This is a genomic window from Citrobacter farmeri (assembly GCF_019048065.1).
Taxonomy (GTDB): Bacteria; Pseudomonadota; Gammaproteobacteria; order Enterobacterales; family Enterobacteriaceae; genus Citrobacter_A; species Citrobacter_A farmeri.
Map to the genome: position 1 here is coordinate 4,655,418 of NZ_CP077291.1, position 56,936 is coordinate 4,712,353.

Annotated in this window: 58 protein-coding genes (2 of these 58 cut by a window edge); 27 read left to right on the forward strand and 31 right to left on the reverse strand. The window is 51.5% G+C overall.

From position 1 onward, the window contains the following. The 5 genes from selB to I6L53_RS22000 form a co-directional block, all read right to left on the reverse strand. A protein-coding gene (selB, locus tag I6L53_RS21980) for a selenocysteine-specific translation elongation factor (RefSeq protein ID WP_042323255.1) crosses the window boundary here: on the reverse strand, positions 1-1,055 show its 5' portion. The gene continues 793 nt to the left of window position 1, outside the view; the window shows 1,055 of its 1,848 coding nt (coding positions 1-1,055); the start codon lies at positions 1,053-1,055; the stop codon falls past the left edge of the window. Next, a complete protein-coding gene (gene selA / locus I6L53_RS21985) occupies positions 1,052-2,443 on the reverse strand; it encodes an L-seryl-tRNA(Sec) selenium transferase (protein ID WP_042323256.1) in 1,392 nt (463 codons plus the stop codon). The genes selB and selA overlap by 4 nt, the downstream gene beginning before the upstream one ends. Before the next feature lie 120 nt (positions 2,444-2,563). After that, the gene (locus I6L53_RS21990; RefSeq protein WP_042323258.1) at positions 2,564-3,172 is read right to left on the reverse strand and encodes a glutathione S-transferase; all 609 of its coding nucleotides are present in this window, start codon (positions 3,170-3,172) and stop codon (positions 2,564-2,566) included. A 73-nt stretch (positions 3,173-3,245) separates the two neighbouring features. Then, positions 3,246-4,382, reverse strand: a complete 1,137-nt coding sequence (locus I6L53_RS21995; protein WP_042323261.1) for an HlyD family secretion protein — start codon at positions 4,380-4,382, stop codon at positions 3,246-3,248. A gap of 2 nt (positions 4,383-4,384) precedes the next feature. Further along, a complete protein-coding gene (locus I6L53_RS22000) occupies positions 4,385-4,747 on the reverse strand; it encodes a DUF3302 domain-containing protein (protein ID WP_042323263.1) in 363 nt (120 codons plus the stop codon). Between the two features lie 532 nt (positions 4,748-5,279). Between I6L53_RS22000 and mtlA the strand changes: the two genes are divergently transcribed. From mtlA to mtlR, 3 genes are all read left to right on the forward strand, one after another. Continuing rightward, entirely contained in the window at positions 5,280-7,193 is a 1,914-nt protein-coding gene (gene mtlA / locus I6L53_RS22005; protein ID WP_042323265.1) for a PTS mannitol transporter subunit IICBA, read from the forward strand. Positions 7,194-7,322: 129 nt separating this feature from the next. After that, the gene (gene mtlD / locus I6L53_RS22010; protein WP_042323267.1) at positions 7,323-8,468 is read left to right on the forward strand and encodes a mannitol-1-phosphate 5-dehydrogenase; all 1,146 of its coding nucleotides are present in this window, start codon (positions 7,323-7,325) and stop codon (positions 8,466-8,468) included. Continuing rightward, a complete protein-coding gene (gene mtlR / locus I6L53_RS22015) occupies positions 8,468-9,058 on the forward strand; it encodes a mannitol operon repressor MtlR (RefSeq protein WP_042323269.1) in 591 nt (196 codons plus the stop codon). Before mtlD ends, mtlR begins: the two co-directional genes overlap by 1 nt. 15 nt (positions 9,059-9,073) lie before the next feature. Here the strand turns inward: mtlR and I6L53_RS22020 are convergent, their stop codons facing one another. Continuing rightward, positions 9,074-9,280, reverse strand: a complete 207-nt coding sequence (locus tag I6L53_RS22020; RefSeq protein WP_042323272.1) for a hypothetical protein — start codon at positions 9,278-9,280, stop codon at positions 9,074-9,076. A 287-nt stretch (positions 9,281-9,567) separates the two neighbouring features. On the opposite strand from I6L53_RS22020, the gene I6L53_RS22025 reads away from it, so the two are divergent. The 6 genes from I6L53_RS22025 (at position 9,568) to trmL (ending at position 15,863) form a co-directional block, all read left to right on the forward strand. Further along, positions 9,568-9,930 carry a YibL family ribosome-associated protein gene (locus tag I6L53_RS22025; protein ID WP_042323274.1) on the forward strand — a complete coding sequence of 121 codons (363 nt, stop codon included), beginning with the start codon at positions 9,568-9,570 and terminating at the stop codon, positions 9,928-9,930. A gap of 257 nt (positions 9,931-10,187) precedes the next feature. Continuing rightward, on the forward strand, positions 10,188-11,843 hold the full coding sequence (gene lldP / locus I6L53_RS22030) for an L-lactate permease (RefSeq protein ID WP_042323276.1): 1,656 nt from the start codon (positions 10,188-10,190) through the stop codon (positions 11,841-11,843). Further along, the gene (lldR, locus tag I6L53_RS22035; protein ID WP_042323278.1) at positions 11,840-12,616 is read left to right on the forward strand and encodes a transcriptional regulator LldR; all 777 of its coding nucleotides are present in this window, start codon (positions 11,840-11,842) and stop codon (positions 12,614-12,616) included. The genes lldP and lldR overlap by 4 nt, the downstream gene beginning before the upstream one ends. Further along, on the forward strand, positions 12,613-13,803 hold the full coding sequence (lldD, locus tag I6L53_RS22040; RefSeq protein ID WP_042323280.1) for an FMN-dependent L-lactate dehydrogenase LldD: 1,191 nt from the start codon (positions 12,613-12,615) through the stop codon (positions 13,801-13,803). The genes lldR and lldD overlap by 4 nt, the downstream gene beginning before the upstream one ends. A gap of 197 nt (positions 13,804-14,000) precedes the next feature. Then, positions 14,001-15,341, forward strand: a complete 1,341-nt coding sequence (locus I6L53_RS22045; RefSeq protein WP_042323282.1) for an MFS transporter — start codon at positions 14,001-14,003, stop codon at positions 15,339-15,341. 45 nt (positions 15,342-15,386) lie between these two features. After that, positions 15,387-15,863, forward strand: coding sequence for a tRNA (uridine(34)/cytosine(34)/5-carboxymethylaminomethyluridine(34)-2'-O)-methyltransferase TrmL (trmL, locus tag I6L53_RS22050; RefSeq protein WP_042323285.1), 477 nt, complete (start codon positions 15,387-15,389; stop codon positions 15,861-15,863). A 78-nt stretch (positions 15,864-15,941) separates the two neighbouring features. Here trmL and cysE read toward each other — a convergent pair whose 3' ends face one another. The 5 genes from cysE to I6L53_RS22075 all read right to left on the reverse strand — a co-directional run bounded on the left by cysE (position 15,942) and on the right by I6L53_RS22075 (position 19,151). Then, on the reverse strand, positions 15,942-16,763 hold the full coding sequence (gene cysE / locus I6L53_RS22055) for a serine O-acetyltransferase (protein ID WP_022646641.1): 822 nt from the start codon (positions 16,761-16,763) through the stop codon (positions 15,942-15,944). Positions 16,764-16,842: 79 nt separating this feature from the next. Continuing rightward, complete coding sequence (gene gpsA / locus I6L53_RS22060) at positions 16,843-17,862, reverse strand: NAD(P)H-dependent glycerol-3-phosphate dehydrogenase (RefSeq protein WP_042323287.1); 1,020 nt, start codon at positions 17,860-17,862, stop codon at positions 16,843-16,845. Beyond that, positions 17,862-18,329, reverse strand: a complete 468-nt coding sequence (gene secB / locus I6L53_RS22065) for a protein-export chaperone SecB (RefSeq protein WP_042323288.1) — start codon at positions 18,327-18,329, stop codon at positions 17,862-17,864. The genes gpsA and secB overlap by 1 nt, the downstream gene beginning before the upstream one ends. A 62-nt stretch (positions 18,330-18,391) precedes the next feature. After that, entirely contained in the window at positions 18,392-18,643 is a 252-nt protein-coding gene (gene grxC, locus I6L53_RS22070) for a glutaredoxin 3 (RefSeq protein WP_012908148.1), read from the reverse strand. A 76-nt stretch (positions 18,644-18,719) separates the two neighbouring features. Continuing rightward, positions 18,720-19,151, reverse strand: coding sequence for a rhodanese-like domain-containing protein (locus tag I6L53_RS22075; protein ID WP_042323292.1), 432 nt, complete (start codon positions 19,149-19,151; stop codon positions 18,720-18,722). Positions 19,152-19,397: 246 nt separating this feature from the next. On the opposite strand from I6L53_RS22075, the gene gpmM reads away from it, so the two are divergent. From gpmM to I6L53_RS22090, 3 genes are read left to right on the forward strand one after another with little or no spacing between them, the layout of a single operon-like run. Continuing rightward, entirely contained in the window at positions 19,398-20,942 is a 1,545-nt protein-coding gene (gpmM, locus tag I6L53_RS22080; RefSeq protein ID WP_042323294.1) for a 2,3-bisphosphoglycerate-independent phosphoglycerate mutase, read from the forward strand. 9 nt (positions 20,943-20,951) lie between these two features. After that, the gene (envC, locus tag I6L53_RS22085) at positions 20,952-22,235 is read left to right on the forward strand and encodes a murein hydrolase activator EnvC (RefSeq protein WP_042323295.1); all 1,284 of its coding nucleotides are present in this window, start codon (positions 20,952-20,954) and stop codon (positions 22,233-22,235) included. Between the two features lie 3 nt (positions 22,236-22,238). Next, a complete protein-coding gene (locus I6L53_RS22090) occupies positions 22,239-23,198 on the forward strand; it encodes a divergent polysaccharide deacetylase family protein (RefSeq protein ID WP_042323297.1) in 960 nt (319 codons plus the stop codon). Here I6L53_RS22090 and I6L53_RS22095 read toward each other — a convergent pair. The 3 genes from I6L53_RS22095 to kbl all read right to left on the reverse strand — a co-directional run bounded on the left by I6L53_RS22095 (position 23,185) and on the right by kbl (position 26,687). Beyond that, positions 23,185-24,219, reverse strand: a complete 1,035-nt coding sequence (locus I6L53_RS22095; protein WP_042323299.1) for a glycosyltransferase — start codon at positions 24,217-24,219, stop codon at positions 23,185-23,187. The two genes, I6L53_RS22090 and I6L53_RS22095, sit on opposite strands and share 14 nt — an antisense overlap. Before the next feature lie 236 nt (positions 24,220-24,455). Next, positions 24,456-25,481, reverse strand: coding sequence for an L-threonine 3-dehydrogenase (gene tdh, locus I6L53_RS22100; protein WP_042323301.1), 1,026 nt, complete (start codon positions 25,479-25,481; stop codon positions 24,456-24,458). Between the two features lie 9 nt (positions 25,482-25,490). Further along, positions 25,491-26,687, reverse strand: a complete 1,197-nt coding sequence (gene kbl, locus I6L53_RS22105; RefSeq protein ID WP_042323303.1) for a glycine C-acetyltransferase — start codon at positions 26,685-26,687, stop codon at positions 25,491-25,493. Between the two features lie 214 nt (positions 26,688-26,901). Between kbl and rfaD the strand changes: the two genes are divergently transcribed. The 4 genes from rfaD (at position 26,902) to I6L53_RS22125 (ending at position 31,257) form a co-directional block, all read left to right on the forward strand. Beyond that, on the forward strand, positions 26,902-27,882 hold the full coding sequence (gene rfaD, locus I6L53_RS22110) for an ADP-glyceromanno-heptose 6-epimerase (protein ID WP_042323305.1): 981 nt from the start codon (positions 26,902-26,904) through the stop codon (positions 27,880-27,882). A gap of 79 nt (positions 27,883-27,961) precedes the next feature. Next, complete coding sequence (rfaF, locus tag I6L53_RS22115) at positions 27,962-29,008, forward strand: ADP-heptose--LPS heptosyltransferase RfaF (RefSeq protein WP_042323308.1); 1,047 nt, start codon at positions 27,962-27,964, stop codon at positions 29,006-29,008. Positions 29,009-29,011: 3 nt separating this feature from the next. Then, entirely contained in the window at positions 29,012-29,974 is a 963-nt protein-coding gene (gene rfaC / locus I6L53_RS22120; protein ID WP_042323310.1) for a lipopolysaccharide heptosyltransferase RfaC, read from the forward strand. Positions 29,975-29,985: 11 nt separating this feature from the next. Next, entirely contained in the window at positions 29,986-31,257 is a 1,272-nt protein-coding gene (locus tag I6L53_RS22125) for an O-antigen ligase family protein (RefSeq protein ID WP_042323312.1), read from the forward strand. A gap of 27 nt (positions 31,258-31,284) precedes the next feature. On the opposite strand, the gene I6L53_RS22130 is transcribed toward I6L53_RS22125, so the two are convergent. The 10 genes from I6L53_RS22130 to rfaQ all read right to left on the reverse strand — a co-directional run bounded on the left by I6L53_RS22130 (position 31,285) and on the right by rfaQ (position 41,288). After that, a complete protein-coding gene (locus I6L53_RS22130) occupies positions 31,285-32,361 on the reverse strand; it encodes a glycosyltransferase family 9 protein (RefSeq protein ID WP_042323314.1) in 1,077 nt (358 codons plus the stop codon). A gap of 36 nt (positions 32,362-32,397) precedes the next feature. Beyond that, a complete protein-coding gene (gene waaZ, locus I6L53_RS22135) occupies positions 32,398-33,252 on the reverse strand; it encodes a 3-deoxy-D-manno-oct-2-ulosonate III transferase WaaZ (RefSeq protein WP_042323316.1) in 855 nt (284 codons plus the stop codon). A gap of 181 nt (positions 33,253-33,433) precedes the next feature. Continuing rightward, entirely contained in the window at positions 33,434-34,132 is a 699-nt protein-coding gene (gene rfaY / locus I6L53_RS22140; RefSeq protein WP_042323318.1) for a lipopolysaccharide core heptose(II) kinase RfaY, read from the reverse strand. A 13-nt stretch (positions 34,133-34,145) separates the two neighbouring features. Next, entirely contained in the window at positions 34,146-35,162 is a 1,017-nt protein-coding gene (locus tag I6L53_RS22145; protein ID WP_042323320.1) for a glycosyltransferase family 8 protein, read from the reverse strand. 20 nt (positions 35,163-35,182) lie between these two features. After that, positions 35,183-36,196, reverse strand: coding sequence for a lipopolysaccharide 3-alpha-galactosyltransferase (gene waaO / locus I6L53_RS22150; protein WP_042323322.1), 1,014 nt, complete (start codon positions 36,194-36,196; stop codon positions 35,183-35,185). Between the two features lie 5 nt (positions 36,197-36,201). Then, the gene (gene waaB / locus I6L53_RS22155; protein ID WP_378078444.1) at positions 36,202-37,299 is read right to left on the reverse strand and encodes a lipopolysaccharide 1,6-galactosyltransferase; all 1,098 of its coding nucleotides are present in this window, start codon (positions 37,297-37,299) and stop codon (positions 36,202-36,204) included. A 42-nt stretch (positions 37,300-37,341) separates the two neighbouring features. Beyond that, positions 37,342-38,265 carry a glycosyltransferase family 52 gene (locus I6L53_RS22160; protein ID WP_232231100.1) on the reverse strand — a complete coding sequence of 308 codons (924 nt, stop codon included), beginning with the start codon at positions 38,263-38,265 and terminating at the stop codon, positions 37,342-37,344. Between the two features lie 41 nt (positions 38,266-38,306). Then, positions 38,307-39,104, reverse strand: a complete 798-nt coding sequence (gene rfaP / locus I6L53_RS22165; RefSeq protein WP_042323329.1) for a lipopolysaccharide core heptose(I) kinase RfaP — start codon at positions 39,102-39,104, stop codon at positions 38,307-38,309. Then, entirely contained in the window at positions 39,097-40,221 is a 1,125-nt protein-coding gene (locus tag I6L53_RS22170; RefSeq protein WP_042323331.1) for a glycosyltransferase family 4 protein, read from the reverse strand. Before I6L53_RS22170 ends, rfaP begins: the two co-directional genes overlap by 8 nt. Then, positions 40,218-41,288: a lipopolysaccharide core heptosyltransferase RfaQ gene (gene rfaQ / locus I6L53_RS22175; protein WP_072015744.1), complete on the reverse strand. Its 1,071-nt coding sequence runs from the start codon at positions 41,286-41,288 to the stop codon at positions 40,218-40,220. Before rfaQ ends, I6L53_RS22170 begins: the two co-directional genes overlap by 4 nt. Before the next feature lie 411 nt (positions 41,289-41,699). Between rfaQ and waaA the strand changes: the two genes are divergently transcribed. After that, complete coding sequence (gene waaA, locus I6L53_RS22180; RefSeq protein ID WP_042323333.1) at positions 41,700-42,977, forward strand: lipid IV(A) 3-deoxy-D-manno-octulosonic acid transferase; 1,278 nt, start codon at positions 41,700-41,702, stop codon at positions 42,975-42,977. A gap of 8 nt (positions 42,978-42,985) precedes the next feature. Next, positions 42,986-43,465 (forward strand): pantetheine-phosphate adenylyltransferase, encoded by a 480-nt coding sequence (coaD, locus tag I6L53_RS22185; protein ID WP_042323335.1) that lies wholly within the window; start codon positions 42,986-42,988, stop codon positions 43,463-43,465. A gap of 25 nt (positions 43,466-43,490) precedes the next feature. Here coaD and mutM read toward each other — a convergent pair whose 3' ends face one another. From mutM to radC, 4 genes are all read right to left on the reverse strand, one after another. Beyond that, entirely contained in the window at positions 43,491-44,300 is an 810-nt protein-coding gene (mutM, locus tag I6L53_RS22190; RefSeq protein ID WP_042323338.1) for a bifunctional DNA-formamidopyrimidine glycosylase/DNA-(apurinic or apyrimidinic site) lyase, read from the reverse strand. 98 nt (positions 44,301-44,398) lie between these two features. Next, a complete protein-coding gene (gene rpmG / locus I6L53_RS22195; RefSeq protein ID WP_003024094.1) occupies positions 44,399-44,566 on the reverse strand; it encodes a 50S ribosomal protein L33 in 168 nt (55 codons plus the stop codon). 20 nt (positions 44,567-44,586) lie between these two features. Further along, positions 44,587-44,823: a 50S ribosomal protein L28 gene (gene rpmB / locus I6L53_RS22200; RefSeq protein ID WP_003024071.1), complete on the reverse strand. Its 237-nt coding sequence runs from the start codon at positions 44,821-44,823 to the stop codon at positions 44,587-44,589. Positions 44,824-45,089: 266 nt separating this feature from the next. Then, positions 45,090-45,755: a RadC family protein gene (gene radC / locus I6L53_RS22205; RefSeq protein WP_042323339.1), complete on the reverse strand. Its 666-nt coding sequence runs from the start codon at positions 45,753-45,755 to the stop codon at positions 45,090-45,092. Positions 45,756-45,926: 171 nt separating this feature from the next. Between radC and coaBC the strand changes: the two genes are divergently transcribed. From coaBC to slmA, 3 genes are all read left to right on the forward strand, one after another. Continuing rightward, positions 45,927-47,147 (forward strand): bifunctional phosphopantothenoylcysteine decarboxylase/phosphopantothenate--cysteine ligase CoaBC, encoded by a 1,221-nt coding sequence (gene coaBC / locus I6L53_RS22210; protein WP_094465816.1) that lies wholly within the window; start codon positions 45,927-45,929, stop codon positions 47,145-47,147. Beyond that, the gene (gene dut, locus I6L53_RS22215) at positions 47,125-47,583 is read left to right on the forward strand and encodes a dUTP diphosphatase (RefSeq protein WP_042323344.1); all 459 of its coding nucleotides are present in this window, start codon (positions 47,125-47,127) and stop codon (positions 47,581-47,583) included. The genes coaBC and dut overlap by 23 nt, the downstream gene beginning before the upstream one ends. A gap of 108 nt (positions 47,584-47,691) precedes the next feature. Next, positions 47,692-48,288 carry a nucleoid occlusion factor SlmA gene (gene slmA, locus I6L53_RS22220; RefSeq protein WP_042323346.1) on the forward strand — a complete coding sequence of 199 codons (597 nt, stop codon included), beginning with the start codon at positions 47,692-47,694 and terminating at the stop codon, positions 48,286-48,288. Between the two features lie 39 nt (positions 48,289-48,327). Here the strand turns inward: slmA and pyrE are convergent, their stop codons facing one another. Together pyrE and rph are read right to left on the reverse strand one after the other, a co-directional pair. Next, entirely contained in the window at positions 48,328-48,969 is a 642-nt protein-coding gene (pyrE, locus tag I6L53_RS22225) for an orotate phosphoribosyltransferase (protein WP_042323348.1), read from the reverse strand. 78 nt (positions 48,970-49,047) lie between these two features. Further along, positions 49,048-49,764 carry a ribonuclease PH gene (gene rph, locus I6L53_RS22230; RefSeq protein WP_042323350.1) on the reverse strand — a complete coding sequence of 239 codons (717 nt, stop codon included), beginning with the start codon at positions 49,762-49,764 and terminating at the stop codon, positions 49,048-49,050. A 125-nt stretch (positions 49,765-49,889) separates the two neighbouring features. Here rph and I6L53_RS22235 point away from each other — a divergent pair, with 125 nt between their 5' ends. Then, positions 49,890-50,753 (forward strand): YicC/YloC family endoribonuclease, encoded by an 864-nt coding sequence (locus I6L53_RS22235; protein WP_042323352.1) that lies wholly within the window; start codon positions 49,890-49,892, stop codon positions 50,751-50,753. A gap of 254 nt (positions 50,754-51,007) precedes the next feature. Further along, a complete protein-coding gene (locus I6L53_RS22240) occupies positions 51,008-51,625 on the forward strand; it encodes a trimeric intracellular cation channel family protein (RefSeq protein ID WP_042323354.1) in 618 nt (205 codons plus the stop codon). Here I6L53_RS22240 and ligB read toward each other — a convergent pair. Continuing rightward, a complete protein-coding gene (ligB, locus tag I6L53_RS22245; protein ID WP_042323356.1) occupies positions 51,622-53,307 on the reverse strand; it encodes an NAD-dependent DNA ligase LigB in 1,686 nt (561 codons plus the stop codon). The genes I6L53_RS22240 and ligB overlap by 4 nt on opposite strands. 256 nt (positions 53,308-53,563) lie before the next feature. Here ligB and gmk point away from each other — a divergent pair, with 256 nt between their 5' ends. The 4 genes in view from gmk to trmH are tightly spaced (at most 54 nt apart) and all read left to right on the forward strand, a layout consistent with a single transcriptional unit that may run on beyond the window. Continuing rightward, positions 53,564-54,187, forward strand: a complete 624-nt coding sequence (gene gmk, locus I6L53_RS22250; protein WP_042323357.1) for a guanylate kinase — start codon at positions 53,564-53,566, stop codon at positions 54,185-54,187. A 54-nt stretch (positions 54,188-54,241) separates the two neighbouring features. Then, positions 54,242-54,517 carry a DNA-directed RNA polymerase subunit omega gene (rpoZ, locus tag I6L53_RS22255; RefSeq protein ID WP_000135058.1) on the forward strand — a complete coding sequence of 92 codons (276 nt, stop codon included), beginning with the start codon at positions 54,242-54,244 and terminating at the stop codon, positions 54,515-54,517. Positions 54,518-54,535: 18 nt separating this feature from the next. Beyond that, positions 54,536-56,647, forward strand: coding sequence for a bifunctional GTP diphosphokinase/guanosine-3',5'-bis pyrophosphate 3'-pyrophosphohydrolase (spoT, locus tag I6L53_RS22260; protein WP_042323359.1), 2,112 nt, complete (start codon positions 54,536-54,538; stop codon positions 56,645-56,647). A 4-nt stretch (positions 56,648-56,651) separates the two neighbouring features. Next, positions 56,652-56,936, forward strand: partial view of a tRNA (guanosine(18)-2'-O)-methyltransferase TrmH gene (gene trmH, locus I6L53_RS22265; RefSeq protein ID WP_042323361.1) — the start only. Its footprint extends 405 nt past the window's final position; only the first 285 of its 690 coding nucleotides appear in the window; the start codon lies at positions 56,652-56,654; its stop codon lies off the right edge, out of view.

Sequence of the window (56,936 nt, forward strand, 5' to 3'; positions counted from 1 at the left end):
TATTCTGGTTTACGTTTACCGCGACGTGGAGGATTAAGCACAACCACCCGCGCCCCGGCAAGCGTCATACGTGCGGAGATATCGCGCAGTACCAGGCGGTCGTTATCTGCCAATAACAACGGCGTATCAAACACCAGTTCCGCCAGATTATCCTCCAGCAGCGAAACACGCCCGGTCACGTGACTGGCCGCATGGTGAATGTGTAGTGGCTGCCACTGCGTAAGTGGAACGTGGCTTTCCAGCGCCACAATCACTCGCGTAAACGGTTCAGGCGGGGCGTCCGAAAGCAACCAGTCACCACGGTTAAGCTGTTCTTTTCCGGCATCGCCGGCGATATTCAGCGCGATACGCTGCCCGGCATGGGCGTGCTCGCTGGCCTGATTTTGTGCGTGAAGTCCGCGCACGCGCACAGACGTATTCACCCCGGTCAGCCACAGCGTATCCCCGACGTTCACTTCACCGCTCAGCGCGGTACCGGTCACCACCAGCCCGGCTCCTTTTACAGTAAAGGCGCGGTCGATAGCCAGTCGGAACGTCTGATTCCTGGCGTGTTCACGGGCGGGCAGTTGCAGCAAATGTTCACGCAACGCGTCAATCCCAAGGCCTTCATTAGCGGCCGTCACAAATAACGTCGCCTGTGCAAAACCATAGTCGCTCAGAACATCCTGCACCTGCTGTTGAACCTCCTGTATCCGCGCATCATCCACACGATCGGCTTTGGTCAGCGCCACCGTCAACGTTGGATTCCCGGTGAGTTGCAGAATCGCCAGGTGTTCGCGCGTTTGCGCCATCACACCATCGTCGCAGGCCACCACCAGCAACGCATGATCGATCCCCCCCACGCCCGCCAGCATGTTTGAGAGAAATTTCTCGTGACCGGGGACATCGATAAAGCCCAGCACGCGCCCGTCCGGCTGCGGCCAGTAGGCATAGCCCAGATCGATGGTCATACCGCGCTTTTTCTCTTCGGGCAGACGGTCGGCATTTACGCCAGTAATGGCCTGCAGCAGCGTCGTTTTCCCGTGGTCAACATGTCCGGCGGTTGCAATAATCATTTCAACAACATCTCCATAAACCGGGTCTCATCTTCCAGACAGCGTAAATCCAGCCACAGACGGCCCTCGTAAATCCGACCGATAACCGGAACCGGCAACTCACGCCAGCGGCTCGCCAGGGCTTCAAGACGGCTTCCGCGACCGTCGTGCGGTGTAAAGGTTAACGCCACGCTGGGAAGCCGATCAACCGGCAAAGAGCCACTGCCGATTTGCGACAGGCAGGGCATCACTTTCACCGCAAACTCGGCGTCGTAGTGCGCCATCAACGGAGTCAGAAGCCGCTCCGCCTGGGCCTGAATGACCTCTTGGCTTCGGGTTAACAAGCGCAGCGTCGGCAGTTTCGCCGCCAGCGCTTCCGGATGAAGATAAAGACGCAATGTCGCTTCCAGAGCCGCAAGGGTCATTTTATCCGCCCGCAGCGCGCGTTTAAGCGGATGACTTTGCAATTGCGCAATCATCGCTTTCTTACCGACGATAATCCCGGCCTGCGGTCCCCCCAACAGCTTGTCGCCCGAGAAGCTCACCAGGCTGACGCCCGCGGCAATCAACTGTTGCGGCATTGGCTCTTTCGGCAGACCATACTGACTCAAATCGACCAGCGAACCGCTGCCGAGATCGGCCACGATCGGAATATCCAGCGCCTGACCAATTTGGGCCAATTCCGTTTCATCAACCGCGTGGGTGAAGCCTTCGATACTGTAATTACTGGTATGCACCTTCATCAGCAGCGCGGTGTTTTCATTCACCGCCTGACGATAGTCTTCGGCATGCGTCCGATTGGTGGTTCCGACTTCACGCAGCGAGCAGCCCGCCTGGCGCATCACATCCGGGATACGAAACGCGCCGCCAATCTCTACCAGTTCACCACGTGAAACCACCACCTCTTTACCGGCGGCAGTGGCGGCCAACATCAACAGCACCGCCGCCGCGTTATTATTCACAATACAGGCATCTTCCGCGCCAGTGATACGGCACAGCAATTCTGCCAGCGCGCGATCGCGATGTCCGCGTCCTGCGCCGTCCAGGTCATACTCCAGCGTCACCGGCGAGCGCATGGCTTGTGCAACCGCCGTGACGGCCTCTTCTGCCTGTAAGGCGCGGCCCAGATTGGTATGTAACACCGTGCCTGTCAGGTTGATAACCGGACGCAGCGCACTCAGGGCCTCCTTTTCCAGCCGACGGTTCACTTCCTGAGCCCAGTCTTCGCCCCACGCAGGCAACGCTTGCGTATCGCGTATTACCTCTCTTGCTTCATCAAGCAGTTGACGGAGCAAGTCAACGACACGGGTATGCCCGTGAGTCTCACGTAGGGTAAGAAATTCACTTTCACGCAATAAGCGATCAATGGCGGGGAGCTGACTGTAGAGCGAACGTGTTTCGGTCGTCATGAAAAGGCCTGGCTGTTGGTGGCCCTCTCCACACCGGAGAGGGAAATCGACATAGAGGGGATTGTAACGTGAGATTGCTCAGACGGACATAATACGCATCAAGCCTTTAGTGAATAGACTTCACGCCTTCGGCGGTTCAGTACGGGCAAAACTTTCGCGCTGGAACAGCGTCTCCACCAGCTTGACCAGGTGGGGTCTGCTCACGCACCAGCCCGGTGAGACGCGACGGAAGTTGAGATAGCCCACCGCGCAGGCAATTGCGATCGTCGCCAGATCGACCGTATCAGGTTTAATCGTCCCGTCCACCAGATACCCTTCCAGCGCATCCAGACTACGATTGATTTTCTCGCGCTGGCGCAACAGTTCAGTCTCAGATTGCTGCGCGGCAGGACGCGCCTGTTCGCGCACCGATACCAGACCGGCGTCCATGATCCCATCGGCCAGCGCCTCAAGCTGTCGGACTTTCAGCGAGGCCAGCGGTTCACGAGGCAGCATCGCTGGCGCAATATCCAGCCGTTCAATGTATTCCGCGATAATCGGCGAATCGAACCAGTACTCTCCATCGTCAGTTACCAGCGCCGGTACTTTTCCTAACGGGTTATACTGCGCCACACCGTTTTCCGCGTTGTAGGGCAGTTCATTAACAAATTCGAAAGTGATGCCTTTTTCCAGCAGCAGGATCGAAATTTTACGTACAAACGGGCTGGTGTAGCTACCAATGAGTTTCATGATCAGTCCTTTTTCGCCAACACAAAACAATGAGTATGGCTCACGCAGCGGGAAAAGGCAGGTGACAAAGTTCTCAATGATCCAAATAAAGGTAGTGCATCCAGCTGGTCATGCGCAGCAACACCTTGCGCATCACCGAAACATGGGCGAAATGGTCAGAATAGACCGCCACCTGCGCGTAGATGCCGTCGGGCAACGCATCCACATCGGCATTCGGCTCCAGTTCAATCGTCGCCAGGACGCCATCGGTCCCGGGCACCACCGTCAGGGATTGTAGTGCGCCCTGAGCCTGATACGAACCGCCCGGCACCACGGGCAATATGCTGGTCAACTTACCGTGAAAAACCTGCCCTGGCAGCGCGTTAAACACCACCTCAGCGTCATCACCGGGTTCAAGACGAAGCAGAGAGTTTTGCCGGAACTGAGCGACAATTTGCCGTTTTTGTTCAGGGATAAAGACCATCACCGGCCGCAACGGCAGCGCTGCGGCATACGTACCGGGTCGGATCAGCACCTGGGTGACATAACCGTTGCTGGGTGCACGAATAAGGGTCTGATCAAGGTTGTACTTAGCCTCTGTCAGTTGCGCCCGCAGGCTGACAATCTGCGACTGTTCGCCGTTGACCATGCTGTCTAACTGGCTTTGTATTTGCGCTTGCTCAGCCACAGAACCTTTTACCAGCGCATCCTGCGCCAGATAGTTTTGCCGCGCCGTATCAATATCGCTTTCCGAGAAGGGATTCACCTTCGCCTGACTGCCTTTCAGGTAACGCTGATAATCTTTGTACAACCGATCGCGTTCCGCAGAGACTCGCGTCGTATTGGCCTGCGCTTCGGCCAGTTGGGCTTTAAGGGTCTGGATGTTGTGCGTTGCCGTCACCAGATCGGCCTGTAATCTGTCCACGCGCGCCTGATAGCGAACCGGGTCGAGTTTAAACAGCACTTCACCCTTTTTAATCAGTTGGTTATTTTTATCCGTTACCTCGCTGACAATCCCGGTAACCTGCGGCGTAATGGGAATGGAAATAACGGCTTTTTGCGCAGTAAAGGTGTACGGGTGGTTGTAGTTCATTAACAGGATCAGGCCGCTGACCAGAAATACGCCACCTAATGCCGCCGTAGCCAAAGTCCATTGATTCACCGGAATACGGAATAGTTTGAAGACCGCCCACGCCAGTGCCACATAGGTCAATACAATCAACAGATCCATGATTAGATCTCCGGAAAGGTCGTCTCATCAGCCGTTTTAGCCCCGGCCAGTTTTTTTTCGAGTTGTGTAATACGCGCGGATAACGCCGCAATCTCCGGATCGGTTTCTTGCCCCGCAGGCGCGGCATGAGACTGCATACCCCAGCCGCGCTCTGGCTGGTATAACGTTGCCCAAATCCACAAAAACGGCCAGATCACGTGGAGCGTAAACAGGCTGACCCAGCCTGCGGTATGTATCGCATCAGCATGCGGATGGTTACGTTTTTTCGCGATGAGATAGGGAATGTCATGAATGGCGATGATGCCGTAAAAGATCACCAGGAAAACGAAGACCAGCACTCCCAACGCGAAATAATTTAGAAACATATCTGCCTCGGCTTCACGCTAATCAGAGTTTTTAGTGCAGGCAGCCGAAAGCAAACTGGCTGATGATTTGAACATAATTCGAGTTATGCATTTCCGCCATCACGCCAAAGATTATTTTTCACGCTACCTGGTTACTTAATGACATACGGCGACATCACGGAGGGAAGAATCTGCTCAGGATCACATCAGGGCAAAGCCAGTTGAAAATTTCTTGTGATTGAGATCACAAACACTCAACAAATCAGCAAATATAAAACGTGAAATACATCACAAATTAATGCCACTAATGGGTTAAAACTAAGGTTTGTTGTTTTTTTACGCAGCAATTTTGTGATGAAAATCACGTCATTCACCGCCCTACCCCCTATATTAATGTGATGCAAATCACATTAAAGGTCGCCGACTGGACAGTTTAACGATTCAGTGCCAGATTTCGCAGTATCTACAGGGTCCGGCTACCTCTGCCGCTACATTAACAAAACCTCGGGCTTTCAGCCTGCGCGTCAGCAAACACATAAGAAGGGGTGTTTTTATGTCATCCGATATTAAGATCAAGGTGCAAAGCTTTGGTCGATTCCTCAGCAATATGGTGATGCCAAATATCGGCGCGTTTATCGCGTGGGGTATTATCACCGCACTATTTATTCCGACAGGGTGGTTGCCAAACGAAACGCTGGCAAAACTGGTCGGCCCAATGATCACCTATCTCCTGCCGCTGCTTATCGGTTATACCGGCGGTAGACTGGTCGGCGGCGAACGTGGTGGCGTGGTTGGTGCAATCACCACCATGGGCGTTATCGTCGGCGCAGATATGCCAATGTTCCTCGGCGCGATGATCGCCGGTCCGCTGGGTGGCTGGGCAATCAAACATTTTGATAGTTGGGTAGACGGTAAGATCAAATCCGGTTTTGAGATGCTGGTGAATAACTTCTCCGCTGGCATCATCGGTATGATCCTCGCCATTCTGGCATTCCTCGGCATTGGTCCGGCGGTTGAAGTTCTGTCAAAAGTGCTGGCTGCGGGCGTTAACTTCATGGTTGTCCATGAGATGCTACCGCTGGCATCTATCTTCGTTGAACCGGCAAAAATCCTGTTCCTGAACAACGCCATTAACCACGGTATCTTCTCACCGCTGGGTATTCAGCAGTCCCATGAGATGGGTAAATCCATCTTCTTCCTGATTGAAGCCAACCCGGGTCCAGGGATGGGTGTTCTGCTGGCGTATATGTTCTTTGGTCGCGGTAGCGCTAAACAGTCTGCAGGCGGCGCGGCAATCATCCACTTCCTGGGGGGTATCCACGAAATTTACTTCCCGTATGTCCTGATGAACCCGCGTCTGATCCTCGCGGTTATCCTCGGCGGTATGACTGGCGTGTTCACGCTGACTATCCTGAACGGTGGTCTGGTTTCTCCAGCATCTCCGGGGTCTATCCTGGCCGTGCTGGCGATGACGCCAAAAGGGGCTTATTTTGCTAACATCGCGGCAATCTGTGCGGCAATGGCGGTTTCCTTCATTATCTCTGCCATTCTGCTGAAAACCAGCAAAGTGAAAGAAGACGATGACATTGAAGCGGCGACCCGTCGTATGCACGACATGAAAGCAGAATCTAAAGGCGGTACCCCGCTGTCTGCTGGCGATGTCACTAACGACCTGAGCCACGTACGTAAAATCATCGTTGCCTGTGATGCCGGTATGGGTTCCAGTGCAATGGGTGCCGGCGTACTGCGTAAGAAAGTGCAGGATGCAGGTCTGAGCCAAATCTCAGTCACCAACAGCGCAATTAACAATCTGCCGCCGGATGTTGACCTGGTCATCACCCACCGCGATCTGACTGAACGTGCGATGCGTCAGGTTCCGCAGGCGCAGCATATTTCGCTGACTAACTTCCTCGACAGCGGCCTGTACTCCAGCCTGACCGAGCGTCTGGTTGCCGCTCAGCGCCACACTGACAACGAAGTGAAAGTTCGTGACAGCCTGAAAGACAGCTTTGATGAAGGGGATAACAACCTGTTCAAACTGGGGGCGGAGAACATCTTCCTCGGTCGCACCGCGGCGACCAAAGAAGAAGCGATTCGCTTCGCCGGTGAGCAACTGGTGAAAGGTGGTTACGTTGAGCCAGAATATGTCGATGCGATGCTGGAACGTGAAAAACTGACCCCAACCTATCTGGGTGAGTCTATCGCTGTTCCACATGGCACGGTTGAAGCGAAAGACCGCGTACTGAAAACCGGCGTTGTGTTCTGCCAGTACCCGCAAGGCGTTCGCTTCGGCGAAGAAGAAGACGACATCGCCCGTCTGGTGATCGGTATCGCAGCCCGTAACAACGAGCACATTCAGGTGATTACCAGCCTGACCAACGCGCTGGATGATGAATCTGTCATTGAACGCCTGGCTAACACCACCAGCGTGGATGAAGTGCTGGCGCTGTTGGCGGGTCGTCAGTAAACCCCGTAGCCCGATGGCGCTGTGCTTATCGGGCCAACAAAATCCTCTCCCTTGTGGAGAGGGTTTGGGTGAGGGCCTCCTCCCTCACCCCAGCCCTCTCGGGTAAAAACATTAATGAAGGTTAATACTATGAAAGCATTACATTTTGGCGCAGGTAATATCGGTCGTGGCTTTATCGGCAAACTGCTGGCGGACGCGGGGATACAACTGACATTCGCTGATGTAAATCAGGTCGTGCTCGATGCCCTGAATGCCCGTCATAGCTACCAGGTTCATGTCGTGGGTGAAAATGAGCAGGTGGATACCGTGACTGGCGTCAACGCGGTAAGCAGCATTGGCGATGAGGTTGTTGAGCTGATCGCGCAGGTTGACCTGGTCACCACCGCAGTGGGCCCGGTGGTGCTGGAGCGCATCGCTCCGGCCATCGCCAAAGGTCTGGTCAAACGCAAAGCGCAAGGGATCGCCGCCCCGCTCAATATCATCGCCTGTGAAAACATGGTACGGGGCACCACCCAACTGAAAGGCCATGTGATGAACGCACTGGCAGAAGACGACAAAGCCTGGGTTGAAGCCCATGTTGGTTTCGTAGATTCCGCCGTTGACCGCATCGTGCCGCCTTCTGCCTCTGCCACCCACGATCCGTTGGAAGTAACCGTCGAAACCTTCAGCGAGTGGATCGTCGACAAGACCCAGTTCAAAGGCGAGCTGCCGAACATCCCAGGAATGGAATTAACTGATAACCTGATGGCATTTGTCGAACGTAAACTCTTCACGCTGAACACCGGGCATGCTATAACCGCGTACCTCGGGAAATTGACCGGTCATCAGACCATCCGTGACGCGATTCTCGACGAGAAAATTCGCACAGTGGTCAAAGGGGCGATGGAAGAGAGCGGCGCGGTGCTGATCAAACGCTATGGTTTTGATGCAGGGAAACATGCGGCGTACATTCAGAAAATCCTTGGTCGTTTTGAAAACCCGTATCTGAAAGATGACGTTGAGCGCGTTGGCCGCCAGCCGCTGCGTAAACTGAGCGCGGGCGACCGTTTGATCAAGCCGCTGCTGGGTACGCTGGAATACCATCTGCCGCATGCTAACCTGGTCAAAGGGATTGCAGCCGCGATGCACTTCCGTAGTGAAGACGATCCGCAGGCGCAGGAGCTGGCTGCGCTGATCGCCGAGAAAGGCCCACAGGCTGCGCTTGCACAGATTTCCGGACTGGATATCAACAGCGATGTCGTTGCCGAGGCCGTAAGCGCATATAACGCAAAGTAATGCTGCAAAAACTGGCGCAGGCCCCCCTGCGCCTGATTAATAGATTGTCAGATATGCAGGCAATAATGGAACAAACCCAGGCCTTTGAAAATCGTGTGCTTGAGCGTCTGAATGCTGGCAAAACCGTACGGAGCTTCCTGATCACCGCCGTGGAGTTACTCACCGAGGCGGTCAATATTCTGGTGCTTCAGGTGTTTCGCAAAGATGACTACGCCGTAAAGTACGCTGTAGAACCGTTACTCGACGGCGACGGACCGCTGGGCGATCTGTCTGTGCGTCTGAAACTGATCTACGGTCTGGGCGTACTGAGTCGTCCTGAGTATGAAGATGCAGAACTGCTGATGGCGATGCGTGAAGAGATGAATCATGACGGCAATGAGTATGCCTTTACGGATGATGAAATTCTCGGACCGTTTGCAGAACTCCATTGCGTCGTCGCGTTGCCGCCACCACCACAGTTTGATGCCGCCGACCCCAGCTTGTATGCAATGCAAGTCCAGCGCTACCAGCAAGCGGTGCGCTCGACGATGGTTCTCTCCCTGACTGAGCTGATTTCTAAAATCAGCTTAAAAAAAGCCTTCCAGAAGTAAGCCTCTCCCTGCCTGCTACTCCTTTTCCTGCACTGGCTGATACAAGCGCCGATAATAATTCAGTCGTTGCAGGTACATCTGCGCATTTTCTGCAGGCACTTCGCTCGGGACGGTATCACGCTCAGGCATTTTAGTCAGATACTCTTTAAACGCCTGACTTGAGGCCATAAAATCCACCGCTTTATCAATCAGAAGTGGAACGTTATCACCTATTTTCGCCATGTTATATCCTCCATGCATTCCCGCCGGGATTAAGCGTGACGGTCAATTTTAGTGTAGGATCGTCCTCGTTATGACATTAAGGAAAACGTGCTTAATCCTTCAGCAGCAAATTATCTCTTACATGATCCTGTTATCGTCTAAAATTCTTAATTAATCAGTCCATTAGGAAAATACTTAGCAACTGAATACTCGCGGCATTTGATTATTCTCATCCCATTAGTTGTGAATAAACCCGCTCTGCGCGCATACTATAGGCTATTCATCTTATTTCTATCAGAAGCCATCCCATGAAAGAAGTCGAAAAAAACGAAATCAAACGTCTGAGCGATCGCCTTGACGCCATCCGCCACCAGCAGGCCGATCTGTCTCTGGTTGAAGCCGCCGATAAATATGCCGAGCTGGAAAAAGAGAAAGCCACGCTGGAAGCAGAAATCGCCCGTCTGCGTGACGTTCACAGTCAGAAACTGAGCAAAGAAGCGCAAAAACTGATGAACCTGCCGTACCGCCGCGCGATCACCAAAAAAGAGCAGGCCGATATGGGCAAGCTGAAGAAAAGCGTACGGGGTCTGGTGGTGGTTCACCCAATGACGGCCCTGGGTCGTGAAATGGGCCTGAAAGAAATGACCGGATTCGCAAAGACCGAGTTTTGATTTTATACCGGGCAGCGCGTCCGCTGCCCGGTCCCTCCTTAATTGGCCCTACCAATACCCTCCTGTTACGACCACTGGTTCACAATTCATTAATTTGAGCCTACACTGTCGTTGCCAATAAATAACATTTGATTAACTATTCGTTGTCATTATCCCTACACAACAATATTGGCAGGACCACTTTTACACATAATGTGACGAAAAGATGAGCACAGACTCATTGCATTATTGTGCGTGTGGCCCTCAGGAGACCTGCAATGAATCTCTGGCAACAAAACTACGATCCGGCCGGTAACATCTGGCTTTCCAGTCTGATCGCATCGCTCCCGATTCTGTTCTTCTTTTTCGCGCTGATTAAGCTCAAGCTGAAAGGCTATGTTGCCGCCTCGTGGACGGTGGTTATTGCGCTGACCGTGGCGCTGCTGTTCTACAAAATGCCGGTCGATCATGCGCTGGCCTCGGTGGTGTACGGTTTCTTCTACGGTCTGTGGCCGATTGCCTGGATCATTATCGCCGCTGTGTTTGTCTACAAAATCTCGGTAAAAACAGGGCAGTTCGACATCATCCGTTCATCCATTCTGTCGATTACCCCTGACCAGCGTTTACAGATGCTGATCGTCGGTTTCTCATTTGGCGCTTTCCTCGAAGGAGCAGCAGGATTTGGCGCACCGGTCGCCATCACTGCCGCACTGTTGGTGGGGCTCGGCTTTAACCCGCTGTATGCCGCCGGGCTGTGTCTAATTGTCAATACCGCACCCGTGGCGTTTGGCGCGATGGGGATCCCGATTCTGGTCGCCGGCCAGGTTACCGGGCTGGACAGCTTTGAAATCGGCCAGATGGTCGGTCGTCAGTTACCGTTCCTGACGATTATCGTATTGTTCTGGATCATGGCGATTATGGACGGCTGGCGCGGCGTGAAAGAGACGTGGCCTGCGGTGATGGTGGCTGGCGGGTCGTTTGCTATCGCCCAGTACCTCAGTTCAAACTTTATCGGCCCGGAACTGCCGGACATCATCTCCTCGCTGGTATCGCTGGTCTGTCTGACCCTGTTCCTGAAACGCTGGCAGCCGGTGCGCATCTTCCGTTTTGGTGACATGGGCGCATCGCTGGTCGATCAGACACTGGCACGCACGAACTATACCTCCGGGCAGGTCGTTCGCGCCTGGTCGCCATTCCTGTTCCTGACGGCCACGGTGACCCTCTGGAGTGTTCCGCCGTTTAAAGCCCTGTTCGCCCCCGGTGGCGCGTTGTACGACTGGGTGATTAACATACCGGTCCCATTCCTCGACAAACTGGTTGCCCGCATGCCGCCCGTGGTGCACGAAGCCACCGCCTATGCGGCCGTGTATAAATTTGACTGGTTCTCTGCGACCGGCACCGCGATCCTGTTCGCTGCCCTGCTGTCCATCGTCTGGCTGAAGATGAAGCCTTCCGCCGCCATTCAGACATTCGGCAGTACGCTTAAAGAACTGGCGCTACCGATCTACTCCATTGGGATGGTATTGGCCTTTGCGTTTATCTCCAACTATTCCGGGCTCTCTTCGACGCTGGCGTTAGCGCTGGCGCACACGGGCAGCGCATTTACCTTCTTCTCGCCGTTCCTCGGTTGGTTGGGGGTGTTCCTGACCGGTTCCGATACCTCTTCTAACGCGCTGTTTGCCGCCCTGCAGGCCACCGCCGCACAGCAAATCGGCGTGTCCGATGTACTGATGGTGGCAGCAAATACCACCGGCGGCGTCACCGGCAAAATGATTTCGCCGCAGTCTATCGCCATCGCCTGTGCGGCGGTCGGACTGGTCGGCAAAGAGTCGGATTTGTTCCGTTTTACCGTCAAACACAGCCTGATTTTCACCTGCATGGTGGGCGTGATCACCACGCTTCAGGCTTACGTCTTAACCTGGATGATTCCATGATAGTGATGCCCAGACGCCTGTCGGACGAGATTGCCTCTCGTGTGCGGGCGCTGATTGAAGAACAACAGCTGGAAGCGGGCATGAAACTGCCCGCTGAGCGTCAGCTAGCGGTACAACTTGGTGTCTCGCGCAACTCACTGCGCGAGGCGCTGGCGAAGCTCGTCAGTGAAGGCGTGCTGCTCAGCCGTCGCGGCGGCGGCACATTTATCCGCTGGCAGCATGAAGAGTGGTCTGAACAAAACATTGTTCAACCGCTGAAAACCCTGATGGCCGACGATCCGGATTACAGTTTCGATATCCTCGAAGCCCGACACGCCATCGAAGCCAGCACGGCCTGGCATGCGGCGATGCGCGCCACTACCGCCGACAAAGAGAAAATCAAACTCTGCTTTGACGCCACGCTCAGCGAAGATCCGGATCTCGCCTCTCAGGCCGACGTCCGATTTCATCTGGCTATCGCCGAAGCCTCACACAATGTGGTGCTGTTACAAACGATGCGCGGGTTCTTCGACGTACTGCACTCATCGGTGAAGCAGAGCCGACAGCGCATGTATCTCGTTCCGCCTGTCTTTTCCCGGCTAACGGAGCAACACCAGGCGGTACTGGATGCCATTCTCGCGGGCGACGCCGACGGCGCGCGCAAGGCAATGATGGCGCACCTCAGTTTCGTCCATACCACCATTAAACAATTCGATGAAGACCAGGCCCGCCAGGCGCGAATTACCCGCCTGCCCGGCGACCACAATGAAAATTCCAGGGAGAACAAAGCATGATTATTTCAGCCGCCAGCGATTATCGCGCCGCAGCCCAGCGCATTCTGCCCCCGTTCCTGTTCCACTACATCGATGGCGGAGCGTATGCGGAACACACCCTGCGTCGTAATGTAGAAGACTTATCGGACGTGGCACTACGCCAGCGCGTGCTGAAGAACATGTCTGACTTAAGTCTGGAAACCACACTGTTTAAAGAAAAACTGTCGATGCCGGTGGCTCTGGCTCCGGTCGGCTTGTGCGGCATGTATGCCCGTCGCGGCGAAGTGCAAGCCGCTGCGGCAGCCGATGCGAAAGGGATCCCGTTTACCCTTTCCACCGTCTCTGTGTGTCCGATTGAAGAAGTCGCACCAACCCTTAACCGTCCGATGTGGTTCCAGTTGTATGTTCTGCGTGACCGTGGATTCATGCGTAATGCGCTGGAACGTGCAAAAGCGGCGGGCTGCTCAACGCTGGTCTTCACGGTCGATATGCCAACACCAGGCGCACGCTATCGTGATGCCCACTCCGGGATGAGTGGGCCGAATGCCGCTCTGCGTCGCTACTGGCAGGCGGTTACGCATCCGCAGTGGGCCTGGGATGTCGGCCTGAATGGTCGTCCGCACGATCTCGGCAATATCTCCACTTACCTCGGCAAACCAACCGGGTTGGAAGATTACATCGGCTGGCTGGCAAACAACTTTGATCCATCGATTTCATGGAAGGACCTTGAGTGGATCCGGGAATTCTGGGACGGTCCAATGGTGATCAAAGGGATCCTTGATCCGGAAGACGCCCGTGATGCGGTTCGTTTTGGTGCCGATGGGATTGTGGTCTCTAACCACGGTGGCCGTCAGTTAGACGGCGTGCTCTCTTCTGCCCGCGCCCTGCCCGCCATTGCCGACGCGGTGAAAGGTGACATCGCCATCCTGGCGGACAGCGGCATCCGCAACGGGCTGGACGTGGTACGTATGATTGCGCTGGGTGCTGATACCGTCCTGCTGGGCCGTGCGTATCTGTACGCGCTGGCGACAGCGGGTCAGGCCGGTGTGGCCAATCTGCTGAATCTGATCGAGAAAGAGATGAAGGTTGCTATGACGCTGACCGGCGCGAAATCCATTAACGAAATCAGCCGTGATTCTCTGGTGCAGGAGCTGGGCAAGAGTCTACCCGCCGCGCTGGCTCCGCTTGCCCGTGGCGATGCCGCCTGATCCTGACCTCGCATAACCTCTGCCGCTATAGGGTCGGTCTGTTTTTTCAGCCCGACCCTTTTTTATGAAAAATTAACGCTTGGTTAACAATTACGACCAGTTTATTTGACAAGCTTTTATTCCACTGTCAAATGTATAGACAAGCTAATACAAGGGCAACATACGCAACATCGATAATCATAACGGGCGGGGGCGACATGATTTATACCGGAAAAGTGAATATCCAGCAGGCGATCGATGACAGTCCTTTTTCACGCTTTCACTGGGTCATTATTGTGCTGGGTTTTCTCATTCTGGCCATTGACGGCTTCGATACGGCGGCCATGGGCTATATTGCCCCCACGCTCTCAACCGACTGGGGCATCAGGAAGCAGGATCTGGGGCCGGTATTAAGTGCTGCGCTATTAGGACTCTCACTCGGCGCCCTGTTGGCCGGGCCGATTTCGGATCGGATGGGCCGTAAGCGCGTGCTGGTCTTTTCCTGCCTGTTCTTTGGTCTCGCCAGTCTGGGAACCGCCTGGGCTCAGACGCTGAATATGTTAACGTTCTGGCGGTTTCTCACCGGGCTCGGGCTGGGTGCCGCGATGCCTAACGCCATCACTCTGGTTTCTGAATTTGCGCCTAAGCGCTGCCGCTCAATGGCTATTAACACCATGTACTGCGGCTTTCCTCTTGGCGCAGCGGGAGGTGGCGTGATCTCTTCCTGGCTCATTCCAAACTATGGCTGGCATAGCGTACTGCTTGCCGGTGCGATCGCACCGCTGGTGCTCAGCGTGCTGTTAGTGCTGTTCCTGCCTGAGTCGGTGAAATATCTCGTTCACCGTGGTAAAGAGATTTCACACGTCAAGCGTATTGCCCAACGTTTTATGTCGGGGAATCTGGAGCAGGTTACCCATTTTTATCTGGATGAAGAACGCGTCGCGACCCAAAAAGGGAGCGTGGCGCAACTCTTCAGCATGCCATGGCTGCCGGGCACACTGATGCTCTGGATGACCTACTTTATGGGGCTGGTTATCTATTATGTCCTTCTCAGTTGGATGCCAACATTGATGCTGGGAATGGGTTATCCACTGGCGGAATCCGCCTGGCTGACGTCGTTGTTCACTTTTGGCGGTACGGCGGGGATCCTGCTGGCCGGTTGGTTGATGGACCGCTGGGAAGCGCACAAAGTGGTTTCGCTCGGCTTTGTCCTGACGATGCTGTTTGCCCTCGCTCTCGGGTTTGAGCATAACGACATCATCCTGTTTGGTGCATTAATCTTCCTGATGGGGATTACCATGAACGGCGCACAGTCTGGACTCCAGACGCTGGCTGCCACGTTTTATCCTACCCACTGCCGCGCGACAGGCATTGCCTGGATGCAGGGTGTAGGCCGCTTTGGCGGTGTTGCCGGAACCATGATGAGCGCCCAGTTGCTTTCCCTGCAATGGCAGGCTGACAGTATACTGATGTTCCTCAGCCTTCCAGCGCTGGTCGCGGCTGCCGCGACGATTTATAAGCTGCAACGCTATAAACCACACCGTCTGACCGTCGCATAGTCCCCGCCATTTCTGCTATTCTGCCCCCGTTATTAAGGGGGCAGTATGCTTAACATCGTTTTATTTGAACCAGAAATCCCGCCAAACACGGGCAACATTATTCGTCTTTGTGCCAATACCGGTTTTCGTCTGCATATCATTGAGCCGATGGGCTTTACCTGGGACGACAAACGCCTGCGCCGCGCCGGTCTGGATTATCACGAGTTCGCTGCCGTCCAGCGCCATCACGATTATGACGCCTTTGTCGCCGCAGAAAATCCCCAGCGCCTGTTTGCCCTCACCACGAAAGGGACGCCTGCGCACAGCGCGGTGAGCTTTCAGGATGGCGATTACCTGATGTTTGGTCCGGAAACGCGCGGCCTGCCAGCCAGCATTCTCGATGCCCTGCCCGCTGAACAAAAAATCCGGATTCCAATGATGCCGGACAGTCGCAGTATGAACCTGTCAAATGCGGTGTCGGTGGTGGTATATGAGGCGTGGCGCCAGTTGGGATATCCTGGCGCAGTCTTGCGCACACTTTGAATTGTCGGATGGAGGCTGTCGCCTTATCCGACCTGGGGTTTTGTAGGCCCGGTAAGCACAGCGCCACCGGGCAAGAGGTCAGATACCGTCCCCATACTCGAAAGTATGGTGTATCCCGTTGAAGTGCTGATCCATATCCATTGACGGCTTATCGCTGTCTGGCTTGCCGACAATGCGCGCCGGGACGCCAGCGGCGGTGGTGTGCGGCGGAACGGGCTGCAACACGACGGAACCGGCACCGATTTTCGCCCCACGCCCGACTTCGATATTGCCGAGGATCTTCGCCCCCGCACCAATCATCACGCCTTCACGAATTTTGGGATGGCGATCGCCGCTGGTTTTACCGGTACCGCCGAGGGTGACCGATTGCAGGATCGACACGTCATCTTCGATCACCGCCGTCTCACCGACCACGATACCGGTGGCATGGTCGAGCATGATCCCGCGACCAATTTTCGCCGCTGGGTGAATATCCACCTGGAACGTCACGGAGACCTGGTTTTGCAGGAAGATTGCCAGTGCGCGGCGGCCTTCATTCCATAGCCAGTGACCAATGCGATAGGCCTGCAAGGCATGAAAACCTTTCAGGTACAAAAGCGGCGTGGAGTATTTATCGACCGCCGGGTCACGCGTACGGACAGCCTGAATATCACAGGCTGCAGAGGCGATCATTTCCGGGTCTGCCGCGTACGCTTCTTCAACCACTTCACGAATCGCGATGGCGGGCATAATCGGCGATGCCAGTTTGTTCGCCAGCATATAGCTCAGCGCACTGCCCAGATTCTCATGCTTGAGTAGCGTTGCGTGGTAAAAACTGGCCAGCATGGGCTCACAGTCTGCCAGAGCGCGAGCTTCGGCTTTTATATTGTTCCAGACGATATCCAGTTCTTCACACGGCATTGCGGGCTCCAGGTAATGAGGCTAACGACCAGCCCGTTCTTCGCGGGCCGGGTCATTTTTAAAAAACGGATCCTTGAGACTAGTGGCTGCTACGCTCATCCTTGCGTGCACGACCTAATAACGTCAATGCTGCCTCGCGCGCGTTTTTTCCGCAATATAATACTTGATAAATTTCCTCGGTTATTGGCATTTCGACACCAAAACGATGTGCCAACTCGCGAACTTCTTTCGTATTGCGGTAGCCTTCAACCACCTGTCCAATCTTGTCCTGCGCGCCTTGTACATCCATGCCCTGACCGAGCATCATGCCAAAACGGCGGTTTCGTGACTGGTTGTCGGTGCAGGTCAGCACCAGATCGCCTAACCCGGCCATTCCCATAAAGGTTGCCGGATCGGCCCCCAGAGCCGCGCCCAGACGTGACATCTCGGCCAGACCGCGAGTAATCAGTGCGGTACGAGCATTCGCGCCAAAACCAATGCCGTCAGACATCCCTGCGCCAATCGCAATCACGTTCTTCACCGCGCCGCCTAACTGGACGCCGATGAAATCCGGGTTGCTGTAGACACGGAAACTCTTGCCACAGTGCAGCAGTTGCTGCAAATCGTCAGCAAAGGCGTCGTCAGTGGACGCCAGAGAGATGGCCGTCGGCATTCCTGCCGCCAGTTCTTTCGCGAACGTCGGGCCGGAAATCACCGCCAGCGGGATTTGATCGCCCAGCGCTTCACGGGCAACGTCCTGCAACAGTCGCCCTGTCTCCGCTTCCAGCCCTTTGGTTGCCCATACCAGACGCGCGTCAGGACGCAGCAGCGGTTTAATCTGGCGCAGCACTTCGCCAAAGACATGACTTGGCACCACCACCAGAATATCTCGACTGGCCGCCAGTGCTGTGGCTAAGTCACTTTCGAGGCGCAGCGTATCAGGGAAAGGCACATCCGGGAGGAACGCGACATTGCAGCGATCGTGCTCAAGGGTCGCGATATGTTTAGGGTCGTGGCCCCACAGGACAACCTGGTGGCCATTTCTTGCCAGGGTGATGGCAAGAGCGGTGCCGTACGAGCCGGCACCGATCACAGTCATTGAAGCATTACTTTGATTCATCAGGCATCCTGATGTTCTTCAGTACCTTCGCCAGACTGCTGCTGTAAATAGTTCATGAACAGCGCATCAAAGTTAACCGGCGCAAGGTTCAGTTGCGGGAATGTACCGCGTGAAACCAGGCTGGTGATGCATTCGCGGGCATACGGGAACAGAATGTTCGGGCAGTATGCGCCCAGGCAATGCGCCATCTGAGTGCCTTCGATTCCGCTGATAGAGAAGATACCGCCTTGCTGAACTTCGCACAGGAACGCCGTTTCTTCACCCAGGGAAGCCGTTACGGTAACACGCAGCACCACTTCGTATACGTCATCTGCCAGTTGGGTTGATGCCGTATCCAGATCAAGTTTAACCTCTGGCTGCCAATCTTTCTGGAAAACATGCGGCGCATTTGGCGCTTCAAAAGAGACATCTTTGGTGTAAATACGCTGGATCTGGAAAGCCATTTCGGTGTTGTTTTGTTCTGACATGTGTAGAAAACCCTTTAGTGTTGTCCTTAAATACCGCTTGATGCCAATAACATGGCTCAGCGTTAGCTCAGCAGGGGATCAAGTCCACCACGCGCATCCAACGCATACAAGTCGTCACAGCCACCAATGTGCTGTGCATCAATAAAAATCTGCGGAACCGTCGTACGGCCACTGCGTTTGATCATCTCTTCACGCTTCACGGCATCACCGTCGATCGGAAGTTCCTGGAAGCTCACACCCTTGCTGTTCAACAGCGCTTTCGCACGATGGCAAAACGGGCAGGTTGCTTTGGTGTAGATCTCGATGTTGGCCATACTTATCTCCAATTTCATTTTACCCGGGAGATTTCATATTGCAGGCAGCCCTGCGCTGTGAAAGACGACGGGTAAATTATTTCCCGCGAACCAGGGGCAGGTTCTCACCGCTCCAGCCCGCAACGCCTTCTTTCAGCACTGACACTTTCTCAAAGCCCGCTTTGAGCAGCGCGTTTGCCGCTTCCTGGCACTGCATGCCGGAACTATCAACCACGATAACCGGTTTGTCTTTGTGCTTTTCCAGCTCGCCCACGTTGTTCGCTTTGATTTCGCTCGGCAGCAGGTTAATGGAACCCGCGATATGGCCTTTGCGGAAATCGTCACGCTGACGTAAATCCACAATAACGGCGTCTTCTTTGTTGATAAGACGCGTAGCTTCGCCGCGAGTGATAACCTTAACTTTCGACGTCAGGCCCTTAAACGTGGTGAACAAAACCGCCACCAGTAACGCAATCCAGGCGATACTCAGTATGGGATGGCGACTAACAAATTGCATAATTTCTTGCATGGGGGGTAACAACTCCCGACTCAGTGATTAAAAAAACCAGGACAGGAGTATACCTGCGCGTTGGCGCAAATACAGCCAGCGCGTGCAATGGATTGCATTTTTGCGGGGCACTACGGAAAAAAAAGTGCAAATCCCTGCCATCCAGGAACCACCCTGTCCCATTCTTTGATCTTCTGAGGCTATTTTATCGATTCAGCTGTAGTAAAATTACGCAATTATTTTGTCTCTTGAGTGTGAGGTTTCGCAATGTCGGTTTCTAAAAAACCTATGGTACTGGTGATTCTGGATGGCTATGGCTACCGTGAAGACAGCCAGGACAACGCCATTTTTAATGCTAAAACCCCGGTAATGGATGCGCTGTGGGCAAAACGTCCGCATACCCTGATCGATGCTTCCGGTCTGGAAGTGGGCCTGCCCGATCGTCAGATGGGTAACTCCGAAGTCGGTCACGTTAACCTGGGCGCGGGCCGCATCGTGTATCAGGACCTGACTCGTCTGGACGTTGAAATTAAAGAACGTACTTTTTTTGCGAATCCAACGCTGACCGCAGCGGTTGACCAGGCAAAAAACACCGGTAAAGCCGTGCACATTATGGGTCTGCTCTCTGCCGGTGGTGTCCACAGCCACGAAGATCACATCATGGCGATGGTGGAACTGGCAGCAGAACGTGGCGCAGAAAAAATCTATCTGCACGCTTTCCTCGATGGTCGCGATACGCCGCCGCGCAGCGCAGAGTCTTCCCTGAAAAAATTCGAAGAGAAATTTGCCGCACTGGGTAAAGGTCGCGTCGCCTCTATCGTGGGTCGTTACTACGCCATGGACCGTGACAACCGTTGGGACCGCGTGGAAAAAGCGTATGACCTGATGACGCTGGCGCAGGGTGAATTCCAGGCCAATACCGCCGTTGAAGGTTTACAGGCTGCCTACGCTCGCGATGAAAACGATGAATTCGTGAAAGCGACCGTGATCCGCGCGGAAGGTCAGGCTGATGCCGCGATGGAAGACGGCGATACCCTGATTTTCATGAACTTCCGTGCTGACCGCGCGCGTGAAATCACCCGTGCCTTTGTTAACGCTGACTTCGACGGCTTCGCGCGTAAGAAAGTGGTTAACCTGAATTTCGTCATGCTGACCGAGTACGCTGCCGACATCAAAACGGCCGTTGCCTATCCCCCGGCCTCGCTGGCGAACACGTTTGGCGAGTGGATGGCGAAGAACGACAAAACCCAGTTGCGTATCTCCGAAACTGAAAAATATGCGCACGTCACCTTCTTCTTCAACGGCGGCGTCGAAGAACCATTCACTGGTGAAGACCGCATCCTGATCAACTCCCCGAAAGTGGCGACCTACGATCTGCAGCCGGAAATGAGCTCCGCAGAGCTGACCGAAAAACTGGTTGCGGCTATCGAGAGCGGGAAATACGACACCATCATCTGTAACTACCCGAACGGCGACATGGTCGGCCACACGGGAGTGATGGAAGCGGCTGTTAAAGCAGTTGAAGCGCTGGATCACTGTGTTGAGCAGGTGGCGAAAGCGGTTGAATCCGTTGGCGGTCAATTGCTGATCACCGCTGACCACGGCAACGCCGAGCAGATGCGCGATCCGGCAACCGGTCAGGCGCACACCGCACACACTAACCTGCCGGTTCCGCTGATTTATGTCGGCAACAAAAAGGTGAAAGCGGTAGAAGGCGGCAAACTTTCCGATATCGCCCCCACCATGTTGACGCTGATGGGCATGGAAATCCCGCAAGAGATGACTGGTAAGCCGCTGTTCATCGTGGAATAATCCTTCCCCATGAGGGGAAAGACGATAAACAGAAAAAATGGGGCCATGAAACCAAGACGGTTTTCAGTCAGGCCCCTGATTTACGCCAGCGTGGTGAGCGCTGGCGTATTGTTGTGCGCCTTTTCCGCCCACGCGGATGACCGCGATCAGCTTAAATCTATTCAGGCGGATATCGCCGCCAAAGAACGTGCTGTACGTCAACAACAGCAACAGCGTTCAGGCTTGCTTGCGCAACTGAAGGCGCAGGAAGAGGCCATCTCCGCCGCCGCGCGTCAGTTACGTGAAACACAAAACACCCTCGCGCAGTTGAACAAACAAATCGATGAAATGAATGCCTCTATCGCGAAGCTGGAACGGCAGAAAGCCAACCAGGAGCGCAGCCTCGCCGCGCAACTGGACGCGGCGTTTCGTCAGGGTGAACACACCGGCATTCAACTTATCCTGAGCGGTGAGGAGAGCCAGCGCGGTCAGCGTTTGCAGGCCTACTTCGGTTATCTGAACCAGGCACGCCAGGAGACGATCAACGAACTGAAGCAGACCCGCGAAGAGGTCGCCGCCCAGCGTGCTGAACTGGAAGAGAAACAGAGTCAGCAACAGACGCTGCTGTATGAACAACGCGCCCAGCAGGCGAAGCTTGAACAGGCGCGCAACGAACGTAAGAAAACCCTTGCCGGGCTGGAGTCCTCTATTCAGCAGGGCCAGCAACAACTCAGTGAACTACGCGCCAACGAATCCCGTTTGCGCAATAGCATTGCCCGAGCCGAGGCTGCCGCCAAAGCACGTGCCGAACGCGAAGCACGCGAGGCGGAAGCGGTACGTAATCGCCAGAAAGAGGCCACCCGCAAAGGCACCACTTACAAACCCACTGACAGTGAGAAATCGCTGATGTCGCGTACTGGCGGGCTGGGTTCGCCACGCGGTCAGGCATTCTGGCCGGTTCGTGGCCCCACGCTGCATCGCTATGGCGAACAACTGCAAGGTGAGCTACGTTGGAAAGGGATGGTTATCGGTGCGTCTGAAGGCACCGAAGTGAAAGCCATTGCCGATGGTCGTGTCATTCTGGCGGACTGGCTGCAAGGCTATGGACTGGTCGTCGTCGTTGAACACGGCAAGGGCGACATGAGTCTTTATGGCTACAACCAGAGCGCGCTGGTCAGCGTCGGTACACAGGTTCGCGCCGGTCAGCCTATTGCGCTGGTGGGTAGCAGCGGTGGTCAGGGTCGACCGTCGCTCTATTTTGAAATTCGTCGCCAGGGTCAGGCCGTCAATCCACAACCGTGGTTGGGAAGATAAGTTTTGCCTCAATTTCGCCGTACCGTTCTTTCATTCGCCAGCCTGCTGGCATTCGCATCCCCTGTTTTTGCTGGCAAACTCGCCATTGTCATTGACGATTTTGGCTATCGTCCGCATTACGAAAATCAGGTTCTGGCGATGCCGGCCCAGATCTCCGTTGCCGTTTTGCCGAACGCCCCCCATGCTCGCGAAATGGCGACCAAAGCGCACAACAGCGGTCATGAAGTGCTGATCCATCTGCCAATGGCGCCATTGAGTAAACAGCCGCTGGAAAAGGACACGCTACGCCCGGAGATGAGCAGCGACGAAATTGAACGAATTATTCGCGAGGCGGTGGATAAAGTGCCTTACGCGGTGGGGCTCAACAACCACATGGGCAGCGCAATGACCTCCAGCCTGTTTGGTATGCAGAAAGTGATGCAGGCGCTGGAACGCTACGATCTCTATTTCCTCGACAGCATGACCATCGGCAACAGCCAGGCGATGCGTGCCGCATCCGGGACCGGCGTGAAGGTGATTAAGCGGAAAGTGTTTCTCGATGACACGCAAAACGAAGCGGACATTCGCCGCCAGTTTAACCGCGCCATTGATCTGGCTCGTCGCAACGGTTCTGCCATCGCGATAGGCCATCCTCATCCATCGACTGTGCGCGTGTTACAGCAAATGGTGTATAACCTGCCAGCCGACATCACCCTTGTCCGTCCGGGCAGCCTGCTCAATGAGCCGCAGGTGGATACTTCCACGCCGAATCTGACGCCACCGAAAACTAACGACGCCCCGCGAAATCCATTCCGTGGCGTGAAATTGTGTAAACCGAAGAAACCATTAGAACCGGTCTACACCAGTCGATTCTTCAACGTGTTAAGCGAAAGCATCAGCCAGAGTACGCTGGTGAACTGGTTCCAGAATCAGTGGCAGGGTTGGGGGAAATCGCCCCGCGACAACACGACTAACCCAGGTTAAGCGCTTTACGCGCGGTACGATGGTGCGAGCGCGTTTTGTCGCGCCATTGGTATAATCGGACTGACCACAGTAACGTCTGATACGCAACCTTGGCACTGCGTACGTTCATCACCATCCGTTTATACATCCCTGAGGTAAAAATCTCGGCAATCATTCGCTGGCGCGTCAAAATATCCGGTTCTTTACGCACAGAATGACAAACACGCAATGCTTCATACGTTATTTGTTGATGAAATTCAGGATAGATCATAATCCGGTCGGCATAATTCCGATTCAACTTCTCTAATAAGCGGGTGATCTTAATGTAATGCCGCTGATAGTTCAGATTTTTATTACCCTGACGTTTCAGTCGGCTGACAGAATTATTATGCAGAAAATACTTATACAGGGATTCTTCAGTATAACGGGCACGCAGCGCGTTAAACATAAACTCTGTGGTCCACACAATATCCTGATGATGTAATCCAGGAATAAAGCGAATGTTATTCTTTTCAATAACCTCACGACGATAAACCCCCATCCACACCACGTGAGTCCAGCGGCGAGAAAAGAGCGCCATACGCAACCAGTCGGGACCGGTTAATACGCCGGTTGAGCGGATACGGTCAGTTGGAATAGATTGCCAGGTCACGCCGGTATCCCGCTCGCTCCAGTCGGCATTGCACTGCGCGACGTCCAGATCGTCTTCCAGCGCCATCGTCATTAGCGTTTCATACATGTGCGGATAGACGAGGTCATCGGCATCAACAAACGCGATATACTTGCCGGTCGCAATGTCCATCCCTCGGTTACGGGCAACCGATGCTCCAGCGTTCGCCTGGTGCAACAGTCGTACATGGGGATAGTTTTCGGCGTAATACTTTGCTATATCAACCGAATTGTCCGTTGACCCATCATTCACAATAATGATTTCCAGGGCAGTCCACGTTTGCGCGATGAGAGATTCCATGCAGGCTTTAAAATCATTACCCGCATTATATAATGGGATAATAACACTGAGTCTGTTTGTACTGTTCATCATAATAAATTACCGAATGCCTTTGAAGTTGTCTGCCTTTTTACAGCCTTTGTATTAAGAAACGATTAAGGCCGAAAATAATATTTGTAAAGGTTCCAGGAGACTTCAGCGTAGGGGCATCAGGTAAACAGCAATATAAGACTAAGACGCAATTACGAATTATTTATGACAATGACAATTCTTTACAGCTTTCCGGATATTCCTCAGGAAATAAGGCCGGATATTCCGGCCTTTTCTGATTAATTCCAGCTGAGAATGACTTTCCCGGACTGGCCTGAGCGCATTGCGTCAAAGCCTTTCTGGAACTCATCAATCGAGAAGCGGTGGGTGATAATGGGCGACAGATCCAGACCAGACTGTATCAGCGCAGCCATCTTATACCAGGTTTCGAACATCTCGCGACCGTAAATGCCTTTAATGAACAGTCCTTTAAAGATCACTTTCGTCCAGTCGATAGACATATCTGAGGGAGGAATACCCAGCATAGCAATCCTGCCACCGTGATTCATGGTGTCCAGCATCGCACGGAAGGCTGGCGGCGCACCGGACATCTCCAGACCGACATCAAACCCTTCGGTCATGCCCAGCTCTTCCATCACTTCGCTCAGGCTCTCTTTTGACACGTTGACCGCGCGGGTGATGCCCATCTTACGCGCCAGCTCAAGGCGATACTCATTAACGTCAGTGATCACCACGTTGCGTGCACCCACGTGCTTCGCCACCGCAGCCGCCATGATGCCAATCGGACCAGCCCCCGATACCAGTACGTCTTCGCCGACCAGATCGAACGACAGCGCCGTATGCACCGCATTGCCAAACGGGTCAAAGATGGAGGCCAGATCATCTGAGATATTGTCCGGAATTTTGAACGCGTTGAACGCCGGGATCACCAGATATTCTGCGAAACAGCCCGGACGGTTGACGCCCACCCCCGTGGTATTACGGCACAGATGCGTGCGTCCGCCACGACAGTTACGGCAGTGCCCGCAGGTAATGTGACCTTCGCCAGACACGCGGTCGCCGATCTTAAAGCCTTTCACTTCCTGACCGATACCAACCACTTCGCCAACGTACTCATGGCCGACAACCATAGGAACCGGGATGGTTTTTTGCGACCACTCATCCCAGTTATAGATGTGAACGTCAGTGCCGCAGATGGCTGTTTTACGGATTTTAATCAGCAGATCGTTGTGACCAACTTCCGGTTCCGGAACGTCGGTCATCCAGATGCCCTCTTCCGCTTTCAGTTTGGATAACGCTTTCATCTCACATCCTCAGGCAATAACGCCCAGTTGTTTACCAATGCGGGTGAAGGCTTCCACCGCGCGGGTGATTTGTTCCGGGGTGTGTGCCGCAGACATCTGAGTACGAATGCGTGCCTGACCTTTCGGAACAACCGGATAGAAGAATCCTGTGACGTAAATGCCCTCTTTTTGCAGCTCGCGGGCAAATTCTTGTGCAATCACCGCGTCACCCAGCATTACCGGGATAATCGCGTGATCGGCACCGGCCAGAGTGAACCCTGCAGCAGACATTTGCTCGCGGAACTGGCGCGCGTTTGCCCACAGGCGATCGCGCAATTCACCGCCAGACTCAACCATCTCCAGCACTTTGATGGAAGCAGCGACAATCGCCGGGGCCAGTGAGTTGGAGAACAGATAAGGGCGAGAGCGCTGACGCAACCACTCAACCACCTCTTTACGGGCAGCAGTGTAACCACCGGATGCGCCGCCAAGGGCTTTACCCAGCGTTCCGGTGATGATGTCTACACGACCCATCACATCGCAATATTCGTGGGAACCGCGGCCGTTCTCACCAACAAACCCCACGGCATGGGAGTCATCGACCATCACCAGCGCGTTGTATTTGTCTGCCAGATCGCACACGCCCTTCAGGTTGGCGATGACACCGTCCATTGAAAACACCCCGTCGGTGGCTATCAGCACATGACGAGCCCCGGCTTCGCGCGCTTCTTTCAGGCGGGCTTCCAGTTCCTGCATATCGTTGTTGGCATAGCGAAAGCGCTTCGCTTTGCACAGGCGCACGCCATCAATGATGGAGGCATGATTCAGCGCGTCAGAGATAATCGCATCTTCAGCACCCAACAGCGTTTCGAACAGACCGCCGTTGGCATCGAAACAGGAAGAGTAAAGAATGGCATCTTCCATGCCGAGGAACGCAGCCAGTTTTTGTTCCAGCTGTTTATGGCTGTCCTGGGTGCCACAGATAAAGCGCACCGACGCCATCCCAAACCCATGAGAGTCCATACCGGCTTTCGCTGCGGCAATCAGATCCGGATGGTTCGCCAGTCCCAGGTAGTTATTGGCGCAGAAGTTAATAACGTGGCTGCCGTCCGCCACGGTGATATCTGCCTGCTGAGCAGATGTGATAATGCGCTCTTCTTTAAACAATCCTTCCGCACGGGCGGTTTGCAGATCGTTAGTTAACTGTTTGTAAAAATCCCCACGCATTGCGATTCTCCAGACTGGGCAAATTTCAGCACATCTTACCTAACCCTGGACGCTGATACGAGATGACGCATTATCACTTCTTTAAAATGCAGGATAAATCACGCGTACCCACACGACCTTTCGGTGAATGGCTGAAGCCAACGCTATGTAGTGATATGATAAGAGTATTCGTGTCTGAGATTGTCTCTGACTCCATAATTCATAGGTTACAGTTATGATCATCGTTACCGGCGGCGCGGGCTTTATCGGCAGTAATATCGTTAAGTCCCTGAATGATAAAGGCATCACCGATATCCTGGTGGTGGACAACCTGAAAGACGGCACCAAGTTTGTTAACCTGGTGGATCTGAACATTGCCGACTATATGGATAAAGAAGATTTCTTAATCCAGATTATGGCGGGTGAAGAGTTCGGCGAGATCGAAGCGATTTTCCACGAAGGAGCCTGTTCTTCCACCACCGAGTGGGACGGCAAGTACATGATGGATAACAACTATCAGTACTCCAAAGAGCTGCTACATTACTGCCTGGAGCGTGAAATTCCGTTCCTGTATGCCTCTTCCGCGGCCACCTATGGCGGTCGTACTTCTGACTTCATCGAATCCCGCGAATATGAGAAACCGCTGAACGTCTACGGTTACTCAAAGTTCCTGTTTGACGAATACGTGCGTCAGATCCTGCCAGAAGCCAATTCACAGATCGTGGGCTTTCGTTACTTCAACGTCTACGGGCCGCGTGAAGGCCATAAAGGCAGCATGGCGAGCGTCGCATTCCATCTCAATACGCAGCTCAACAATGGTGAAACACCGAAGCTGTTTGAAGGTAGCGAAAACTTTAAACGCGACTTCGTCTACGTCGGCGACGTGGCGGACGTCAACCTGTGGTTCTGGGAAAATGGCGTCTCCGGTATCTTTAACCTGGGTACTGGCCGTGCAGAATCCTTCCAGGCCGTAGCCGATGCTGCTCTGGCGTACCATAAGAAAAGCGAGCTTGAGTACATCCCGTTCCCGGAAAAACTGAAAGGTCGCTACCAGGCATTTACACAGGCCGATCTGACCAACCTGCGCGCTGCGGGCTACGATAAGCCCTTCAAGACCGTTGCCGAAGGCGTAGCGGAATATATGGCCTGGCTAAACCGCGACAACGCGACAAATTCACAAAATCATTCTAGCGGTATCAAGGCGGCAACTAAGTGAATCTCCGGGAGCTTACAAGAGTAAGTGACCGGAGTGAACGCAGGCAGCCAACGCAGAGACAGCTTGAAGGATGAAGTGAATGAAGATTTTGGTGGTAGGCCCGTCCTGGGTGGGCGACATGATGATGTCGCAAAGTCTCTATCGCACGCTCAAGGCGCGCTATCCCCAGGCGATAATCGACGTGATGGCACCGGCATGGTGCCGTCCATTATTATCGCGGATGCCGGAGGTCAACGAGGCAATCTCCATGCCCTTAGGACACGGCGCGCTGGAACTGGGCGAACGTCGCAAACTCGGCCACAACCTGCGTGAAAAACGTTATGACCGTGCTTATGTCTTGCCCAACTCGTTTAAATCCGCACTGATTCCTTTCTTTGCCGGTATTCCTCATCGCACGGGCTGGCGCGGCGAAATGCGTTATGGCCTGCTTAATGACGCGCGAGTACTGGATAAAGACGCCTGGCCGTTAATGGTTGAACGCTACGTGGCGCTGGCCTACGACAAAGGCGTGATGCGCACAGCAAAAGATCTGCCACAGCCACTGCTATGGCCGCAACTCCAGGTGAGTGAAGGTGAGAAGTCATTGACCTGTAGCGCGTTTTCTCTTTCTGACGAACGTCCAATGATTGGCTTTTGCCCCGGGGCAGAATTCGGTCCCGCAAAACGCTGGCCGCACTATCACTATGCAGAACTCGCGAAACAACTCATTGACGAAGGCTATCAGATAGTCCTGTTTGGCTCGACAAAAGATCATGAGGCTGGCAACGAAATACTGGCAGCCTTAAGCGATGAACAGCAGGCCTGGTGCCATAATCTGGCTGGCGAAACGCAACTGGAACAGGCGGTCATATTGATTGGCGCGTGTAAGGCCATTGTCACCAACGATTCCGGCCTGATGCACGTCGCCGCGGCGCTGAACCGTCCGCTGGTTGCACTCTATGGACCAAGCAGCCCGGATTTTACCCCTCCACTGTCACATAAAGCGCGCGTGATTCGCCTGATTACGGGCTATCACAAAGTGCGTAAAGGCGATGCCGCCGAGGGCTATCATCAGAGCCTGATCGACATTACGCCTGCGCGTGTACTGGAAGAGCTCAACAGTCTGCTACTGCAAGAGGAAGCCTGACGAATGCGGGTTCTGATCGTCAAAACATCCTCAATGGGTGATGTGCTACATACGCTGCCCGCACTCACAGATGCGCAACTGGCCATTCCGGATATTCAGTTTGATTGGGTGGTTGAAGAAGGATTTGCGCAGATACCGTCCTGGCATGCCGCGGTGAACCGCGTCATCCCCGTGGCGATTCGCCGCTGGCGTAAGGCCTGGTTTTCCGCCCCGATTAAAGAGGAGCGCAAAGCCTTCCGTGAGGCCGTCCAGGCCGAGCAATATGACGCGATCATCGACGCCCAGGGCCTGGTGAAAAGCGCGGCACTGGTGACGCGTCTGGCACATGGGGTAAAACACGGTATGGACTGGCAAACCGCACGTGAACCGCTGGCCAGTCTGTTCTATAATCGCCGCCATCACATCGCCAGACAGCAGCATGCCGTAGAGCGTACGCGTGAGCTGTTTGCAAAAAGCCTGGACTATCAGAAACCGGTATCGCAAGGCGATTATGCGATTGCGCAGCATTTCCTTGCCGTCGGAAATACGAATGAACAGCCCTATACGGTATTTTTGCATGCCACAACGCGCGATGATAAGCACTGGCCGGAGGCAAACTGGCGGGCGTTAATCGGTCTGTTGGCTGACAGTGGGATAAGCATTAAATTGCCCTGGGGGGCACCTCATGAAGAAGCACGGGCAAAGAGGTTAGCGGAGGGATTCGCTCACGTTGAGGTGTTACCGCGAATGACGCTGGAAGGTGTCGCTCGTGTGCTGGCTGGGGCAAAATTTGTCGTTTCAGTCGATACGGGGTTAAGCCATCTGACCGCCGCACTCGATCGACCCAATATCACGTTGTACGGTCCTACGGATCCAGGACTCATTGGTGGTTATGGGAAGAACCAGGTGGCGTGTCGCGCGCCAGAAAATCAATTAGTCATGCTAAGCGCTGATTCCGTCCGCGACGAGCTCACATCATTATTGTAAAAGGTAAATGAATGCCAACCTTGAGTCTTGCAAGTCCCTGGCGTCACTACGCCACAAAGACATCTTCAGCACTGGAAATAACAACCTATTTGCTCTGCACCATAACGCTGATTGTTGCACTGTTTGATAATACGCTGAGCATGAAGTTATATAATGTCACGGCGATACTCGGTCTGTTGGCGCTACTGTTGCGCGGTAAACCTGAAAGCTATTCAGTGCAGTACTGGCTACTGCCGCTCGCTATTTTGATCATCGGCGCGCTGGACATCGCCTGGTATTCCACCTTTAAGGTTGATAATTCACCTTTTCGCGCCACGTACCACAGTTACCTGAATGCTGCGAAGATCTTTCTCTTTGGCGCTTTTCTTATCCTGCTGGCGCTGACGTCTAGAATTCGCTTTAAGAAAGAATTGCCGCTTTATATCCTGTATTCGCTGTCATTTTTTATCGCGGGATATGCATATTATATAAAAACTACCACCGGCATGGCTCGCCTGGATTTTGGCATTGGCACAGCAACGGGTGCTGCTTATTCCATTATGTTTGTCGGCATTGTCAGCGGGATATCGATTCTCTACGCCCGACGGAATCACCCGATATTATTTTTACTGAATGCGATCGCTATATTCTATGCGCTGGCACTCACCCAGACGCGCTCCACTCTGCTGATCTTCCCGGTGATATGTGCGCTGTCGCTGGTCGCCGGATATATCAAGTCGCCAAAGAAACTCTTCTTTTCAGTAATTGGCTTTTTCATCGCGCTGGTTGTGCTGATTGTCCTGTTTAGTAAGCCGATTTATAACCGCTTCCACGAAGGCGTCTCGGACCTGACACGCTATAGCCAGGGTAATAGCAAGAGTTCCCTGGGCGCACGACTGGCAATGTATGAAATTGGCTTCGATATCTTTAAAGAAGCCCCGCTCGCGGCGAGATCCGCCGATACACGAGCCCAGCAGATGAAAGAACTCGCAAGTGAAGATAAATATCTGCAAGGTGCCCTGGAGTTTTCAAATATTCACTTACACAACGAGTTTATCGAAGCCGCTTCCCTGAAAGGGATCGCCGGGGTACTGTCGACACTGTTATTCTATATCGCGCTGTTCTATACGGTCTATTACCACCGTTCTCTGGGGCTCTTTGCGCTAACGTTAGCGATCGTCGGCACTGGACTCAGTGATGTCATTCTCTGGTCTCGTAGCGTGCCCATCATCTTAATAACCGCGATCGTTCTAATGCTCTTCCTCAAGAAAAACAGATTGCACGGCGATATCGCACCGCAATAAGCTGACCGTCAGAAGTGGGCAATCCCCTCACTTCTGACGCGTTGACAGCAAATCCTCTACCGATTCGGTCAGAACGTCCAGGCTAATATCCTTCACCGTATACGTCGGAGAGACTATCTGCAACGCATTGCAGTTATTCGGTGCCCAGATAAGATGCGAGGGATAGGTTGTTTGTCGCGCATTAGGATACAGCGCGAGCGTGGGAATTTCATATGCCGATGCGATATGGACCAGTGCGGTGTCCACGGAGATCACATACTGACTGAATTTTGTCAGTGCGACAGTATAAATAAATTCTTTAAAGGGCAGTGATTCAATGCCCGGTATTGGAATAGATCGAATATCTTCGGCCAGGCCGGTAAAGATAACCCGGTATTCCGGATAATGTTTACAGAGATGCGAATAAATCGTACTAATCTGTTCACCGGATAATCGACAGATTTTTTTTGCCCCTAACGCATTAATAATAATGATTGGGGAGTCACCGATAAAATCCAGAACGTCTTTTTCAACCGACGCTGGCAACGGTAAATCATAACTGACATCAAATTCATTACGCTCATCGCCATAAAAATGACGCATTATCTCACTTGCTCGCGTACACATGTGCGCCGTTAACATCTCGTCATGTGGATGGTAAACGGTGTAGTAACGTTTATACCACTTATCAAAACCCAGAATATGCGAGTGTCTGACACCAGACAACAACACGCTATGACCAAAGGAGGGCATGGTTTCAAAAGGGTCAAGTACGATATCGAAAGATTCGCCGGAAAGCTGTTTACGTAATGCCAGTACATCACTAATAGCATTTGATTTTTTAATATAAAATTGATGTATTCTGCTATTACCAGAAAGAAATGCTTTTCCCGTTTCTGTGGTTAGAATTGACAGTTTGACACCACGATTAGACAACTCACGATACAGCGAACTTAAAACAATTAAATCACCTAACTTGTTGTTATCATGGATTAACAAACAGGTTTTAATATTATCTGCATTAATTTTATCATTCTTTTTCCGGGTAAAGAAAAAAGACAAAAAATTAATCTTAATTTTATTAATGCAGTATCTTTTTTTCTTATGAAAAGCACCTAAACCCATGCGAGTTACCACACTACAATAAAAAAGAAGTTAACACTAACTTACATAAGAATCAGCACGATCGTGAAGATCATGCGCGTTGTTCATGATACGCGGTTTGGATGACAACGTTGCGACGTCCGTTGCTTTGATATAGGGAATAATATCGTAGCTAATTGCGGTATCGTCAGACAGATTGTAGATGCTAAAGTCATCAACATTCTCACACATAAACTGGAAAAACGGCAGGATTTTAACTAAATCCTTGCTCAATTCAGAAGGCATCGGATTACGACTCTCATCATAAAAGCGCGCACAGCTTCCGGTGATATCTAACCCGGAGCAAATCGTATTGTCATAACCTAATGAATACGCAATCTGCATTGCCGTATATGCCACGGTATGGCATGAGCAGTACCCTAAGCTGATATCCTTACTAAATCCAACCAGTCTTTTACGTTTAGAAGCAGGCACTCGAATTAATAAATTTTTATTCCATTTTGAAAGTATTTCCAGCTTCAGCTTCTTGAACAAACCGCCTTTTTCTCGCTTATAAAATGCACGCAAAATAAAACAATGATTGCGCATATATTTCTTATCATCGTCCGTAGCGGCTTCATAAACATCCATATTGACGACAGTGAATTTGCTCGCCCGACTGAATTGATAAAAATCATGACGTCTTTGTAGCAAAAAACGCGCATCTGTTAAAACATAAATGAAGGGAGTAATACTATTACTGAGCAAGTATTCCGCTGCGCCGTTAACGGTAATGACATCATTGTTCTGCAAAAGAGATAGCGGAGTCCCTCGGGAGGTGGGTCCCGATAAGAAAATGATCGCGTTATCAGATGTTCGGCTGTCGATAAGTTGTTGAACACCTGCTCGAGTTATAAACTTAACATTACTCATATGAAACCTGTAGGTTTATCATGCAACTTAAATCACGATGAATCTTTAAGGAAAGTGTTCATGGTTTATCTTTAGCGAGGATGAATAAAAGTAGGATGAACAGATTTGCTCACAAAACATACGAATTCATTTTTGCATTTTAAATGACCAAATGCAATGTTCTAAATATTCGCATTGAAACTTAGCGCACACTTTTACCTTTCAAGCGACGCAAGAAATTTCGCCATTTTTTCTTATAAACCAGGAGATAAAAACCCAGGTCTTTTCTAGCATTTTCAATACCATAGTGACGTTCTAAATCAATACGATCTTTAGCCATTCGTTGTCGGGAAGGTCTTTTTCCGGACAAATCGATTATTCTTATTTCATCATTTTGTAATATGAAGTTACCTTTATGTGGATCGCCTGAAACCATACCATGCTGATGTAACCCCTGAATAGACTGTTTTATCTTCTCTTTCACTTCGGATGAGATGACGGGCATATCAACCAGTTCAATACCCTCAATATACTCAATAATCATTATGTAAGTATGCACATAACGCAGGGTTTTCACTTCAGCAAGCAAGTAAAAATCATTTAACGCGTCAAACCCTTCCTGTCGAACGCGATCGGTCTGATAAAAAAGCTTTTCGTAGTAATCCCCTTTTACCAGTGACTTAAAAAATCGCTCAGTATTTTTTACTTTAGGGTGAAATACTTTCAGAATATATTTTCCATGGTCAGTATCGATTAACACGACCTTGGTATCCTCAATACTACGAAAGACTTTTAGTATCTTAAGATTGTGTGTTAAAAAATCATTGAAAATATCAATGTATTTTTCACCACCTTGTTTTACGAATACAGCATAGTTTTTAATTTTTGTTTCAGTGATCATAATTATAACGGTATCATTTTGCTAAAATTTTACGATAGAGGTACGTAACGCCTGCAATCATTCCACGCAGATAATGTTTCTGGACCAAAAGGTGCTTATATCTCTTTTTATACTCAACCATCGTTCGTGCGTCTTTGGCTGGAACATCTTTCCATGGAGACTTAATAAAAGCATTAGTATAATAAATTACAGAAGGATAATTTGCCCAAGCATGCCAGGGTTTTGTCGCGCCCGTAAAGTGAATCAACTTAGTCTCAGCGTGGATCACATCTAAATATTTTTCATGCGTTTTGTCGCTTAACTCGCTTTTAATAGTATAAATGGTATTATATTCACGAGGTAGAAAATAAACTTTGTCACGCAGTAATATGTTCAGGACATCCTGATCGGGATATTTAAAAAATATAGCATTCCCATCTTCCCCCGTTAACAGAGATAACGCCCTTTCCGTTAATCGATGTTCAGCCCATTGACGGAGGTTTATCAAAACAACGCCAGAGTTAAAATATCGTCCCTGAAGGTTAAAAGAAGGGAGTCTTTCATTTACCCTGGACTGAATAGAGTCAACATCTTTTACCACAGCAGCGACATTATCATTAAGATCAAGGTTCAGAAGATCATCCAGAGGACCTTTGCAGATGACATCTGCATCAAGATACAGTAATTTATCCAGTTTATGATACAGGTAATCAAAAGCGAAAAGCCGGAAGTACATGGCTCTTGACCAGACCTGTGTTTTTGGCAATATCTCAAGGCATTTGACATTGATAAGATACAATGAAATCTTTATCTTATGTTCTTGCGTCAGCGCTGCAATCTTATCAACGAAACTTTGTGTGTATTTGTCGCAGATGATATGAAAATCAACATTAATATCGTTATGAATTAATACTGAGGTAATAGATACCCCGACACCATCAAGATAGTTCTCATCGATTCCATAAGAGATATGTAATGTGTTATCATTATTATCATAGCGCTCATCAAAAACTTTATATTCTGCTATCTCTATTTCAGGAAATGAGTCCACTGCATCACCTATAATTATTTTTATTTAACAATCTTGGTTTTAAAGTAAAGTACATAGTCAATCAGGCCAGCGAAGTATTGCTTCTGATTAAACATATGCTTTGCCGCATAACGTAACTGATGACTGTTTTTAGGTTTCAGTAATTCAACATCATGCCAGGGTGATAATTTTTTCGCATTCAAAAAGCTCTGCGCAATGGGATAGTTACCCCATTGATGCCAGGGCTTAGTCGGCCCAATATAATGAATGAACACCGTGTTTTCATCCACGGGATTGACCACGTCATGCTTTAATTCGTAATTGATGCTGAACTGGGTGTTAAACTTTTTGCCGATGAAACGCGCCTTGCCGACCAGCAACATATTCAGCACATCCTGATCCAGGTGAGTGATACGCTGTACCATATCCGGATCGCGTAGCATCTCAATAGCCTTACGGGAAACATCCTCTGCGGTCCAGACGGGGAGGTTAATTAGCAAAAACCCCGCATTAAAGTAGCCAGAAACGAGTCCCGGTGTAGCCAGACTGACTGAACGCTTTGTCCACCATTCAGACTCTCCCTCAGCAACGACGGCCGCAATTTCATGCTCAGCAAAGTGGAGGTCAATCAACTCTTGTACACTTCCCTGACAGGCAATATCAGCATCCAGATACAACACTTTATCCGTTTTATCCGCGAAGTGGTCAGCAATAATAAATCGGAAGTACGTAGCATAAGACCAGTTTTTGGTACTCGGCAACGACTTCAACTGTTCACAGTCAACTAAATAGACCACTATCTGGGTGGCATATTGCTTTGCTAACGCCTCGAACCGTTTTTGTTCTTCATGGCTAAATGAGTCAGTAAATACATGAAAAGCAAACGGTGTATTGGGGTTAGCAATCAATATTGACGCAATCGATACACCGCAGCCAAAAAGAAAATTTTTATCGATGCCATAGGCAATATTAAAATTTTTAACGTCACTATGTCCTGCATAGTTGTAATCTAAAGTCTGTTGAATGACTTTTTCTTCAAAATACTTTTCAGTCATAGCGATCACTTATTGATTTTGGAAAAAATTGTATTTCTTAAATTTTGAAAATAGACTTCATTATAGAAGTTGTCTATCGTGGCAGGGATCCGATTATTATCATACTTTACTTGACCTGAAATGGTTTGGTTGAGCAAGTGGATAAACTGCTTGAGATCCTTCGATGGATACAAATCGCCATTAATACCCGGTTTAATCATATCTCGGGGGCCAGACATACAGTCTGAACTAATGCACGGGATACCATACGACATGGCTTCCAGCAGCGTCATCGGAAAACCTTCGAACGATGATGTCAGCAACAATGCCGTGACATTCTTTATCTCGTTTTGCACAACATCCCAGGGAGAGGCCTGCCAGCCATGCCAGGTCAAGCGGTGGCTGATACCCAGTTCTCGCCCATAGGCCTGACATTTTTCAAAATCGGACCCGTCACCTATGACATGCAACCGCCATTCACCTTCTGCTTGGGACAAGCCATCCAACAGATCCTTAATTCTTTTTTGTCCCTCAAACTTCATCCTTCCAACATAGAGAAAAACTGCGGGTTGACCTTCTTCTGGTTGCGGAATAATCTTTGATTTTCTGGATACGGGATTATAAACAACGGTAATATTTTTTTGATCAATACCGCGCGCGATCATTTGTTGTTTTATACCACTGCTGATTGCCAGATGATAATCAGCCGAGCTAACACATTCGGCGTGTTTTTTATGATCCAATGAAAAATGCGGCCAGGAGAATATTGTAAAATCCAGACCCGATTTATTCCGTGCTTTGTTGGCAAACAGGCAAGACAGCACATCAATACAGATCACCACATCGGGTTCTGTTTTCTTTAACCAGCGGCTAAACGTATGAATATGTTTTGCTCGACGTAAAAATCCCAAACGAATTGCAGAGAACGAGCATGAGTAGTTAATACCGTTTAACCATGCCTTATCCATTTTGTCATTCCGACAAAAGAAAAATATTTCACACTGGATATCAGAATGCTCGGTCTGAAAGTAATTGATAACATCCCTGATAACCGTTTCCATTCCGCCAAAACCAGAAACAGCCTCACCAATAAATGCAATTTTTAATCCAGTTTGAACCTGCATTTCATTCATATATGCTTACGGTCTCTCTATTTACCATCGTTGTTATAATTCTACATCGTTAAAGTCAAATCCCAGATGATGATTGAAGCATTGCTTCAATAAAGGACTTTTTAAATTATAGTTCTCGATGGAGGATATGTTGCTGAGATTAATTTGCGTCGTAGTGTTAAATCCATACAATTCAAGTCTTAAACCTTGCTTTAAAAATAACAATATAATATCTTCTGCAATTAATTCAGAGTTTATATTCTCCACATTATCAAATCGATGTGACATTTCTCGCGGATGAGGAATGTAGTAATCTATTTTCCTGGTATCAATAAAACTCTGCACTTTATGTATTAAAGAGACCACTTCGTTTTTCTTATCAATCGCATCTGAATAAACAGTACCCAGCAATATTTTTTTAACAACTCCTGTTCCAGAGTTTTCACTATTGTAGCAAATTAAAGTAATCGTTTCTTTTTTTTCTATAATGTTAGATTTTTCTGGGAATAACGTATAATGTATTTTGTCGAGATTAAGGACATCCTCTTTATGATACTTCCTTCCCATAAGTTTTCGAAAATGCTTTGCCGTGAATGAAACTGTAGAGTCCAGATACATCACGCTTTCTTTATTTATATTATTCGTCCCATCATCGAATGTTCTTATTTCATTAAAAGAAATCACCGACAATATATGATGAATAAGTGGCACATGAAAATTCGCAAAAAAAACGATGTCATATCTTTTATTATATGACATCATAATTTTCTTTGCATATAATGTCCTTTTTAATGTTTTGAGAATTGATGTCTTTTTTGCATTACCTTCGATACTAACATGCTGACAAAATGGTTTTATTTTATTTAAATAACAAAGATTCTTTCCATTCCCGGCGTCACCAATAAATAATAGTTCAACATTATTCAGCCCCTCCTTTTCAATAATAGCTTTTGCAATAAGCAACTGCAAATTAGTCATGCATATGAAGAGAAACATTTAGCATTTTTCATCCTAAATAATTATAATTTTTTCCTCAGTGTTCGTTCTTTTATTCGCTCTGCTTTTGCTTCTGCCTGGATTAACAGGTCTGCTTCATTACGCAATATCTCACGTAATGGCGCCGAAAAATAAACCCGCATAAACCGCCAGATATCCCGCTGCGTCAACCCGATATTCAGCGACGAAAAATAGAGGCCAATCAGGTCCTTGTCACGCCAGCGACGAGGAACTTTCGCACGAATCTGCGCCCTGTGTAGATCAATGACCGAAATCTTTAAGTCTTCTTTATTCTCTGAAAAAGGCAGATGCAACAGGAAGTGGCAGATATAACAATCACGGTGATTAATTCCGCCTGCGTGCATCTTGCGCACCATCGTGGCCACGCGGTCAATGAGCATCCGCTTCACATTTACATCCGGCGGATTCGTAGCCCAATCCGCACAGTAATCTTCCAGACTGATGGTTGGCGTGAGATCTTCGGTAATAATGAACGAGGTTTTGGTGAGGGGGTTGAGCCCCTTCTCACCGAATCCCACCCCATACATGGTATCGACCCCCAAATCCTGGAGCCGATGGATGGCATTCCACTCTCTGTCGGCGCCTAAAACAGGCATACGCAACGAAAGAAGATTTTTGACGATTTCTTTGAGAGAAGTGCCCCGATGCCATTTAAGGAAATAGCTTTTCCCTGCCAGTTCAAACCGCAGCGTTCGACGGGTTTCCAGTTCCCTGAAGACTTCCCCCTGCAGCGTTTTGACTTCCTCAAACGCATCTTTTCCGCGCCATAATGTGGCTAACGGTTCTTTCAATTCAACCATCCAGACCACCTGTAATAATGTCCGCCGCCTTTTCTGGCAGACTGTATAAATCTTGTGTATCCGCGTAATGCCGCGCGTTTTCTGCCCACGCTGCGCGCAATGACGGCTGAGTCAGCGCTTTACGTAAAATGTCGTTCAACGCGTCCTGTCGCCAGGGCTCTTCAATGACATCACCACAGTTAGCCTGCGCAATATAATGCGCATAACCACATACCGCAGAGGTCAACACCGGCAGACCTGCGGTAATTGCCTCCAGCAGAACAATACCTGCCGCTTCCTGATACGCTGGGTGCAGCAACAAGTCCGCGGCAGCCATCAACTCCGCGACATCATTACGTCCCGAGAAAAAATGCACATTACTTCGCACACCGCATTTCTCCGCCAGCGCTTCAAATTTTCGCGGCTTATCCTGGCCGACAATATACAGAAGCGTATTATGCCGCAGCGCTGCCGGCAGTGAAGCAAGCGCTTTAATTGAGCGATCCACCCCTTTACGGGTAAAATCAGAACCGACCTGCAACAATAAATTTTGCTGTTCCGTAATGCCGTTCTTCTGGCGCACTATTTCGCGAGCATTCGGAATTTGCGCGCTGTATTTTCTGTCCGGATAAATCCCCGGAGGGAGAATATGGAAACGTTCCGCTTCAGTTTGATAATGCTTCTGAAAATCAGCAATCTGCGTATCCGTCAGCATTAATAGCTGTGTTGACTTACCCTGCTCAAATGTTGCCCGTTCAAACGCCGCATAATGGCGATAACGAGAAGTCAGCCGATAGAAGAAGCCCTTTTCCTGTGCAACCTTTTCGGCGTAACAAACATCTGCGGCAAAATAGACATCCAGACCGGGCATCTTGTTAAAACCCACGACCCGATCAACAGGATGTTCACGTAAATGCGCCTGCACCCAGGCGTAATATTCCGCATTGCGCCCATGGTTGGTCCGCGATTTAACCGGTACGCGGATGAGCTCAAAAATATCCGGGCATTCACCGTCCCAGGATTGAGTATAAATGCGGACATGATGGCCGCGCGCGGCTACGGTCTGCGCAATGCGCATAAAGTCACGTTGTAATCCGCCGAACGGAAAATACTTATACAAACAAAAAGCCACGATCATACCGGCGCATCCATTTCAATAATTTGCGCGTCCTGCGGCAACATTTTTTCCGTTGCCGTAATCACATCCTCTGCGGGAATAACGGACATATATTTTTTGTCCCGGTCCAGTTCAGATCGTTTAGGCATCGGCTGATAGTCTCCTGCCCAGAACTGAATAATATTGTCAGTCCAGGGACGCCAGAAGACGTGATCTGTCGCACCAAACAAACATATCACCGGCGTTTTAACCGCCGCAGCGATATGCCCGGGCGCGGAATCGACGCCAATGAAAAGAGCGGCATGATCAATCAGTGCGCCTAATTCCGGGAATCGGGTTTTGCCCGCCAGTCCGGTGACTGGTTTGGTTTCGCACCCCTGCGCAATCTCGTCCACACAGGCTAAATCGTCTGCAGAAGGACCTGATGTCAGCACCACCTGATAACCGCGACGCTCAAGAGCATCAATCACGCGGGAAAACTTGTCATTATCCCAGCACTTAAACAATTGCCTTGCCGTGGGTTGAATCACCACATACTGACGAGTCACACCAAGTTGATGCAACTGTCGACGCATGTTGTCCCAGTGCTCAGGCCGATAGCTCATGGTCGTTTCAGTAACAACATGCTCCAGAGCCAGCGGTTTGAGCGCGGACAGTGTGCGTTCGACAACGTGTTCGCCGGAATAGGGAACGAGATGGGTAAAACTCTGTTTCCAGAATGCAGACTGCCGGTTGGCGAAATCCTGGGATATTTTTACTCTTGCACATAAAAAACGAACAATCAGCGCCACAATCCACTGATCGGTCAGATTGATGACCAAATCATATTGGTTGTTGCGTAAAGTCTTAATCAGCGAAAGCGTATTTTTAATTTTTTCTGCCGCCCCTGTTCCCTTATTACTGATGCCATAGAGGGCATTAATCTCGGGGTTTTCTGACAAAATAGGCATCGTATCCTGGTAAAGAAGCATATCGATTTTGGCGTCAGGATAGTTCTGCTTTAGCGTACTGATAACGGGAGTGGTTAATAGCATATCCCCGTGGAAACGCATCTTGATGACCAGAATTTTTCGAAAAGGCTTTTCCACACGCGACTCTTTTGTTGTGATTGTCCGATAAAGTTAAGCAGAAAACAGCACGCTACCGCCCCAGGCTCAACAGCTACCCGATCACTGATATTGCACTGACTTTTACGCGCTAGTGTATCACTTCTTTCGCTGCGATCCGACTTGAATAAATTAACCGCAAAGAGAGTGTTTTTCTTTTTTAAATCAAATTGATATTAATCTTATCATCGCTTTTTACGTCACTGGTTGACTCTGCAAACGACAGCAAGGTCGGCAAAAATCAATAAATGGCATAAAAATGCAAAAAATCTGGGCCAGGCGGGCGGAATTAGTCTGACTTAAAGCTATTTAAGTCAAAAACAGGAAAAGTAATGGTAAAGCCCTGGCTAAATACATAGAATCCCCAGCACATCCATAAGTCAGCTATTTACTATGCTCGAATTGCTTTACACCGCTCTTCTCTACCTTATTCAGCCTTTGATCTGGATACGGCTTTGGGTGCGCGGACGTAAGGCCCCGGCCTACCGTAAACGCTGGGGTGAACGCTACGGTTTTTATCGCCGCCCCCTGAAACCGGGTGGAATTATGCTCCATTCGGTCTCTGTCGGCGAAACACTGGCAGCAATTCCTTTGGTCCGCGCCCTGCGACACCGCTATCCCGACTTGCCGATCACGGTCACTACGATGACGCCGACCGGCTCTGAGCGTGTCCAGTCCGCCTTCGGTAGCGATGTTCAGCACGTCTACCTGCCTTATGATTTACCCGATGCGCTGGGACGCTTCCTGAATCAGGTCGACCCCAAGCTGGTACTGATTATGGAAACGGAGCTGTGGCCTAATCTGATTGCCGCACTGCATAAACGCCATATTCCGCTGGTCATCGCCAATGCGCGTCTTTCCGCCCGTTCCGCTGACGGTTACGCGAAGCTTGGGAAATTTATTCGCCGAATCCTCCGTCGTATCACGCTCATTGCGGCGCAAAATGAAGAGGATGGTCAGCGCTTTGTGACGCTGGGCGCGAAGAGCAATCAGGTGACTGTCACCGGCAGTCTGAAGTTCGATATTTCCGTAACGCCACAACTCGCCGCGAAGGCGGTTACACTGCGTCGCCAGTGGGCGCCGCATCGACCTGTGTGGATAGCGACCAGTACCCATGATGGCGAAGAGAGTATTATTATCGCCGCACATCAGGCATTGTTACACCAGTTCCCCAACCTGCTATTGATTCTGGTCCCGCGTCATCCGGAACGCTTCCCGGATGCGATTAACCTCGTGCGTGAAGCCGGACTAAGCTATACAACACGTTCCTCCGGTGAAGTGCCTTCGGCCAGTACGCAGGTCGTTGTAGGTGATACGATGGGTGAACTGATGCTACTTTACGGAATTGCAGATCTGGCGTTTGTCGGAGGATCTCTGGTTGAGCGTGGCGGACATAACCCGCTGGAAGCCGCGGCACATGCGATTCCCGTGCTGATGGGGCCTCACACCTTCAACTTCAAAGATATCTGCGCCCGTCTGGAACAAGCCAGCGGTTTAATTACGGTCACCGACGCCACAAGCCTCGCCAAAGAGGTTTCCTCTTTACTGACCGATGCCGATTATCGTAATTTCTATGGTCGTCACGCAGTTGAGGTTCTCTATCAAAACCAGGGTGCGCTACAGCGCCTGCTACAGCTGCTGGAACCTTATCTGCCACCGAAAACGCATTGAGGGCTGTTATGCAAAAACGGGCGATTTATCCAGGCACTTTTGATCCGTTGACGAACGGCCATATCGATATCATCACGCGCGCTACGCAGATGTTTGACCATGTCATTCTGGCGATTGCGGCAAGCCCTGCTAAAAAACCAATGTTCACCCTTGAAGAGCGCGTTGCGCTGGCTCATCAGGCCACAGCCCATCTGCCCGGTGTTGAAGTCCTGGGCTTTAGCGATCTGATGGCGAATTTTGCGCGTGAACAGCAGGCCAATATCCTGATTCGTGGATTACGCGCCGTTGCAGATTTTGAATACGAAATGCAGTTGGCTCATATGAATCGTCATTTGATGCCGGAACTGGAAAGCGTCTTTCTGATGCCTTCTAAAGAGTGGTCCTTCATCTCGTCGTCACTGGTGAAAGAAGTGGCCCGCCATCAGGGCGATGTTACCCACTTCCTGCCAGAGAATATTCATCAGGCGTTATTGGCTAAGCTCAAATAGCGTCCCTGAGTCGGGACGCCTCACCTTATTTCTGGCACTGCCGACAATAGTACGTTGCACGCTGTGCGTGTTTCGATGCCACAATCGGCGTTCCACACACTCTGCACGGTTCGCCTTTGCGGCCGTAGACCTGTAACTCCTGAGCAAAATAGCCCGGTTTACCATCGCTTTGCAGAAAATCTTTCAGTGTCGTCCCGCCCTGTTCGATTGAGCGCAGCAAAACAGCCTTAATCACACGCACCAGCAGTTCATACTCAGCCTGCGAAAGCGACGACGCCAAACGATCGGGATGAATGCCGGCAGCAAACAAGGATTCGCTGGCATAGATGTTCCCGACCCCCACCACAAGTTTGTTATCCATCAGCCAGGGTTTAATTGCCGTTTTCTTCTTCGCGCACTTCTGTTGCAGGTATTTACCGTTGAAATCATCACTCAATGGCTCAGGACCAAGATGCGCCAGCACGTTGTGTCCTTCGAGTGCTGTCGTCCACAGCCAGGCACCAAAGCGACGGGGATCGGTGTAGCGCAGGACTTTACCATTACTCATCACCAAATCGACGTGGTCATGTTTTTCTGCCGGAAGTTCTTCAGGAAGAATACGCAAACTGCCCGACATCCCCAGATGGATGATGATCCAACCATCGGGTAGTTCCAGCAGAAGGTATTTCGCGCGACGCTGAACGCTGAGCACCGGTTTGTCGCTCAGACGGTAGATCTCCTCTGATACCGGCCAACGCAAACGTCCATTACGCACAATGGCATGCAGAATGGTTGCCCCAACCAGATGCGGTTCAATACCGCGGCGGCTGGTTTCGACTTCAGGTAATTCAGGCATAACGTCTCCGGCTGTGTATCAGGTCTCATTAATATGGGGATGGCCAGAAAACAAAAAACCCCGCCGAAGCGAGGTTTTTTGTTACAACAAAGCGAGAATTACTTAATTTTCGCTTCTTTGTAGAGAACGTGCTGACGGACAACTGGATCGAACTTTTTCAGTTCCAGTTTTTCCGGCTTAGTACGTTTGTTCTTCGTGGTGGTATAGAAGTGACCAGTACCAGCAGAAGAAACCAGCTTGATCTTCTCACGAATACCTTTAGCCATGATTTATTTCCTCTTAGTACTTAGTACTTTTCGCCACGGGCACGCAGTTCAGACAGAACTGTTTCGATGCCTTTCTTATCAATTACACGCATACCTTTAGCAGATACACGCAGGGTGACAAAACGCTTTTCGCTCTCAACCCAGAAACGGTGAGAGTGCAGGTTAGGCAGAAAACGGCGTTTAGTCGCGTTCAGTGCGTGGGAACGGTTGTTACCGGTCACCGGACGCTTGCCAGTAACTTGGCAGACTCGGGACATGTCTATTCTCCAAAAATCAAATTAGCTCGAGCTTCGTATGGGGTATCGGCGCCTCGTCAGGCTTTACAGCCCGGTCATCGCGGTTCTACACCTCATCCTCCAGGCTGCCTTAACGCAACGTGAATGATTGGGTGTCTAAGTGAACACTCGATTGCCAGGCCCAAATGCCAAACCCGAGATTCTCAAAGGTGGCGTAGTATACGCTGAGTCAGCGATGTGCTCAAGTCCCGAACAGACAAAGATCCCGATGGATCGCGCAAAGTGCGTCAAATCCAACCCCGTTCCGCAAACGAAACGTACTCTCCGCGTCCAATGACAAGGTGATCAAGCACACGGATATCCATGAACTGACAGCATTTTACGACACGCTCGGTGATAAGTTTATCCGCTTTACTCGGCTCTGCACACCCCGACGGATGATTATGAGCAAGGATCAACGCAGATGCATTGATTTTTATCGCTTCACGAATAATTTCACGCGGATGGATCTCAACATGGGTGAGTGTGCCAGAGAAAAGGCGGCTATGTTTAATGACATGGTGTTGAGAATCGAGAAAAACCACCATGAAAACTTCTCGCGCTTCCCCCGCAAATTGGCTCTGCAAAAAATCCCGTGTTAACACCGGGCTGAGTAACGGGTTCGTGCCTTTTATTTGCACTTCATAAAAGCGCCGGGCCAGCTCCGCGATACCTTTAAGCTGCGCATACTTTGCTACGCCAATCCCTGTCACCGCGCTGAATTGCGAGTAGTCTGCCGTCAACAAGCTATAGAGAGAGCCAAAATGTTCCATGAGCTCTTTTGCCAGCGTAAAAACATCTTTCCCTGGCGTTCCTGTCCGTAAGAAGAGCGCCAGCAGCTCGCCATCCGTCAGCGTGTCCACCCCCAGAGCCAACAATTTTTCCCTCGGCAGTACATACTCCGTAGTTTCCATTCCCACCTCCTTGTGCCAGCACGAATGGTGGCATAGCCCTGAGCGGGAATCGACGCACAATTTCCACTCCTGCGTAGCGTCTCGCAAAGTGATTCATGGGTGAACGCACGACAGTTTACGGATTGTGATAAAATATCCGCCTTCTGGTGTAATCCAACAGGAATGATCATGATGAGCCTGGCCGGTAAAAAAATCGTTCTCGGCGTCAGTGGCGGCATTGCTGCCTACAAAACCCCTGAACTGGTGCGTCGTCTGCGCGAACGCGGTGCCGATGTTCGTGTGGCAATGACCGAGGCGGCTAAAGCCTTTATTACCCCACTCAGCCTACAGGCGGTCTCCGGATATCCCGTTTCCGATAGTTTGCTGGATCCCGCGGCAGAAGCCGCGATGGGCCATATTGAGTTGGGGAAATGGGCTGACCTGGTGATTCTCGCCCCAGCCACCGCAGACCTTATCGCGCGTGTCGCAGCGGGTATGGCAAACGACCTGGTGTCGACGATTTGTCTGGCGACACCTGCCCCCATTGCCGTTTTACCGGCGATGAACCAGCAGATGTACCGGGCTGCAGCGACGCAGCATAATCTGGACGTTCTGGCCTCCCGTGGCCTGCTCATCTGGGGACCTGACAGCGGTAGCCAGGCATGCGGTGACGTGGGGCCGGGCCGCATGCTGGACCCTTTGACGATTGTCGATATGGCCGCGGCGCATTTCTCCCCTGTCAACGATTTGCAACATCTCAATATCATGATTACCGCGGGGCCGACGCGCGAACCGCTCGATCCGGTACGTTACATTTCCAACCACAGCTCCGGTAAAATGGGGTTTGCCATCGCCGCAGCGGCCGCCCGCCGTGGGGCGAATGTCACGCTGGTCACCGGCCCCGTATCGTTACCCACGCCGCCTTTTGTACAGCGTGTTGATGTGATGACCGCTCTGGAGATGGAAGCGGCGGTGCAATCTGCGGTTCAGCAGCAACATATTTTTATCGGCTGCGCTGCCGTAGCAGACTATCGCGCCGCCGTTGTCGCACCGGAAAAAATTAAAAAGCAGGCAACACAGGGTGATGAATTTACAGTAAAAATGGTCAAAAACCCGGACATCATCGCAGGAGTTGCCGCACGTAAAGACCATCGTCCCTACGTCGTTGGGTTTGCCGCGGAAACAAATAATGTGGAAGAATACGCCCGGCAAAAACGTATCCGTAAAAACCTTGATTTGATCTGTGCAAACGATGTTTCGCTTTCAACTCAAGGGTTTAATAGCGACAGCAACGCTTTACACCTTTTCTGGCAGGATGGAGATAAAGTCTTACCGCTTGAGCGCAAAGCACTCCTGGGCCAATTATTACTCGACGAGATCGTGACCCGTTATGATGAAAAAAATCGACGTTAAGATTCTGGATCCGCGTGTTGGCAAGCAATTCCCGCTGCCGACGTATGCCACCTCCGGCTCCGCCGGACTTGACCTGCGGGCTTGTCTCGATGACGCCGTAGAACTGGCGCCGGGCGCTACCACGCTGCTGCCTACCGGGCTGGCGATTCATATCGCCGATCCGTCTCTCGCTGCCGTCATCCTGCCGCGTTCGGGACTGGGCCATAAGCATGGTATCGTACTGGGTAACCTGGTGGGGTTGATTGACTCCGACTATCAGGGGCAACTGATGGTCTCCGTCTGGAACCGCGGTCAGGACAGTTTCACCATTGAGCCGGGTGAACGTATCGCCCAGATGGTCTTTGTACCGGTCGTGCAAGCCGAATTTAATCTGGTGGAAGAGTTTGATGCCACCCACCGTGGTGAAGGCGGTTTCGGCCATTCTGGTCGTCAGTAAGAAAGTTACGCATCCCGATAACGTCATAACATCACCGCAAGCCATGTGTTTGCGGTCATAGTGCGGATGCTCGCCTGCAAGTGCTTATTTTCAGGGGTATTTTGTAACATGGCAGAAAAACAAACTGCGAAAAGGAACCGTCGCGAAGAAATACTTCAGTCTCTGGCGCTGATGCTGGAATCCAGCGATGGAAGCCAGCGCATTACAACGGCAAAACTGGCGGCTTCCGTCGGCGTTTCCGAAGCGGCGTTATATCGCCACTTTCCCAGCAAGACGCGCATGTTCGATAGCCTGATTGAGTTTATCGAAGACAGCCTCATCACTCGTATCAATTTGATCCTGAAAGATGAAAAGGATACCCACGCACGTCTGCGTCTGATTGTGTTATTGATTTTGGGTTTCGGCGAACGCAACCCTGGCCTGACGCGTATCCTGACCGGGCATGCGCTGATGTTTGAACAGGATCGTCTGCAAGGACGTATCAATCAGTTGTTCGAACGCATTGAAGCGCAACTGCGCCAGGTGCTGCGAGAAAAGCGGATGCGTGAAGGTGAAGGATACACGACGGATGAAACGTTGCTGGCAAGCCAACTTCTCGCCTTCTGCGAAGGTATGCTGTCGCGTTTTGTACGTAGTGAATTCAAATACCGTCCAACAGATGATTTTGACGCCCGTTGGCCGCTGCTCGCCTCACAACTGCAGTAATATCTGCCGGATAGCGCACGCGTTATCCGGCCATCCTGGTTAAACGCCAAACGCTTCCCGATACGCCCGCACCGCCGCCAGATGTTCTGCCATTTCCGGTTTCTCTTTCAGATAAGCAATCAGGTCTTTCAGGGTAATGATGGAAATTACCTTACAGCCATAATCACGCTCGACTTCCTGAATGGCGGAAATCTCGCCACGCCCCCGCTCCTGACGATCCAAAGAGATCAGCACGCCAGCCAGCGTCGCGCCATTGGCCTGGATAATTTCCATCGATTCCCGGATTGCCGTACCGGCGGTGATCACGTCATCTACCAACATCACGCGGCCCTGCAATGCGCTGCCAACCAGATTGCCACCTTCTCCATGATCTTTAGCTTCTTTGCGGTTAAAGCAGTACGGCAGGTCTCGATCGTGATGCTCCGCCAGCGCGACCGCCGTAGTGGTCGCAATGGGAATACCTTTGTAGGCCGGGCCAAAAAGCAGATCAAACTCAATACCAGAATCCACCAACGCTTCGGCGTAAAACCGGCCTAACAGTGCCAGATCGCGCCCGGTATTAAATAGCCCGGCGTTGAAGAAATAGGGGCTCTTGCGCCCGGATTTCAACGTGAACTCGCCAAACTTGAGTACCTGTTTGTTAAGCGCAAACTCAATAAACTGGCGTTGATAGGGTTTCATGGATTCGCTCCTCATTTCACTTTCATCATTGACAAAATCTACGGACAAAAAAAAGGCGACTCATTGGTCGCCTTAAAATCAATTTTCTAACGCCGCCTTCTGCGTCGTGACAATGGATTCGATTCCCCCTCGGGCCAGTGCCAGCAAGGTGAGAAGTTCTTCATGGCTGAACGGCTCGCCTTCTGCCGTCCCCTGCACTTCAATGATTCGCCCGTCTTCGGTCATCACCACGTTCATGTCGGTTTCCGCCGCCGAGTCTTCAACGTACTCCAGATCGCAGAGCGCTTCGCCGTTGACGATCCCTACGGATACTGCAGCAACCATCCCTTTCATCGGGTTGGTTTTCAGCTTACCGCTGGCCACCAGCTTGTTCAACGCATCCGCCAGCGCAACGCAGGCTCCGGTAATGGAGGCTGTACGCGTACCGCCATCGGCCTGGATCACGTCGCAGTCCAGGGTGATGGTGAATTCACCCAACGTTTTGAGATCGACCGCGGCACGCAGTGCACGGGCGATCAAACGCTGAATCTCCATCGTACGACCGCCCTGCTTGCCCTTTGCGGCTTCGCGCGCGTTACGGGTATGCGTTGCACGCGGCAACATGCCATATTCAGCAGTGATCCAGCCCTGGCCCTGACCTTTCAGAAAACGCGGTACGCCTTCTTCAATCGAGGCTGTGCACAGCACTTTGGTATCTCCAAATTCGACCAGCACCGAGCCTTCAGCATGTTTTGTATAGTTACGGGTCAGGGTTACGGGACGCACCTGATTAGCGCTACGGCCTGCTGGACGCATATTGAGATCTCCGGCTTGAAACGAATGTGGCTGCGCATTATACGGACTTCCGGCGGTTATTCCTATCCTGACAAGGCCGGGATGGCTATAATCCCCCCATCTCTCCTTTAAAAACAGGAACGTCTATGATCCGCAGTATGACCGCCTACGCCCGGCGTGAAATCAAGGGTGAATGGGGTAGCGCCACCTGGGAAATGCGCTCGGTAAACCAGCGTTATCTGGAAACTTACTTTCGTCTGCCGGAACAGTTCCGTAGCCTTGAGCCTGTTGTTCGCGAACGCATCCGTACGCGCCTGACGCGTGGAAAAGTTGAATGCATGCTGCGCTTTGAGCCCGATGCCAGCGCGCAGGGCGAACTCATCCTGAATGAAAAGCTCGCAAAACAACTGGTGAATGCGGCCAACTGGGTCAAAATGCAGAGCGATGAAGGGGAAATCAATCCGGTCGATATCCTTCGCTGGCCTGGCGTGATGGCGGCACAGGAACAGGATCTGGATGCCATAGCCGCTGAAATCCTGACCGCACTGGACAGTACGCTTGACGATTTCATCGTTGCTCGCGAAACGGAAGGTCAGGCATTGAAAGCGCTGATCGAACAACGTCTGGAAGGCGTCAGCGCTGAAGTCGTTAAGGTCCGCGCCCATATGCCAGAAATTCTGCAATGGCAGCGTGAACGTCTGGTCGCGAAGCTCGAAGACGCTCAGGTTCAGTTGGAAAATAACCGTCTGGAACAAGAACTGGTCCTGATGGCACAGCGAATCGATGTGGCAGAAGAACTGGATCGTCTTGAAGCCCATGTCAAAGAAACCTACAACATCCTGAAGAAAAAAGAGGCAGTGGGCCGCCGTCTGGACTTCATGATGCAGGAATTTAACCGCGAGTCGAATACGCTGGCGTCGAAATCCATCAATGCGGAAGTGACCAATTCCGCTATTGAACTGAAAGTCCTGATCGAGCAAATGCGCGAACAGATCCAGAACATCGAGTAAGGTGTCTTTACGCGTAGCCCGTCAGTCAATGGCGGTGCTACATTTTTCACAAATTACGCTGATTCGCATCTATCGTCAGTTTAGTTTTTCTTATCCATTTTACTGACAGAAAAAACCTCATATCGCATACCACCTAAGAAAAATGGTAATTTCGCATTACCTGACGTTATTAAAAACCACTCGCCTTAGAAAATCTCAATCGTGACGATGAGTGCAAATCGTTACTCTTTGTCCCCTCAATACTGGGGGAAGTCATGCTGTTACATGTTTTGTACCTGATCGGAATCACTGCTGAAGCCATGACCGGCGCGCTGGCGGCGGGTCGTCGTCGGATGGATACATTCGGCGTCATCATTATTGCCACCGCGACGGCCATCGGAGGCGGATCTGTGCGCGATATTCTGCTCGGACACTATCCTCTGGGCTGGGTTAAACATCCCGAATACGTGATTATTGTCGCCACCGCGGCAGTCGTGACAACGATTGTAGCTCCGGTCATGCCCTATCTACGCAAGGTGTTCCTGGTACTGGATGCCCTGGGTCTGGTCGTCTTTTCCATCATTGGCGCCCAGGTGGCTCTTGATATGGGCCATGGGCCGATCATTGCCGTCGTTGCGGCGGTCACCACCGGCGTCTTCGGTGGGGTGCTGCGCGATATGTTCTGTAAACGTATTCCACTCGTTTTCCAGAAAGAGTTGTACGCTGGTGTCTCATTCGCCTCTGCCGTGCTTTACATTGTCCTGCAACACTATGTTTCTAATCAGGATATTGTGGTTATCTCAACCCTGATGTTTGGCTTTGTCGCCCGACTGCTGGCGCTGCGCCTTAAGCTGGGTTTGCCCGTATTTTACTACCACCACGAAAGCCACTAAGGGATAAAGCTCTCAATACGCTGGGCCGCCAGCCAGTGGCTCAGTTGCTTAACTTCCGCGTTGTTCAGCCATGCCATTACCTGACGTGCGCGACGTGGACCGACCGCCGGAAGTTGTTGCCAGTACGATTCCGTTCGCCCTGACAACTGTGACCATGAACGATCGCCGCTGGCATTGAGCGCCGCCAAAGGTAACGGGATGCCCAGCGCCAATATCCAGCGAATAAATGGCTGTTTTCTCACCAGATTAAATTGATGCCACACCTGCTCACTCTTCGCTTTCGCAAAGCCCGGCGTGCGCTGAATCTGCTCCTGAGTTAAAGTCAGCCACGAAAAGATATGTTCAAAGTGATGCTGCTGATGAAGCGCCCTCCAGCCCGCCTCACCAACACCATCCAGCTTTAGAACGGCGTCAGAGCCTACCCAGACCAGGCGGGAGATAAACTGCTCCTGACACGATGCAGAAGCAAAAAAGCAGGTTAATGAGTTGAAGCGATTTTCAGGCGGTAACGGTTTAGTTCGCTCTGAACTCCGCCAGACAACATCGTCAATGCGCGGGATCCCCTGTCCGGCAAGGCTCACCAGAATCTGATCGCCAGGGGCGATATCCCACTCTTTCCAGCGACTGACGGAACCGATATTCACTCGTTGCACCCGTTTATCGTCCAGCATGACGGGGGCCAGTGTCGCCACAACAGCAACTTTTCCGCTTTTGCCAACTGTAAATTGAATCGCAGTGACCTCAGCCACCTGCGCAACGGGCGGGTATTTCCAGGCAACCAGCCAACTCCCTTGTCCCGGTAGCCACTGGCGAGAAGCTGGCTCTTTGTCCATCCGCACAACTACCCCATCAGTGACGAAGGGCAATGCGGATGTCCACCAGTGCGTACGCGCTCGATCCACAGACTCTACATTGTCAGCCGGCAGCGTGAATGCCTTCGTGAGCGTGAACCCCGCTGCACTCAACTCGTTTACTCTTTCGGACATTGTCTGCGGGCCATCAGGCCAGGCCCAGATAAAAATCCCCAGTGATGATAAGTCGCTGACGTTGCCCTTACGCATCAGCAGACCCGCTACCTTCGAGCGCGCATTCATTCCACCCATTTTTTGCTGGATATGCCCTTCCTGTTGCAGAAAGATCTCGCCCTGCAACACGCTGTTTGCCAGCGCGCCCAACACAGTTTGCGGCACTGCAGGGATCTGTTTTACTTTTTGCGTCCAGTCTTCGCCTTTCAGGCCATCGCCACGGCTGATCGCCTGAGTCAGTTTGCCCTGTTGGTATTTCAGCGTAACCGCCACGCCATCAACCTTCGGCTGCACCCATAAATTGTTGTGTTCACGCATCCATTGCTGAACTGCTCGCTTGTCAGCCAGCTTTTGAACTCCGGTATGGGCAACAGGATGGGGGAGCGTGCCACCTGGAGCGGGCAACGTCAGGCTGGGCGGAGCATCGTCAGCAAAGCAGTGCTGCCACTGGAGCAGTCGCGCATGCAGTTGATCGTAGACGCCATCTTCAATCGCACTCACGCCCTCTTTCCAGTAGGCGTCATCCCACTGTGTAATTTGCCGTTGCAAACGAGAAATCTCTTCGTTAGCTCTGGCTGCCGACCATACCGGGCATACGGCTAAGACCTGCGAGTGCCACAACCATACCCCCATCAATATCGCTGCCCCTGTTTTCATCGCCACCTCCGCTGTACGTTGCCAGGCAGGTATAGCGCGTTGCATGACTTGTGCCGAGCGACAAAAGTGAAGATTGCGTTCAGGCTTCCAGCGATTCCACTCATTTGCAGCGAATGTTGCGTAAACCTGGAAACAGATGCGCAAAAAGCAATAATCTGGCGCAAAAAGTGTGACAAAGTCTACGTCGCGTAGCGGCGACGTGTATAATAAGCCCGTATGTAGGTTCATATTCGATAATCACATACGTAAAATACTCATGGCTCAAGGCACGCTTTATATTGTTTCTGCCCCCAGTGGCGCGGGTAAATCCAGCCTGATACAGGCTTTGTTAAAAACCCAACCGTTGTATGACACCCAGGTTTCTGTTTCGCACACCACGCGCGCTCCGCGCCCGGGTGAGGTTCACGGCGAACATTATTTCTTTGTGGATCATGACGAATTCAGAACCATGATTGGCAACGACGCGTTTCTGGAACACGCTGAAGTTTTTGGCAATTACTACGGCACCTCGCGTGAAGCCATTGAACAAGTACTGGCCTCCGGGGTAGATGTCTTTCTGGATATTGACTGGCAGGGCGCGCAACAAATTCGCCAGAAGATGCCGCAAGCACGCAGTATCTTTATTCTGCCGCCGTCTAAACTTGAACTGGACCGCCGCTTGCGGGGTCGTGGACAAGACAGCGAAGAGGTGATTGCAAAACGTATGGCGCAAGCTGTTGCAGAAATGAGCCATTACGCCGAATATGATTATCTTATTGTGAATGATGACTTCGACACCGCTCTGGGCGATCTGAAGACCATTATTCGCGCCGAACGTCTGCGCATGAGCCGTCAAAAGCAGCGTCATGACGCTTTAATCAGCAAACTGTTGGCAGACTGAACTCACTTTCAGTATTATGCCCAGTCATTTCTTCACCTGTGGAGCATTTAAAGTATGGCACGCGTAACTGTTCAGGACGCTGTAGAGAAAATTGGTAACCGTTTTGACCTGGTACTGGTCGCCGCGCGTCGCGCTCGTCAGATGCAGGTAGGCGGAAAGGATCCGCTCGTACCGGAAGAAAACGATAAAACTACCGTAATCGCGCTGCGCGAAATCGAAGAAGGTCTGATCAACAACCAGATCCTTGACGTTCGTGAGCGCCAGGAACAGCAAGAGCAGGAAGCCGCTGAATTACAAGCCGTAACCGCGATTGCTGAAGGTCGTCGTTAATCACAAAGCGGGTCGCCCTTGTATCTGTTTGAAAGCCTGAATCAACTGATTCAACACTACCTGCCGGAAGACCAGATCAAACGTCTTCGGCAGGCGTATCTCGTTGCACGTGACGCTCACGAGGGCCAGACACGTTCAAGCGGTGAACCTTATATCACGCACCCTGTTGCCGTAGCCTGCATTCTGGCCGAGATGAAACTCGACTATGAAACGCTGATGGCTGCGCTGCTACATGACGTGATCGAAGATACTCCCGCCACCTACCAGGACATGGAGCAGCTTTTTGGTAAAAGCGTTGCTGAGCTGGTAGAAGGGGTATCGAAGCTTGATAAACTCAAGTTCCGCGATAAGAAAGAGGCACAGGCCGAAAACTTTCGCAAGATGATTATGGCGATGGTGCAGGATATCCGCGTCATTCTCATCAAACTCGCTGACCGCACTCACAACATGCGCACGCTGGGCTCGTTACGCCCGGATAAACGTCGCCGCATCGCTCGTGAAACCCTCGAAATCTATAGCCCGCTGGCGCACCGTTTAGGTATCCATCACATTAAAACCGAGCTCGAAGAACTGGGTTTTGAGGCGCTGTACCCGAATCGCTATCGTGTGATTAAAGAGGTGGTTAAAGCTGCACGTGGCAACCGTAAAGAGATGATCCAAAAAATCCTCTCTGAAATCGAAGGGCGATTGCAGGAAGCAGGGATTCCATGCCGTGTGAGTGGTCGTGAGAAGCACCTCTACTCCATCTATTGCAAGATGGTGCTTAAAGAGCAGCGTTTTCACTCAATCATGGATATCTACGCGTTTCGCGTTATTGTTCATGACGCCGACACCTGTTATCGCGTGCTCGGTCAGATGCACAGCCTCTATAAGCCGCGTCCAGGACGGGTAAAAGATTATATCGCTATTCCGAAAGCGAACGGCTATCAATCTTTGCACACGTCGATGATCGGCCCGCACGGCGTTCCGGTTGAAGTCCAGATCCGTACAGAGGATATGGATCAGATGGCGGAAATGGGGGTCGCGGCGCACTGGGCTTATAAAGAGCACGGAGAAACCAGCACGACCGCGCAGATTCGTGCCCAGCGCTGGATGCAAAGCCTGCTGGAACTGCAACAAAGCGCAGGCAGCTCCTTTGAATTTATCGAGAGCGTGAAATCCGATCTTTTCCCGGATGAGATTTACGTTTTCACACCGGAAGGGCGCATTGTCGAACTGCCTGCCGGTGCAACACCCGTCGACTTTGCCTATGCGGTGCATACCGATATTGGTCATGCCTGTGTGGGTGCGCGCGTCGACAGGCAGCCCTACCCACTGTCACAGCCGCTGACCAGCGGTCAGACGGTTGAAATCATTACCGCGCCGGGAGCACGTCCGAACGCGGCGTGGCTTAACTTCGTCGTCAGTTCAAAGGCCCGCGCCAAGATCCGCCAGTTGTTGAAAAACCTCAAGCGCGATGATTCCGTCAGTCTGGGACGCCGCCTGCTCAACCATGCGTTGGGTGGCAGTCGTAAGCTGGCCGAGATCCCGCAAGAAAGTATTCAGCGTGAACTTGAGCGAATGAAACTCGCAACGCTTGACGACCTGCTGGCAGAAATCGGCCTCGGTAATGCCATGAGCGTAGTGGTGGCGAAAAACCTGCAGCAGGGTGATGCCTCTGCGATCCAGTCCGCGGCACCTGGCCACGGTCATTTGCCTATTAAAGGCGCAGACGGGGTACTGATTACCTTTGCCAAGTGCTGCCGCCCGATTCCTGGCGATCCGATTATTGCCCACGTCAGTCCAGGTAAAGGCCTGGTCATTCACCATGAATCCTGCCGTAACATCCGTGGTTACCAGAAAGAGCCAGAGAAATTTATGGCGGTGGAATGGGACAAAGAGACGGAGCAAGAATTCATCACTGAAATCAAAGTGGATATGTTTAACCACCAGGGTGCACTGGCTAACCTGACGGCGGCGATCAACACTACCACCTCGAATATTCAGAGCCTGAATACTGAAGAGAAAGATGGTCGCGTCTACAGCGCCTTTATTCGCCTTACCGCGCGCGATCGCGTGCACCTGGCGAACATCATGCGCAAAATCCGCGTGATGCCAGACGTGATAAAAGTCACCCGTAACCGAAATTAGTCAAATGAATGCACAGCGTTATGCCCGCATTTGCGAAATGCTCGCCAGGCGCCAGCCGGACCTGACCGTCTGCATGGAGCAGGTCCACAAACCTCATAACGTCTCTGCGATCATTCGCACCGCAGATGCCGTTGGCGTTCAAGAAGTTCATGCCGTCTGGCCGGGTAGCCGTATGCGCACCATGGCCTCAGCGGCGGCGGGCAGCAACAGTTGGGTACAGGTGAAAACCCACCGCACGATTGGCGATGCGGTTACCCATCTGAAAGAGCGTGGCATGCAGGTTCTGGCA

Excerpts from the sequence above, each read along its gene's own strand:
- selA (WP_042323256.1), bottom strand. The coding sequence starts at position 2,443 with ATGACGACCGAAACACGTTCGCTCTACAGTCAGCTCCCCGCCATTGAT.
- I6L53_RS21990 (WP_042323258.1), bottom strand. The coding sequence starts at position 3,172 with ATGAAACTCATTGGTAGCTACACCAGCCCGTTTGTACGTAAAATTTCG.
- I6L53_RS21995 (WP_042323261.1), bottom strand. The coding sequence starts at position 4,382 with ATGGATCTGTTGATTGTATTGACCTATGTGGCACTGGCGTGGGCGGTC.
- I6L53_RS22000 (WP_042323263.1), bottom strand. The coding sequence starts at position 4,747 with ATGTTTCTAAATTATTTCGCGTTGGGAGTGCTGGTCTTCGTTTTCCTG.
- mtlA (WP_042323265.1), top strand. The coding sequence starts at position 5,280 with ATGTCATCCGATATTAAGATCAAGGTGCAAAGCTTTGGTCGATTCCTC.
- mtlD (WP_042323267.1), top strand. The coding sequence starts at position 7,323 with ATGAAAGCATTACATTTTGGCGCAGGTAATATCGGTCGTGGCTTTATC.
- mtlR (WP_042323269.1), top strand. The coding sequence starts at position 8,468 with ATGCTGCAAAAACTGGCGCAGGCCCCCCTGCGCCTGATTAATAGATTG.
- I6L53_RS22020 (WP_042323272.1), bottom strand. The coding sequence starts at position 9,280 with ATGGCGAAAATAGGTGATAACGTTCCACTTCTGATTGATAAAGCGGTG.
- I6L53_RS22025 (WP_042323274.1), top strand. The coding sequence starts at position 9,568 with ATGAAAGAAGTCGAAAAAAACGAAATCAAACGTCTGAGCGATCGCCTT.
- lldP (WP_042323276.1), top strand. The coding sequence starts at position 10,188 with ATGAATCTCTGGCAACAAAACTACGATCCGGCCGGTAACATCTGGCTT.
- lldR (WP_042323278.1), top strand. The coding sequence starts at position 11,840 with ATGATAGTGATGCCCAGACGCCTGTCGGACGAGATTGCCTCTCGTGTG.
- lldD (WP_042323280.1), top strand. The coding sequence starts at position 12,613 with ATGATTATTTCAGCCGCCAGCGATTATCGCGCCGCAGCCCAGCGCATT.
- I6L53_RS22045 (WP_042323282.1), top strand. The coding sequence starts at position 14,001 with ATGATTTATACCGGAAAAGTGAATATCCAGCAGGCGATCGATGACAGT.
- trmL (WP_042323285.1), top strand. The coding sequence starts at position 15,387 with ATGCTTAACATCGTTTTATTTGAACCAGAAATCCCGCCAAACACGGGC.
- cysE (WP_022646641.1), bottom strand. The coding sequence starts at position 16,763 with ATGCCGTGTGAAGAACTGGATATCGTCTGGAACAATATAAAAGCCGAA.
- gpsA (WP_042323287.1), bottom strand. The coding sequence starts at position 17,862 with ATGAATCAAAGTAATGCTTCAATGACTGTGATCGGTGCCGGCTCGTAC.
- secB (WP_042323288.1), bottom strand. The coding sequence starts at position 18,329 with ATGTCAGAACAAAACAACACCGAAATGGCTTTCCAGATCCAGCGTATT.
- grxC (WP_012908148.1), bottom strand. The coding sequence starts at position 18,643 with ATGGCCAACATCGAGATCTACACCAAAGCAACCTGCCCGTTTTGCCAT.
- I6L53_RS22075 (WP_042323292.1), bottom strand. The coding sequence starts at position 19,151 with ATGCAAGAAATTATGCAATTTGTTAGTCGCCATCCCATACTGAGTATC.
- gpmM (WP_042323294.1), top strand. The coding sequence starts at position 19,398 with ATGTCGGTTTCTAAAAAACCTATGGTACTGGTGATTCTGGATGGCTAT.
- envC (WP_042323295.1), top strand. The coding sequence starts at position 20,952 with ATGAGGGGAAAGACGATAAACAGAAAAAATGGGGCCATGAAACCAAGA.
- I6L53_RS22095 (WP_042323299.1), bottom strand. The coding sequence starts at position 24,219 with ATGATGAACAGTACAAACAGACTCAGTGTTATTATCCCATTATATAAT.
- tdh (WP_042323301.1), bottom strand. The coding sequence starts at position 25,481 with ATGAAAGCGTTATCCAAACTGAAAGCGGAAGAGGGCATCTGGATGACC.
- kbl (WP_042323303.1), bottom strand. The coding sequence starts at position 26,687 with ATGCGTGGGGATTTTTACAAACAGTTAACTAACGATCTGCAAACCGCC.
- rfaD (WP_042323305.1), top strand. The coding sequence starts at position 26,902 with ATGATCATCGTTACCGGCGGCGCGGGCTTTATCGGCAGTAATATCGTT.
- rfaF (WP_042323308.1), top strand. The coding sequence starts at position 27,962 with ATGAAGATTTTGGTGGTAGGCCCGTCCTGGGTGGGCGACATGATGATG.
- rfaC (WP_042323310.1), top strand. The coding sequence starts at position 29,012 with ATGCGGGTTCTGATCGTCAAAACATCCTCAATGGGTGATGTGCTACAT.
- I6L53_RS22125 (WP_042323312.1), top strand. The coding sequence starts at position 29,986 with ATGCCAACCTTGAGTCTTGCAAGTCCCTGGCGTCACTACGCCACAAAG.
- I6L53_RS22130 (WP_042323314.1), bottom strand. The coding sequence starts at position 32,361 with ATGGGTTTAGGTGCTTTTCATAAGAAAAAAAGATACTGCATTAATAAA.
- waaZ (WP_042323316.1), bottom strand. The coding sequence starts at position 33,252 with ATGAGTAATGTTAAGTTTATAACTCGAGCAGGTGTTCAACAACTTATC.
- rfaY (WP_042323318.1), bottom strand. The coding sequence starts at position 34,132 with ATGATCACTGAAACAAAAATTAAAAACTATGCTGTATTCGTAAAACAA.
- waaO (WP_042323322.1), bottom strand. The coding sequence starts at position 36,196 with ATGACTGAAAAGTATTTTGAAGAAAAAGTCATTCAACAGACTTTAGAT.
- waaB (WP_378078444.1), bottom strand. The coding sequence starts at position 37,299 with ATGCAGGTTCAAACTGGATTAAAAATTGCATTTATTGGTGAGGCTGTT.
- I6L53_RS22160 (WP_232231100.1), bottom strand. The coding sequence starts at position 38,265 with ATGACTAATTTGCAGTTGCTTATTGCAAAAGCTATTATTGAAAAGGAG.
- rfaP (WP_042323329.1), bottom strand. The coding sequence starts at position 39,104 with ATGGTTGAATTGAAAGAACCGTTAGCCACATTATGGCGCGGAAAAGAT.
- I6L53_RS22170 (WP_042323331.1), bottom strand. The coding sequence starts at position 40,221 with ATGATCGTGGCTTTTTGTTTGTATAAGTATTTTCCGTTCGGCGGATTA.
- waaA (WP_042323333.1), top strand. The coding sequence starts at position 41,700 with ATGCTCGAATTGCTTTACACCGCTCTTCTCTACCTTATTCAGCCTTTG.
- coaD (WP_042323335.1), top strand. The coding sequence starts at position 42,986 with ATGCAAAAACGGGCGATTTATCCAGGCACTTTTGATCCGTTGACGAAC.
- mutM (WP_042323338.1), bottom strand. The coding sequence starts at position 44,300 with ATGCCTGAATTACCTGAAGTCGAAACCAGCCGCCGCGGTATTGAACCG.
- rpmG (WP_003024094.1), bottom strand. The coding sequence starts at position 44,566 with ATGGCTAAAGGTATTCGTGAGAAGATCAAGCTGGTTTCTTCTGCTGGT.
- rpmB (WP_003024071.1), bottom strand. The coding sequence starts at position 44,823 with ATGTCCCGAGTCTGCCAAGTTACTGGCAAGCGTCCGGTGACCGGTAAC.
- radC (WP_042323339.1), bottom strand. The coding sequence starts at position 45,755 with ATGGAAACTACGGAGTATGTACTGCCGAGGGAAAAATTGTTGGCTCTG.
- coaBC (WP_094465816.1), top strand. The coding sequence starts at position 45,927 with ATGAGCCTGGCCGGTAAAAAAATCGTTCTCGGCGTCAGTGGCGGCATT.
- dut (WP_042323344.1), top strand. The coding sequence starts at position 47,125 with ATGATGAAAAAAATCGACGTTAAGATTCTGGATCCGCGTGTTGGCAAG.
- slmA (WP_042323346.1), top strand. The coding sequence starts at position 47,692 with ATGGCAGAAAAACAAACTGCGAAAAGGAACCGTCGCGAAGAAATACTT.
- pyrE (WP_042323348.1), bottom strand. The coding sequence starts at position 48,969 with ATGAAACCCTATCAACGCCAGTTTATTGAGTTTGCGCTTAACAAACAG.
- rph (WP_042323350.1), bottom strand. The coding sequence starts at position 49,764 with ATGCGTCCAGCAGGCCGTAGCGCTAATCAGGTGCGTCCCGTAACCCTG.
- I6L53_RS22235 (WP_042323352.1), top strand. The coding sequence starts at position 49,890 with ATGATCCGCAGTATGACCGCCTACGCCCGGCGTGAAATCAAGGGTGAA.
- I6L53_RS22240 (WP_042323354.1), top strand. The coding sequence starts at position 51,008 with ATGCTGTTACATGTTTTGTACCTGATCGGAATCACTGCTGAAGCCATG.
- ligB (WP_042323356.1), bottom strand. The coding sequence starts at position 53,307 with ATGAAAACAGGGGCAGCGATATTGATGGGGGTATGGTTGTGGCACTCG.
- gmk (WP_042323357.1), top strand. The coding sequence starts at position 53,564 with ATGGCTCAAGGCACGCTTTATATTGTTTCTGCCCCCAGTGGCGCGGGT.
- rpoZ (WP_000135058.1), top strand. The coding sequence starts at position 54,242 with ATGGCACGCGTAACTGTTCAGGACGCTGTAGAGAAAATTGGTAACCGT.